59 protein-coding genes, 1 tRNA gene and 2 pseudogenes (2 of these 62 only partly in view) are annotated in these 55959 nt (G+C 68.2%); 34 read left to right on the top strand and 28 right to left on the bottom strand.

Annotation, left to right across the window (positions count from 1 at the left end; genetic code table 11):
• Together deoC and J2853_RS19920 are read right to left on the bottom strand one after the other, a co-directional pair.
• Positions 1-150: the start of a deoxyribose-phosphate aldolase gene (deoC, locus tag J2853_RS19915; RefSeq protein WP_307560082.1), read on the bottom strand. 792 nt of this gene lie to the left of the window's left edge; only the first 150 of its 942 coding nucleotides appear in the window; it begins with the start codon at positions 148-150; the stop codon falls past the left edge of the window.
• Positions 147-1196 carry a LacI family DNA-binding transcriptional regulator gene (locus tag J2853_RS19920; protein ID WP_307560084.1) on the bottom strand — a complete coding sequence of 350 codons (1050 nt, stop codon included), beginning with the start codon at positions 1194-1196 and terminating at the stop codon, positions 147-149. The genes deoC and J2853_RS19920 overlap by 4 nt, the downstream gene beginning before the upstream one ends.
• Before the next feature lie 641 nt (positions 1197-1837).
• Here J2853_RS19920 and J2853_RS19925 point away from each other — a divergent pair.
• From J2853_RS19925 to J2853_RS19945, 5 genes are all read left to right on the top strand, one after another.
• Positions 1838-2884 carry an ABC transporter substrate-binding protein gene (locus tag J2853_RS19925; RefSeq protein ID WP_307560086.1) on the top strand — a complete coding sequence of 349 codons (1047 nt, stop codon included), beginning with the start codon at positions 1838-1840 and terminating at the stop codon, positions 2882-2884.
• A gap of 45 nt (positions 2885-2929) precedes the next feature.
• Positions 2930-3511, top strand: coding sequence for a hypothetical protein (locus J2853_RS19930; protein WP_307560087.1), 582 nt, complete (start codon positions 2930-2932; stop codon positions 3509-3511).
• Positions 3508-4362: an ABC transporter ATP-binding protein gene (locus J2853_RS19935; protein WP_307560089.1), complete on the top strand. Its 855-nt coding sequence runs from the start codon at positions 3508-3510 to the stop codon at positions 4360-4362. Before J2853_RS19930 ends, J2853_RS19935 begins: the two co-directional genes overlap by 4 nt.
• Complete coding sequence (locus J2853_RS19940) at positions 4359-5975, top strand: ABC transporter permease (RefSeq protein ID WP_307560091.1); 1617 nt, start codon at positions 4359-4361, stop codon at positions 5973-5975. Before J2853_RS19935 ends, J2853_RS19940 begins: the two co-directional genes overlap by 4 nt.
• A gap of 106 nt (positions 5976-6081) precedes the next feature.
• Positions 6082-6684 (top strand): nucleoside deaminase, encoded by a 603-nt coding sequence (locus J2853_RS19945; protein ID WP_307560093.1) that lies wholly within the window; start codon positions 6082-6084, stop codon positions 6682-6684.
• Between the two features lie 351 nt (positions 6685-7035).
• On the opposite strand, the gene J2853_RS19950 is transcribed toward J2853_RS19945, so the two are convergent.
• Positions 7036-7479, bottom strand: a complete 444-nt coding sequence (locus J2853_RS19950; protein ID WP_307560095.1) for a DUF6228 family protein — start codon at positions 7477-7479, stop codon at positions 7036-7038.
• Positions 7480-7761: 282 nt separating this feature from the next.
• Between J2853_RS19950 and J2853_RS19955 the strand changes: the two genes are divergently transcribed.
• Both J2853_RS19955 and J2853_RS19960 read left to right on the top strand, forming a co-directional pair.
• Positions 7762-8511, top strand: coding sequence for a hypothetical protein (locus J2853_RS19955; protein ID WP_307560097.1), 750 nt, complete (start codon positions 7762-7764; stop codon positions 8509-8511).
• Between the two features lie 215 nt (positions 8512-8726).
• Entirely contained in the window at positions 8727-9962 is a 1236-nt protein-coding gene (locus tag J2853_RS19960) for an IS701 family transposase (RefSeq protein ID WP_307554052.1), read from the top strand.
• A gap of 131 nt (positions 9963-10093) precedes the next feature.
• On the opposite strand, the gene J2853_RS19965 is transcribed toward J2853_RS19960, so the two are convergent.
• Positions 10094-11191: an IS630 family transposase gene (locus tag J2853_RS19965; protein WP_307554255.1), complete on the bottom strand. Its 1098-nt coding sequence runs from the start codon at positions 11189-11191 to the stop codon at positions 10094-10096.
• A gap of 109 nt (positions 11192-11300) precedes the next feature.
• On the opposite strand from J2853_RS19965, the gene J2853_RS19970 reads away from it, so the two are divergent.
• Together J2853_RS19970 and J2853_RS47930 are read left to right on the top strand one after the other, a co-directional pair.
• Complete coding sequence (locus J2853_RS19970; protein ID WP_307560098.1) at positions 11301-11900, top strand: DUF6461 domain-containing protein; 600 nt, start codon at positions 11301-11303, stop codon at positions 11898-11900.
• A 201-nt stretch (positions 11901-12101) separates the two neighbouring features.
• Positions 12102-12359, top strand: coding sequence for a pentapeptide repeat-containing protein (locus J2853_RS47930; RefSeq protein WP_370879301.1), 258 nt, complete (start codon positions 12102-12104; stop codon positions 12357-12359).
• On the opposite strand, the gene J2853_RS19975 is transcribed toward J2853_RS47930, so the two are convergent.
• Entirely contained in the window at positions 12278-13048 is a 771-nt protein-coding gene (locus J2853_RS19975) for a neutral zinc metallopeptidase (RefSeq protein WP_307560100.1), read from the bottom strand. The two genes, J2853_RS47930 and J2853_RS19975, sit on opposite strands and share 82 nt — an antisense overlap.
• A 670-nt stretch (positions 13049-13718) precedes the next feature.
• On the opposite strand from J2853_RS19975, the gene J2853_RS19980 reads away from it, so the two are divergent.
• From J2853_RS19980 to J2853_RS19990, 3 genes are read left to right on the top strand one after another with little or no spacing between them, the layout of a single operon-like run.
• Positions 13719-14354, top strand: a complete 636-nt coding sequence (locus J2853_RS19980) for a GOLPH3/VPS74 family protein (RefSeq protein ID WP_307560102.1) — start codon at positions 13719-13721, stop codon at positions 14352-14354.
• Positions 14355-14380: 26 nt separating this feature from the next.
• The gene (locus J2853_RS19985) at positions 14381-15853 is read left to right on the top strand and encodes an APC family permease (protein WP_307560104.1); all 1473 of its coding nucleotides are present in this window, start codon (positions 14381-14383) and stop codon (positions 15851-15853) included.
• Positions 15850-16443, top strand: a complete 594-nt coding sequence (locus J2853_RS19990; RefSeq protein WP_307560106.1) for a GNAT family N-acetyltransferase — start codon at positions 15850-15852, stop codon at positions 16441-16443. The genes J2853_RS19985 and J2853_RS19990 overlap by 4 nt, the downstream gene beginning before the upstream one ends.
• A gap of 198 nt (positions 16444-16641) precedes the next feature.
• On the opposite strand, the gene J2853_RS19995 is transcribed toward J2853_RS19990, so the two are convergent.
• Positions 16642-17130 (bottom strand): winged helix-turn-helix transcriptional regulator, encoded by a 489-nt coding sequence (locus tag J2853_RS19995; protein ID WP_307560108.1) that lies wholly within the window; start codon positions 17128-17130, stop codon positions 16642-16644.
• Positions 17131-17215: 85 nt separating this feature from the next.
• Here J2853_RS19995 and J2853_RS20000 point away from each other — a divergent pair, with 85 nt between their 5' ends.
• Both J2853_RS20000 and J2853_RS20005 read left to right on the top strand, forming a co-directional pair.
• Positions 17216-18052, top strand: a complete 837-nt coding sequence (locus tag J2853_RS20000) for an MBL fold metallo-hydrolase (protein WP_307560110.1) — start codon at positions 17216-17218, stop codon at positions 18050-18052.
• A gap of 244 nt (positions 18053-18296) precedes the next feature.
• A pseudogene (locus tag J2853_RS20005) lies at positions 18297-18539 on the top strand (transposase family protein); the annotation flags it as partial.
• A 432-nt stretch (positions 18540-18971) separates the two neighbouring features.
• On the opposite strand, the gene J2853_RS20010 reads toward J2853_RS20005, so the two are convergent.
• From J2853_RS20010 to J2853_RS20030, 5 genes are all read right to left on the bottom strand, one after another.
• Positions 18972-19721: a DUF4386 domain-containing protein gene (locus tag J2853_RS20010; protein WP_307560112.1), complete on the bottom strand. Its 750-nt coding sequence runs from the start codon at positions 19719-19721 to the stop codon at positions 18972-18974.
• A gap of 30 nt (positions 19722-19751) precedes the next feature.
• Positions 19752-20021, bottom strand: a complete 270-nt coding sequence (locus tag J2853_RS20015; RefSeq protein WP_307560114.1) for a DUF8691 family protein — start codon at positions 20019-20021, stop codon at positions 19752-19754.
• Positions 20022-20203: 182 nt separating this feature from the next.
• Entirely contained in the window at positions 20204-22939 is a 2736-nt protein-coding gene (locus J2853_RS20020) for a winged helix-turn-helix domain-containing protein (protein ID WP_307560116.1), read from the bottom strand.
• A gap of 321 nt (positions 22940-23260) precedes the next feature.
• Positions 23261-24130: an alpha/beta fold hydrolase gene (locus J2853_RS20025; RefSeq protein WP_307560117.1), complete on the bottom strand. Its 870-nt coding sequence runs from the start codon at positions 24128-24130 to the stop codon at positions 23261-23263.
• Positions 24127-24975, bottom strand: a complete 849-nt coding sequence (locus J2853_RS20030; protein WP_307560119.1) for an SDR family NAD(P)-dependent oxidoreductase — start codon at positions 24973-24975, stop codon at positions 24127-24129. Before J2853_RS20030 ends, J2853_RS20025 begins: the two co-directional genes overlap by 4 nt.
• A 144-nt stretch (positions 24976-25119) precedes the next feature.
• On the opposite strand from J2853_RS20030, the gene J2853_RS20035 reads away from it, so the two are divergent.
• Positions 25120-25965 (top strand): helix-turn-helix domain-containing protein, encoded by an 846-nt coding sequence (locus J2853_RS20035; RefSeq protein ID WP_307560121.1) that lies wholly within the window; start codon positions 25120-25122, stop codon positions 25963-25965.
• A 106-nt stretch (positions 25966-26071) separates the two neighbouring features.
• Here the strand turns inward: J2853_RS20035 and J2853_RS20040 are convergent, their stop codons facing one another.
• The gene (locus tag J2853_RS20040; protein ID WP_307560123.1) at positions 26072-26692 is read right to left on the bottom strand and encodes an L-threonylcarbamoyladenylate synthase; all 621 of its coding nucleotides are present in this window, start codon (positions 26690-26692) and stop codon (positions 26072-26074) included.
• A 144-nt stretch (positions 26693-26836) separates the two neighbouring features.
• On the opposite strand from J2853_RS20040, the gene J2853_RS20045 reads away from it, so the two are divergent.
• A complete protein-coding gene (locus J2853_RS20045; protein ID WP_307560125.1) occupies positions 26837-27427 on the top strand; it encodes an integrase core domain-containing protein in 591 nt (196 codons plus the stop codon).
• Between the two features lie 185 nt (positions 27428-27612).
• Here the strand turns inward: J2853_RS20045 and J2853_RS20050 are convergent, their stop codons facing one another.
• Together J2853_RS20050 and J2853_RS20055 are read right to left on the bottom strand one after the other, a co-directional pair.
• Complete coding sequence (locus J2853_RS20050) at positions 27613-28518, bottom strand: LysR family transcriptional regulator (RefSeq protein ID WP_307560126.1); 906 nt, start codon at positions 28516-28518, stop codon at positions 27613-27615.
• A 278-nt stretch (positions 28519-28796) separates the two neighbouring features.
• Positions 28797-29307, bottom strand: a pseudogene (locus J2853_RS20055) (transposase); the annotation flags it as partial.
• Between the two features lie 72 nt (positions 29308-29379).
• On the opposite strand from J2853_RS20055, the gene J2853_RS20060 reads away from it, so the two are divergent.
• The 4 genes from J2853_RS20060 to J2853_RS20075 are packed head-to-tail and all read left to right on the top strand — an operon-like array spanning position 29380 to position 31850.
• Entirely contained in the window at positions 29380-30078 is a 699-nt protein-coding gene (locus tag J2853_RS20060; RefSeq protein ID WP_307560129.1) for an AfsR/SARP family transcriptional regulator, read from the top strand.
• Positions 30079-30098: 20 nt separating this feature from the next.
• On the top strand, positions 30099-30869 hold the full coding sequence (locus J2853_RS20065; RefSeq protein ID WP_307560130.1) for a calcium-binding protein: 771 nt from the start codon (positions 30099-30101) through the stop codon (positions 30867-30869).
• Positions 30870-30890: 21 nt separating this feature from the next.
• Complete coding sequence (locus tag J2853_RS20070; protein ID WP_307560132.1) at positions 30891-31238, top strand: hypothetical protein; 348 nt, start codon at positions 30891-30893, stop codon at positions 31236-31238.
• Between the two features lie 9 nt (positions 31239-31247).
• On the top strand, positions 31248-31850 hold the full coding sequence (locus J2853_RS20075; protein ID WP_307560134.1) for a DUF3885 domain-containing protein: 603 nt from the start codon (positions 31248-31250) through the stop codon (positions 31848-31850).
• Positions 31851-31998: 148 nt separating this feature from the next.
• Here J2853_RS20075 and J2853_RS20080 read toward each other — a convergent pair.
• A tRNA-Pro gene (locus J2853_RS20080) sits at positions 31999-32075 on the bottom strand.
• 123 nt (positions 32076-32198) lie between these two features.
• Between J2853_RS20080 and J2853_RS20085 the strand changes: the two genes are divergently transcribed.
• From J2853_RS20085 to J2853_RS20100, 4 genes are all read left to right on the top strand, one after another.
• Positions 32199-32630, top strand: a complete 432-nt coding sequence (locus tag J2853_RS20085; protein ID WP_307560136.1) for a hypothetical protein — start codon at positions 32199-32201, stop codon at positions 32628-32630.
• 287 nt (positions 32631-32917) lie between these two features.
• On the top strand, positions 32918-33571 hold the full coding sequence (locus tag J2853_RS20090) for a hypothetical protein (RefSeq protein ID WP_307560137.1): 654 nt from the start codon (positions 32918-32920) through the stop codon (positions 33569-33571).
• A 4-nt stretch (positions 33572-33575) separates the two neighbouring features.
• Positions 33576-34298, top strand: coding sequence for a hypothetical protein (locus tag J2853_RS20095; protein ID WP_307560139.1), 723 nt, complete (start codon positions 33576-33578; stop codon positions 34296-34298).
• Between the two features lie 3 nt (positions 34299-34301).
• Positions 34302-34490, top strand: a complete 189-nt coding sequence (locus tag J2853_RS20100; protein WP_307560141.1) for a hypothetical protein — start codon at positions 34302-34304, stop codon at positions 34488-34490.
• A gap of 123 nt (positions 34491-34613) precedes the next feature.
• Here the strand turns inward: J2853_RS20100 and J2853_RS20105 are convergent, their stop codons facing one another.
• Together J2853_RS20105 and J2853_RS20110 are read right to left on the bottom strand one after the other, a co-directional pair.
• Positions 34614-35114: an ATP-binding protein gene (locus tag J2853_RS20105; protein ID WP_307560143.1), complete on the bottom strand. Its 501-nt coding sequence runs from the start codon at positions 35112-35114 to the stop codon at positions 34614-34616.
• Between the two features lie 132 nt (positions 35115-35246).
• Complete coding sequence (locus J2853_RS20110; RefSeq protein WP_307560145.1) at positions 35247-36023, bottom strand: SigB/SigF/SigG family RNA polymerase sigma factor; 777 nt, start codon at positions 36021-36023, stop codon at positions 35247-35249.
• Between the two features lie 192 nt (positions 36024-36215).
• Here J2853_RS20110 and J2853_RS20115 point away from each other — a divergent pair, with 192 nt between their 5' ends.
• The gene (locus J2853_RS20115; RefSeq protein ID WP_307560147.1) at positions 36216-36587 is read left to right on the top strand and encodes an STAS domain-containing protein; all 372 of its coding nucleotides are present in this window, start codon (positions 36216-36218) and stop codon (positions 36585-36587) included.
• A gap of 123 nt (positions 36588-36710) precedes the next feature.
• Here J2853_RS20115 and J2853_RS20120 read toward each other — a convergent pair whose 3' ends face one another.
• The gene (locus J2853_RS20120) at positions 36711-37430 is read right to left on the bottom strand and encodes a GAF and ANTAR domain-containing protein (protein WP_307560149.1); all 720 of its coding nucleotides are present in this window, start codon (positions 37428-37430) and stop codon (positions 36711-36713) included.
• A gap of 126 nt (positions 37431-37556) precedes the next feature.
• Between J2853_RS20120 and J2853_RS20125 the strand changes: the two genes are divergently transcribed.
• Together J2853_RS20125 and J2853_RS20130 are read left to right on the top strand one after the other, a co-directional pair.
• Positions 37557-39416 carry a SpoIIE family protein phosphatase gene (locus tag J2853_RS20125; protein ID WP_307560150.1) on the top strand — a complete coding sequence of 620 codons (1860 nt, stop codon included), beginning with the start codon at positions 37557-37559 and terminating at the stop codon, positions 39414-39416.
• A 458-nt stretch (positions 39417-39874) separates the two neighbouring features.
• Positions 39875-41032, top strand: a complete 1158-nt coding sequence (locus tag J2853_RS20130; RefSeq protein WP_307560152.1) for a glycosyltransferase — start codon at positions 39875-39877, stop codon at positions 41030-41032.
• Positions 41033-41197: 165 nt separating this feature from the next.
• On the opposite strand, the gene J2853_RS20135 is transcribed toward J2853_RS20130, so the two are convergent.
• Positions 41198-42265: a PucR family transcriptional regulator gene (locus J2853_RS20135; protein ID WP_307560154.1), complete on the bottom strand. Its 1068-nt coding sequence runs from the start codon at positions 42263-42265 to the stop codon at positions 41198-41200.
• 94 nt (positions 42266-42359) lie between these two features.
• On the opposite strand from J2853_RS20135, the gene J2853_RS20140 reads away from it, so the two are divergent.
• Positions 42360-43286 (top strand): proline dehydrogenase family protein, encoded by a 927-nt coding sequence (locus tag J2853_RS20140; RefSeq protein WP_307560155.1) that lies wholly within the window; start codon positions 42360-42362, stop codon positions 43284-43286.
• Positions 43286-44911: an L-glutamate gamma-semialdehyde dehydrogenase gene (gene pruA / locus J2853_RS20145; protein WP_307560157.1), complete on the top strand. Its 1626-nt coding sequence runs from the start codon at positions 43286-43288 to the stop codon at positions 44909-44911. The genes J2853_RS20140 and pruA overlap by 1 nt, the downstream gene beginning before the upstream one ends.
• Before the next feature lie 135 nt (positions 44912-45046).
• Here pruA and J2853_RS20150 read toward each other — a convergent pair whose 3' ends face one another.
• The 4 genes from J2853_RS20150 to J2853_RS20165 form a co-directional block, all read right to left on the bottom strand.
• Positions 45047-45625: a PIN domain-containing protein gene (locus J2853_RS20150; protein ID WP_307560159.1), complete on the bottom strand. Its 579-nt coding sequence runs from the start codon at positions 45623-45625 to the stop codon at positions 45047-45049.
• A gap of 18 nt (positions 45626-45643) precedes the next feature.
• On the bottom strand, positions 45644-46096 hold the full coding sequence (locus J2853_RS20155) for a helix-turn-helix domain-containing protein (protein ID WP_307560161.1): 453 nt from the start codon (positions 46094-46096) through the stop codon (positions 45644-45646).
• A 153-nt stretch (positions 46097-46249) separates the two neighbouring features.
• Positions 46250-47140, bottom strand: coding sequence for a TIGR03620 family F420-dependent LLM class oxidoreductase (locus tag J2853_RS20160; protein WP_307560163.1), 891 nt, complete (start codon positions 47138-47140; stop codon positions 46250-46252).
• Positions 47137-48042 (bottom strand): NmrA/HSCARG family protein, encoded by a 906-nt coding sequence (locus tag J2853_RS20165; RefSeq protein ID WP_307560165.1) that lies wholly within the window; start codon positions 48040-48042, stop codon positions 47137-47139. Before J2853_RS20165 ends, J2853_RS20160 begins: the two co-directional genes overlap by 4 nt.
• 130 nt (positions 48043-48172) lie before the next feature.
• On the opposite strand from J2853_RS20165, the gene J2853_RS20170 reads away from it, so the two are divergent.
• From J2853_RS20170 to J2853_RS20190, 5 genes are all read left to right on the top strand, one after another.
• Positions 48173-48748, top strand: coding sequence for a TetR/AcrR family transcriptional regulator (locus J2853_RS20170; protein ID WP_307560166.1), 576 nt, complete (start codon positions 48173-48175; stop codon positions 48746-48748).
• 209 nt (positions 48749-48957) lie between these two features.
• Positions 48958-49245, top strand: a complete 288-nt coding sequence (locus J2853_RS20175; RefSeq protein WP_307560168.1) for a type II toxin-antitoxin system Phd/YefM family antitoxin — start codon at positions 48958-48960, stop codon at positions 49243-49245.
• Positions 49242-49514, top strand: coding sequence for a type II toxin-antitoxin system RelE family toxin (locus J2853_RS20180; RefSeq protein WP_307560170.1), 273 nt, complete (start codon positions 49242-49244; stop codon positions 49512-49514). Before J2853_RS20175 ends, J2853_RS20180 begins: the two co-directional genes overlap by 4 nt.
• A gap of 11 nt (positions 49515-49525) precedes the next feature.
• Positions 49526-49639, top strand: coding sequence for an aldehyde dehydrogenase family protein (locus J2853_RS20185; protein ID WP_307560171.1), 114 nt, complete (start codon positions 49526-49528; stop codon positions 49637-49639).
• Between the two features lie 170 nt (positions 49640-49809).
• Positions 49810-50112 carry a hypothetical protein gene (locus tag J2853_RS20190; protein WP_307560173.1) on the top strand — a complete coding sequence of 101 codons (303 nt, stop codon included), beginning with the start codon at positions 49810-49812 and terminating at the stop codon, positions 50110-50112.
• 272 nt (positions 50113-50384) lie between these two features.
• Here the strand turns inward: J2853_RS20190 and J2853_RS20195 are convergent, their stop codons facing one another.
• The 5 genes from J2853_RS20195 to J2853_RS20215 form a co-directional block, all read right to left on the bottom strand.
• Positions 50385-51350, bottom strand: coding sequence for a succinylglutamate desuccinylase/aspartoacylase family protein (locus J2853_RS20195; protein WP_307560175.1), 966 nt, complete (start codon positions 51348-51350; stop codon positions 50385-50387).
• A complete protein-coding gene (locus J2853_RS20200; protein ID WP_307560177.1) occupies positions 51347-52204 on the bottom strand; it encodes an alpha/beta fold hydrolase in 858 nt (285 codons plus the stop codon). Before J2853_RS20200 ends, J2853_RS20195 begins: the two co-directional genes overlap by 4 nt.
• Positions 52205-52326: 122 nt before the next feature.
• The gene (locus tag J2853_RS20205) at positions 52327-54057 is read right to left on the bottom strand and encodes a DUF885 domain-containing protein (protein WP_307560179.1); all 1731 of its coding nucleotides are present in this window, start codon (positions 54055-54057) and stop codon (positions 52327-52329) included.
• A gap of 18 nt (positions 54058-54075) precedes the next feature.
• Complete coding sequence (locus J2853_RS20210) at positions 54076-55272, bottom strand: dipeptidase (protein WP_307560181.1); 1197 nt, start codon at positions 55270-55272, stop codon at positions 54076-54078.
• A protein-coding gene (locus tag J2853_RS20215; protein ID WP_307560183.1) for a dipeptidase crosses the window boundary here: on the bottom strand, positions 55272-55959 show its end. The gene runs 689 nt beyond the window's last position; 688 of the gene's 1377 nt are visible here — the last part of the coding sequence; its start codon lies beyond the right edge, outside the window; its stop codon occupies positions 55272-55274. Before J2853_RS20215 ends, J2853_RS20210 begins: the two co-directional genes overlap by 1 nt.

Raw genomic sequence — 55959 nt, forward strand, 5'->3', positions numbered from 1 at the left:
CTGCCTCTTGGCCGTGGTCTTGATCGATCGCGTGCCCAACATCGCAGCCCGGGCGTCCGCGCCCACCCGGTCCACACCGGGTAGGCCGTGCAGGAACGCCCGTAGCGTCGAGTTGGACGCGGCGACCTCCGCGAGCGGAGCAGTGGTCATCGTTGCCGACCCCTTCCGGTTCGACCCGCGCCCGCCGCGGTACGCGGCTTGCGCGGTGGTGCTGTCGAGGCCCGCTCGATCAGCTTGGTGTCCAGGATGATGCGCCGGGCATCATCGTTCGCGTACTGGTCTTCGAAGCGGCGCAGCAGTAACCGCATGGCGAGCGCTCCCTGCTCGACCATCGGCCGGTCGACGACGGTCAGCGGCGGCCGCAGCAACGGGCCCGTATCAAGGTCGTCGAACCCGATGAGACTGATCTCGCCGGGAATGTCCGTACGCAGGTCGTGCAAGGCTTTGAGCGCGCCCAGCGTCATGAGGTTGTTCGCGCTGAAGATGGCGGTGGGCGGTTCGGGCAACGACAGCAGAGACAGGGCGAGCTGGTAGCCGCTCTCCTCCCGGAAGTCGCCGACCAAGTCGTGTTCGGGAGGGATCTCGACGCCCGCGGCGGTGAGGGCCTGCACGAAACCCTCGCGGCGGCATCGTCCGGGAGTGGTGTCCTGGCTCCCGCTGATCGCGGCGATCCGGGTGTGGCCGAGGCTGAGCAGGTGCTCGCCCGCCTGCCGACCGCCCTTGGTGTTGTTGACCAGGACGGCGTCGAAGTGCTCTCCGCCGAGCAGATCGCGGTCGACGAAGACCAGTGGGACGCCGGCGTCCCGGACGTACATCGGGGTCTGGTCCTGCTCGGTGGCCGGGGCGAGGATGATGCCGTCCACCCGGCGTATCATCTCCGCGAGCACGGCGTCTTCCCGCTCACTGCTCTCGTCCGTGTTGGCCAGCTGGATGCGGTAGTCGGTGTGGCGGGTAACGGATTCCATTCCCTTGACGACCGCGGCGAAGTAGGGGTTCGTGATGTCGGGGACGACCACGCCGATGGTGTGCGTCCGGCCCGACTGCAGGGACTGGGCCGTGGCACTCGGCCAGTAGTCCATCTCATCCACAGCTGCCTGGATCGCCTCCGCCGAGCGCACCCGTTGACCACGCAGGAACCGCGAGACCGTCGCGGGAGAGACCCCGGCGCGGGCGGCCACATCGTGGATGGTGGCCAACAGGACCTCCTCTACTCTACTGAAACCGTTCTCAGAGAATGGTTGCAGCATCTACGCGACGTGCGTCAACGGAGGTCCCCGACATGTGGCCGATTTGAAACCTTCCGGCTCACCGCCCAGCTCAACGAGGGTGAGATCATCCGATCATGGGATGATCTCTATCGAGAACGACGATTAGTGAAATCGATGCCAGATACGGCCTTCGCGCCCCGTACGAGAGCCGTAGGGTCACGAATTTGTGTCGCTGTGTTCACTTCTATCGTCATCCCCTTGACAGCCGCTCGACATCGCAGCGATGGTCTTACCAGCAACTATGCGGACAATCGTGCCATTTTAGGTGCGGCGTACCTGCCAGAGGAGTGTCGGTGATCGGTCCCGAAAGTCGGCGCGGACGTTGGCGTCTGTCCAACGCCCGAGGGACACCGTTTTCAGGCTGACGCCATCGCGACGATAGGTCTCGTCGCCCATCGCCGTGCCCGCTTGGTGGCGGGCTCGCTCCCCGTTTCGTGGTCCCGCTCCCCGGTGTCCAAAAACGGTTGCACGCCCCCGGCCGCCCTGGCCAAGCCAGCGCTTCCCTGCCGGCCGGCGTGAGTCACCATTCTCCGTCAGGCCGTTTTGCTACCCCAAGAAAGGCTCCTTCCATGCCTGCGCCCCTTTCTCGTCGCGCCTTCATGTCCGGCGTCGGAGGCATGTCGCTTCTCGCCGCCGGTATGGCGCTGAGCGCCTGCTCGTCCTCCTCCTCCACCACCACCTCCGCTTCCGGCCTGGCCAAGGTGAACTTCCAGCTCGGATGGTTGGCCAATGTCGAGAACATGGGCCTGTTCATGGCGGACCACGCCGGCTACTTCCGCGACGAGCAGCTCGACGTCACGCTGACGCCGGGCGGTCCCTCCGTCGTCGTCGAACCGCTCCTGGTCAGTGGCAAGGCGCTGGTCGGGCTCGACTCCGTCGACACCATCGCCAAAGCACGTAACGAGGGCGCCGCCCTCAAGATCGTCGCCGCGACCATGCAGACCAATCCGACGGCGATCATGTCCCTCGCCTCGGCTCCCGTACGAACGCTGAAGGATCTGGTCGGCAAGCGGCTCGGTGTCCAGCAGAGCGGTGTGGAAATCGTCAACACCGTGTTCAAGGCGAATGACATCGATCCTGCCAGCGTGACCATCGTGCCGATGCAGTTCGACCCGGCGCCCCTGGTGGCCGGAGACTGCGACGCGTTCATGTCGCTGCTGGTGAACCAGCCGATCCAGCTGGACCTCGAAGGTGTGAAGACCACGACGTTCACACTCGCCGAGTACGGCTACAACGTCTGGGCGGACGTGCTGCTCGTCAGCGAGCGGACGCTCGCGGACAAGGCCAAGCGCGAGTTGATCGTCAAGATCGTCCGAGCCTCGGTACGCGGCTGGCAGGACGCGCTCAGCGACACCGACGCCGCGGCCAAGATCGTCGTGGAGAAGTACGGCAAGAGCCTCAACCTCGACCTGAAGGCCCAGCAGAAGACCGCCGCGGCGTTCCAGTCCGTCATCGAGGCCGGAGACGCCAAGGCGAACGGCCTGCTCACGATGAGCGCCAAGGGGATCGCGGACAACATCGCCACGCTGAACTCGATCGGTATCAAGGCGACCGCCGACGAGTTGTTCGACACGAGCGTTCTCAGCGATGTCTACGCGGGCAAGACCCGCCTCTGACGTCCCCCTTCCAGTTATCCTCCACACCAACAGGAGCCCACCGCAGTGCCTGTCCCGCACACCGAAGATCCTTGGACCCACGTCAACAGCGTGCGGGGATTCCCCGCCGACGAGCTGATCTCCACCCTCCAGAAGTCGGTCCGCCGCGGCCTGCTGGAGAACGCCCTGCTCGTCGCTCGTGAGATGTACGAGAGCAGCGGCGAACTGGAGGAGGTGATGTGGTCACGCCTCCTCGTCATGTCATGCGAGGACACCGGAACCGGCACGTTCGCCGAACCCGTGGTCCTCGACTGCCTCTATCGCATGCACCAGCACCTCCCCCGAGGCACCGGCGACAGGTGGCTGTTCGCGGTGCACGCCATACGCTTCCTGGTCAGCCGTACGAAGGACCGTACGACCGACGAACTGGCGCTGTGGGCCACCAACATGCTGGGCAGCGGAGAACGCCTCCCCGAGATCCCCGACTACGCCCTCGACATGCACACCCGCCGCGGGCAGGAGATGGGCCGCGACGTCTCGCACTTCCTGACGGAAGGCTCGAAGGTGGAGAACGAACTCCCCGGCCGCGACACTTCCTACCGTGACCAGTTGCTCGCCATCCTGGCGGCGGGAAAGTGGGAGGCGTGACAGCCCGCCCACACGCGGCCCCTTCGCCCGCCGCCGATCCACCGGGCGCCGTAGGCCTGGCCGCGACCACGCTCAGCAGGACCTTCAGCGTAGGGGCGTCCGAAGTCACCGCGCTTCGCGACATCGACCTGCACACGAGACGCGGCGAGTTCACCGCCTTGCTGGGTCCTTCCGGATGCGGCAAATCCACCCTGCTGCGGATCTTCGCCGGCTTGGAGCAGCCGTCTTCCGGCGCCGCGCACGTCCACGGCCGCTCCCCCGACGACCTGCGTCGTGAGCATCGCATCGGGGTGGCCTTCCAGGACTCCGCCCTGCTGCCATGGCGCAGCGTCGAGGCCAACATCGCACTGCCCTTCGAGGTGGCGGGCCGGCCGGTGAGCCGGCCGGCGATAGCCGACCTGGTGCGCCTCACCGGACTCACCGGCTTCGAAAAGGCCCGGCCCGCCCAGTTGTCCGGCGGCATGCGCCAGCGGGTGGCGCTCGCGCGGACCCTCGCCGGCGAGCCGGAGGTCATGCTGCTGGACGAACCGTTCGGCGCGTTGGATGAGATGACCCGCCAGCGGCTCAACCTGGAGCTGCAGCGGATCTGGCTGGAGCGTGCGACGACGACCCTCCTCGTCACTCACTCCATCAGCGAGGCGGTGTTCCTCGCCGACACCGTGGTGGTGATGGGCGCCCGTCCGGGACGGATCATCGACGCGGTACGGATCGACCTGCCACGACCGCGCGATGTCGGACTTACGCGCTCACCCGAGTTCCATGCGCTCTGCGACACCCTCAGCGAGCTGCTCTTCGGACAGAGCGACGACGGTGACTCCAGCCGGATCGGCCCATCCGAGGACATGACGTGAACCCATTCATGGCGACCCGGCGTGGCCTGACCACGGCCCGCAGCGGTGTCCGATCGCCGGTGGCCGTGGCACTCAGCGTGGTGGGCCTGCTCCTGATCTGGGTGATACTCGCGCGGATCTTCGCCGACCTCCGGGTCGTCCCCCAGCCGTGGGCGGTACTGCAGGCGATGTGGGAAGACCGGAACATCTACTCCGGCAACATCTCCACCACACTGTCCGAGGCGGCCATCGGCTTCTTCTGGGGCAACGTTCTCGCCATCGCGCTCGCCGGCGTCTTCGTCCAGGTCCCGGCGGTGGAGCGGTTGCTGCTGCGCATCGCCGTCGCGAGCTACTGCGTGCCGCTCGTCGCGATCGCGCCCATCCTCGTCGTCGTCCTGCCCGGCAACGCCCCCAAGGAGGCACTCGCCGGGCTGTCGGTCTTCTTCACCACCTTGACGGCCGCCGTGCTCGGATTGCGATCCGCCGATCGGAGCGCGCTGGACCTCATCCACTCCCTTGGCGGGGGCTCCTTCTTCACCCTGCGCAAGCTTCGCCTCCTTTCCGCGTTGCCCAGCCTGTTCGCAGGACTCAAGATCGCCGCGCCTGCGGCGCTGCTCGGCGCGATCATCGGAGAGTACCTGGGCTCCAGCAACGGACTCGGCGTCATGCTGGTGCAGGCGCAATCGTCGTTCCAGGTGGCACGCACCTGGGCGGTGGCACTCGTCATCTCGGCCCTGGCGGGCCTGGGCTACGCACTGGTCGCGATCATCGCTCGGTGGCTCACCCCCTGGGCCGGCCGGGACGTGAGCGTGGGGGTGGGTGCGGCATCCGGGGCAGCAGGCGACGGACGGGCGCGGTCCCTGCTCGTCGGCACGGCTGGACTGGTCGGCTCCATCCTCCTGATCGTGGTCGGCTGGTACGCGGTCATCCGGGTTTTCGCCCTCGATCCGTACTTCGCGAAGACGCCGGCGGACGTCGCGACCTATTTGTTCGCCGGCGAGGACGCGGCGGACCATCGGCAACGTCTGCTGTCCGCGTTGGGCATCACGCTGCTTGACGCGGGTGTCGGCTATGTCGTGGGGCTGATCGTCGCATCGCTCGCCGCCGCGGTCCTGGTGGCGTTCCGCCGCGTCGAACAGATCGTCCTGCCGCTCGCCATCGTGCTGAGGTCCATCCCCCTGCTCGCCCTGACCCCCCTGCTCGCCCTCGTCTTCGGACGCGGGCTACTGGGCGTCACCATCGTCGTCGCCGTGATCACCTTCTTCGCCACCCTCGTAACGGTCAGCCAGGGACTGCGGGCAGCCCCCGTCCTCGCCTGCGAGGTCATCACGTCACTGGGCGGCGGGCAGTTGACGGTCACCAGGAAAGTACGGCTGCTCTACGCGCTCCCCTCGCTGTTCTCGTCCGCGCGGATCGCGATCCCCGGCGCGATCGCCGGCGCCACCCTCGCGGAGTGGCTTGCCAGCGGCAAGGGACTGGGCAGCCTCCTGGTCTCGGACTACACCGCCTCCCGCTTCGCGGGGCTCTGGTCCGGATCGGTGGTGATCGTTGTCGTGTCCGTGGCCCTCTACGGACTCGTCACCGCCCTGGAACGTCCGGTTGTCGCGCGTTACGCGCCACAACAAGTGAAGTGAGGAGATCCTTCACATCCCGCCGCCCGCAGCTCCACGGCCTGCCGCCGTGGCCTGCGCGACCTCGGCCTCAATCCGCATCTTCACCGCCTTACTCCGGGAGCCCACGATGGACACCGCAGCCCTTGCCACCGCCTTCGGCGCACGTCTCCCCGGCTGGGTCACCGCCGAGCTCGGCGACGTCCCGGAGATCCTCCCGACCGACGACGACCGCATCCGCCTGACCAACCGGCTCGCCGAACGTAACCACCGCGAGAATACCGGCGGCCCCTTCGCCGCCCTGGTCGTGGAGTCCGCCACCGGACGCCTGATCTCGGCCGGTGTCAACGTCGTCCTGGCCTCCGGATTGTCGTCGACCCACGCCGAGGTCACCGCGCTGTCCCTCGCCCAGACCCGGCTCGGTGCCTGGGATCTGGGTGGCCCGGATCTGCCCGACCTGGAGCTCGTCGTCAACTGGCGGCCCTGCGTCATGTGCTACGGCGCCACCATGTGGTCCGGCGTCCGGCGTCTGCTCATCGCGGGCGACGGCCCGGAACTGGAGAAGCTGACGGGCTTCGACGAGGGCCCGATGGTCGCCGACTGGGCCCCCCAGTTCGCCGCCCGCGGCATCGAAGTCGTCCTCAGCCCGCTGCGCGAGGAGGCCATCGAGGTGTTCCGCGCCTACGGGGAACGCGACGACGTCGTCGTCTACAACGCCCGCGGCACCTCCTGACCGATGTCGAAGAGCTGTTCGTAGAAGCCACCGAAGCCGCGGCCGGTGACAGCGGTGTCCGGCCCGGTCGTCGCGTCGCATCCTCGTGGCGTCGCCGGGTGCGATGGAGGACTCGACGTCCTCGCCGTCGATCTTCTCGTGCGGGAACTCACCGACGGGGTGCCCGGCGTGAGCGCCGCCAGGGGGCCATCCCGCTTCGGTCGCGAGCCGTTCGATCTCCGCGCACAGGCCCTGCCCGGCAATGCCGGGGTCGGCGGCGAAGGCCCGACGGCCCGCTTCGAAGTCGCAGGCCTTTTAATACCGGCGCGGTGCACCAGCATGGCCACCGCGCCGTGGGGGCCGCTGGGACGGCTACCCCTGGCGGAAGAATTCCTGCACGTTGGCAGCGACGGTCGTCAGCTCTTCACCAGCCTCGATCACGGTCGTCACGGTGGACTCCCAGCCGCTGGAGAAGACCCCGGCTCGCAAGGTCCAGCTCAGATACACGTGACCGCCCGAGCCGAACGTCGCTGCCACGACCAGCTCGTTGTTGACCCAGGACCACTCGCCCTCCCAACCGCGGAAGTCGCGCGCAAGACCGTCGAGGAACTCGGTCAGATATCCCGCACCGTCCCAGGCAGACACGGTCACGGTCTCGATCCGTGCGCGCAGGCCATCATCGACAGCCTCCACGGCGAATACGACCTCGAACTCATCCGTCCGCGACCAGTCCAACAACCGGATAGAGGCCGCCGTCGACCTCGACCCCCGAACGACGACCTCGACCTGCCCAGGAACCACCTCGATCGGACTCACCCACCGAGGATACGGACGCCACACGGCGGCGTCATCGCCATTACGACGCGCAGAGGTCGGTGCTGCTTCTCGTCAACGTTCGGGGCTCCACACCCAGCTCTCCGCCAGGAGCGTCACGGTCAGTAGTGATTCCGGAGCCAGATAGGTCAACCGGCGACAGTTGGATACGCGAGCTCACCAATATGACGGGCCGAAACCGACCTTGTGCCACAACTAACTCGCTGAGATCACCGTCTGAGTAGAGAAGCAGTGCCCGTCATGGGGGTGAGATGGGGAGGAAAGGTGCGCCAGCTCTTGGTGTTATCCCTGGCCGCGTTGTTCGTCCTCAGCGCATGCGCTGAGGATCCCGCGGTCCGGGCCGCGTATGCCCACGCCGACCGGGTCGCCGAGGAGCTCAGCCGCGGTCTGAGCTGGAACCGGGAAGACATCGGGCACGGGCTCTCCCGTGATGAGGACGTGGACGTGTACTCGGTGACGGGCACGAGATACAGCCTGAGCGATCGCGGGCGCGTCCTGCTGCGCATCCGCGCCACCAGCCGGATCGGCCCGGACGGCATGCCGGATCCGGTAGGCCAGGGCACGCGCGCCTACGAAGCGACGCACGACCCCTCCCCGAGCCGCTATCCGGTTGTGACCGTCTGCTTCGAGATCACGGTCTCCTACTCCGACACCGGGGTAACCGAGGTCGAGTGCCCGGCCGGTGAGCCGCACTCGTTCCGCGCCCCGGCCGCCCTCCCCCACAACGCCTTCGACCGGCTGAAGACGCGTCTTCCCAAGACCCCCGATCTGGCAGCCGCCCGCAAGGTGGTCGATCATCTGGACCTCGACGACCGCATCGGCAAAGACGTGGCCGAGATGGACGGCGTGATCGGCATCGCATTGCGCGAGCGGCCGGGCGTGTGCCTGTTCGCCCGGGTCCGCCCGCAAGGCACCGAGGTGTGGTGGCCTTCCCGCATCCAGGCGATGCCCGGGGAAAGCAGTTGCAGTGCCGCCGAAGCCGTTCACGGTCACGCCCAACGAGCGCCGCACTGAGCCGGCCGAGAAAGGACCGAACGGCGCGCCATACGTCAGCGGAACGACCCAGCCGCCACTCGGTTCGTCATCCACGCCTGCGTCTTCCCGGCATCGCAAGCGCCCCCATGGGCACAGGTCGTCCTAGTCGGTGGCGGCTGCCATGATCACACCTAGTAGGACTTGGTTACCTCGGGTAGGAGACGGTATGTCACCTGCGTTGGGGGTGAGGGAAGATGACCCCTCAAGAACTCGAGGCCGTGCGGGCGCGACTGGAGACGTTCGCCGCCGAGGTGTTCTCCTGTTTCGCCCGTGCTGATCAGCGGCGATGGGGCGAACGATATGTGCGCGGCCTGCTGACCGACGGGGCCCGTAAATCGATGGAGCCGATGGCGGCCCGGCTGGGCGTGGACCGCCAGGGGCTGCAGCAGTTTCTCACCGACGCCCCCTGGTCACATCAACTGGTGCTGGCCGAGCTGGCCTGGCGGATGGACACGGCGATCAACCCGGCCGCCTGGGTGGTCGATGATGTGTCCTTTGTCAAGGATGGTGAGGAGTCGCCGGGAGTGGCCCCGCAGTACTGCGGGGCGCTGGGCAAGACCGCTAACTGCCAGGTCGCCCCGAGTGTGCACCTGGTCACCGACGTCGCGTCCTGTCCGGTGAACTGGCGGCTGTTCGTGCCCGAGGGGTGGGATGCGGCCTCACCGCGCACGGAGGATTCGGCCGCGGTGGCGGCGCGCAGGCAACGGGCCCGGATCCCCGCGGACATCACTCATGTGCCCAAGTGGCAGCTGGCTTTGGACATGATCGATGAGCTGTGTTGCTGGGGGCTGGAGGCGCCGCTGGTGGTCGCCGATGAGGGCTATGGCCAAGACGGGGCCTTTCGTCTGGGCTTGACCGAGCGTGGCATCGGCTACGTGGTGGGGGTGCGCTCCGATACCGCGCTGCTGGGCATCGATGCCGGCCGGACGGTCGCGCCGTATGCGGGGACTGGGCGGCGGCCGGTGCCGCGTTATCGAGACAAGCCGCGCTCAGCCCAGCAGATCGTGACCGCCGCCGGACGGCGCGCGCTGCACGCGGTGACCTGGCGGGCCGGGTCCAAGGGGCCGTTGCGCTCACGGTTTGTCGCGCTGCGGGTACGGCCGGCGGGGCTACGGATCCGCCGCGCGCACATGGGCGAGGATCTGCCGGTGTGCTGGCTGCTGGCCGAATGGCCACCTGGTGAGAGCGAGCCGACCAAATACTGGCTGTCCACCCTCCCGGCAGACATCCCGCTACGGCGCCTGGTGCGCCTGGCCAAAATCCGCTGGCGCATCGAACACGACTACCGGGAGTTGAAGACCGGCCTGGGTCTGGACCACTTCGAGGGCCGCACCTGGAGTGGCTGGCACCATCACGTGACCCTGGCCTCGGTCGCACACGCCTTCTGCACCCTGGAGCGGCTCGACCCAAAAGTGCCGGCTGCGGTTTGAGCACCTACCGGATCATCGCCGAGTTGCAACTACTCCTGGCGTGCTGGGCCGGAATCTGCCCCACCTGCCGCCGAGCGTTACCCAGACACGCCCAGCCCGTCCCCACCTAACCAAGCCCTACTAGTGGCCCGTCACGCAACCTTGGCCGGGTAACTGGTCCAGCTTCTGATGGGTGAGCTGGCGGCGAAGTTCGTCTTGGGCCGGGCTTGGGCGTTGCGCCAGCGCACATAGGCGCCGATCGCCGCGTTCTGCTCGGCATGGCTGCGGTGATCAGTGCCATTGAGGGCGTAGTAGCGCAAGGCGGCGAATTCGGACTCGATCCAGTTCAACCACGAGCCATAGGTCGGCAGGAACACCAGCTCGACATCGTTGGCAGCCGCCCAGGCGCGGACCTCGCGGTGCTTGTGCGGCGAGTAGTTATCCATGATCACATGCAGTTTTTCGCCAGGCCAGCGCGCCCGGAGCGTCTTGAGGAAGGACAAGAACTCCCGCCAGCGTTTGCGTTTGCGGATGCGGTAAAACAGCTTGCCGGTGGCCAGATCCAGGGCCGCGATCATCTGCATGACGCCGTCGTAGCGATGGTAGGTGGCCCGCAGCCGGGCCGGTGAACCCTGAGGTCGCCACCGTTTGCCCTTACGCGGCAGCAGATTCAGCGGCCCGAGCTCATCGACGCAGATCACCCGCCCATCAGCGGGCGGGCTGTCATACAGCTTCAGCACGCGTCGCATCTTGGCGATGAAGTGCGGGTCGGTGGATGCCTTCCACGTCGTGGTGGTCTGCCAGCTCACCCCGCCCTTGCGCAGGATCCGCCGCAGATGCTCGCGGCTGATCGCCGCCACCACCCCTCGGGCGATGAGGTGCTCGGCCAGCGTGCGCAGGCTCCAGGTCGACATGCCGGCGATGCCCCACTCAGCGGGGACCGTCTTGGCGATCAGGCAGATGCGCTCACGCACCCGCTCACTGATCGCCGGGGGACGGCCCCCGCTCCATTTTGGGTCCAGCGCGTCAAACCCCCGCTCGTTGAAGGCGTGGATGACATCACGGACGTAGTCGTCACCGACCTGCATCAACGAGGTGATGTCCGGCACCGACTGGCCCTGGCCGGACATCATCACCACGATCGCCCGCCGCAACTTGATCGGATCCTTCGCGGTCCTCGTGATCCGCTGCAGTCTGCGGCCTTCCTCCATCGACAACGGCCGGACGAACACCTCTGGTCGGCGCGCCATGACCACCTCCCTATCTTGCGGAAGCAGCCAGCCTGACGGGTTCACCCCAGGAGATCAATTACCCGTCCAAGGTTGCGTGACGGGCCACTAGATGATCAAGGGAGCCACAGTGACGGCCTCGCACGAAGAATTCGACTGGCTTGCAAAGTACGGCCCGTTCTATGACGTCTCCTGTGTCACCTTCGCCCGATCCCTCAATCCTCGCGAAGCGTTGATGCGTCTCAACGCGGACAGCAGCGGGATCGAAGAGGTGACCTTTGAAAAGCACCAGGAACGAACGATGGAGTACATCGACTCGGACAACATGCGCACCGGCTACGTGGGGGCGCTGGAGGCGAACGGCTGGACCGTGCTGATCCAGCTCTGGACTGGGTCGATCGGCCTCAACAGGCTCCTACTGCACGGCCTCTCCCAGTCGACCGAGGTCGCGTCGATCCATCGCAACATCCATGCCGCGGACTATTTCATCTACGCGGTCGACGGCGAACAGGTCACATGCTTCGATCAGTTGGTTCCGGATACGCGCTGGGGCAGGGATCCAGACCGCTTGGTCGGCATGATGCACGAAGTCGGCCTGTCCTGGGAAGGCCCCGGCGGCGATGCCCCGTTCCCACGATCCTTCGCCCTGGCGAAAAAGATCACCGGCCTCTCCTTCTCCGAGGAGATGCTGAGCACACGATTCCTCGGTGCCGCCGTCCGTGACCGGTGACTGATTTTCAAGCGCCCGTGCGGTCGGTCGCATGTGTATGACGCGTGGTCCCCAGCTGGTCTTTGTCCCCGTTCCTGTTCGTTGTGATCGCGTCTTAGGCACCCTGCTTGACGATGTAGATCAAGTAGTTATCCACTCGGTCTGCAGGCCGGGTTCTCATTCCATAGGTTCGCGACCTGCGCCGAACCCGGAAAGAAGCACGTGTACCTGAAAGGCGCGGACCTGACGGGTGCGGACCTGACCGGCGCGGACCTGACGGGTGCGGAGTCGACCGGCGCGGACCTCCGCGGGGTTAAGGGCATGACCGCTGACCAGATCAGAAAGGTCGCGATCACCGATGCCACCACCAAGTTCCAGAACCGGCCTGCCGGCGGGCGTCATGCCACCTTGGACGACGCCGCGCTCCACGTGTTGCAGGAGCTCAGGTCCGCGGACTTGAAGCCACGGCTGGTCCAGTAGTTGATCGTTTTCCGGGTGCCGTTGATGGTACTCGCCCATTCCCGGGTATAGACGAGGAGGTCATCCCAGTCCTCCTGAGTACGATCGAGGGAGTCCCACACGCTTGCGATGAAGACCCCGGAGAAGCAGTTGCTCTGCAGGTTGTATCGGCGGCGCTGCTCGGCGAGTTCGGCCTTGTTCCGGTAGGGAATCTTCTCGTAGGCGCGGTAAATACCGACGACATTCTGCACATGCCCCCCGTAGTGCATGGCCAGCAGGTTGAACAGGTAGAGGTCGTCAGGCTCCTCCAGGAGGTTTCTCTCGAGGACGATGAGGATCGTCCTCGAGTCGATGCAGTAGTGACTCGACCAGCCCTTGAGCCACTTCTCGCCACAGAACTTCTTCGGAGCCTTCGTGGCAAAGGCAACCTTCGGCTTGGAGAAGCTCTGGCCCGTGTTCTCCAGTTGGACGGCCCACGTGTGGTTGAGGCAGGCAAGCACGCCGTTGAGGTAATTCTTCGCAGAGCTTACATTCAGCTTTTTGATCGGCTTCTCGGGGCACTCGGTCACAGGAAGAGATCCCGCCGCGTACAGCGGGTTGTCGGTGAGGGTCGCGTTCTCGACGGGATAAGCGACGGTGGCCGAAGCGGAGCCAATCGGCAGCAGTACCGCAGCCGTCAAACAAGCAAGAGGGATCAAGATGCTTCTCATGACGCCACAGGCTAGAGGTCAAGTAAAGCCAGGGCAAAGTCCTCGCGTTTCGACCATTGGCTCCGACGATGATCTGCTGTCGAGAAAGTCCCCCTGGCGACCAGCACCCGGTTCCCTGCGGCGCTCCCGCTGCCATGTCGCCGGATCACTCCGCCGGCCCGTCGCGCCGTTTGAACCAGTGCGGTCTTGAAGGCGTGCGGCCCGTTCGTACCGTCTGAAACGGTACGAACGGGCCGCAATATCTGAAACGGCGAGGTGCCCGAGCGCGGTTCCGCACTCCACGCGGACGCGTATGACGCCCACTACCACTGCGGCGGGGGACGAGGAAGCCTGCGCGGTATTACGCCAGCCCCAAACTGCCAAAAATCCTCGCATTAAATCCCATGGAGGCTCCTCGGGATTCACGGATCCACGCTTTCGGGAGCTGCCTGACCAGCGTTTTTCCGGCTCCGGCGAGCCTTGGTCGGCCGCTTCCCGACGCCCGGCCGCAACTGGCCAAAAATATGTAAATTCTTGAATTCACCGAAGTCTTCGAGACACCCTCGACATAGCTCCAGGTTATTGGATATCTGTCCGTTTCTTCGGTTCTCGCCTGGCTGACCCATATCCGACTCCGGAACTTCGTTCGCGTAATGACAAATTTAATGATTTAGCTATACGATCGCCGTTCGTGGTTGGAGTTGATCTTTCAGGAACCCGGTTGGCCAACGACCTGTTCTTTGTCATGCATGACAACGCGACCGGCCGGATGAGGCTTCATGCGCGCCTGACCGGTCTGGGGCTGGCCGCCGCAATCCTGGGAGAACTGATGCTCGCCGGGCGGATAACCGTGGAATTGGCGGCGGGGCGGACACGGCTCGTCGTTCTCGACGCGGCGCCGCCCGGAGACACGCTCACCAGAGCCGCCCTGGACCACATCGTCGCCGAACCCTCGCATCGCTTCCGTACCTGGTTGCAGTTCCTCGCCCGTACGGCACTCGCCGACGTGGCGGCCCGGATGACCGCCGGCGGGCTGCTGCGCCCGCCCGGCAGCCGCCCGTCGCGGAAGCAGGTGCCGGTCGACGTGAACATCGCGGCGTGGCCCGGGGGACGCGTCAACCTGGCGATCCAACGCCGTGAGCCACTCAGTGTCCAGGACAGCGTCCTGCTGGGGCTGCTCGTCGCGACCGGTGGCAACCGGCTCGTCCTGTGGGAGCAGAACCCGAGATACCTCTCCGATTCGACCACCGCCCTTCCGGCGCCGCTCCAGGAACTGATCGCCCAGACCGAGGCTGCCATAGGTGACTCCGTCATCAGCCGCCGGTGAACCCACCCCCCATTTCAAGGATCCCCATGTCCGTGACAGAACGAAGGGCCAGCGCCGTTTCCGCCGCGCTCGCCCAGGACCGCCTCGGTGTGCCGTCGGTGGTGTTCTTCGTCATCTCGGCGGCGGCGCCGCTGACCGTCATCGGTGGCTCGGTGACCGCCGCCTACGCCGCGACCGGCGTGACCGGCGTGCCGCTCGCCTTCATCCTGCTGGGAGCCATCCTGGGCCTGTTCGCCGTCGGCTACGTGACGATGGCCCGTTACGTCGTCAACGCCGGGGCGTTCTACGCGTACACCGCGAAAGGGCTCGGCAGGCCGGTGGGTGTGGCGACCGCGTGGGTCGCGTTGCTGGCCTACAACGCACTCCAGGTGGGTCTCTACGGCATGATCGGTGCGGCCGCCCAGCCGCTGATCGCCGACTGGTTCGGCGGCTCTCCGCCCTGGTGGGTCATCGGGCTGGTCGCCTGGGCGCTGACCGGGGTGCTCGGCCTCATGCGGGTCGACGTGAACGGGAAGGTCCTGTCGGTCCTGCTGCTGACGGAGATAGCCGTCGTCATCGTGTTCGACATCGCGGACCTGATCAACCCGGCGGCCTCGGGCTACAGCCTCGACGTCTTCGACCCGTCGAACCTCTTCGTCCCCGGGATCGGTGCGGTGGTCGCGATCTGCATCGCGTCCTTCGCGGGCTTCGAGTCGTCGGTGGTGTTCTCCGAGGAGACCAAGGACCCGAAGCGCACGGTACCGATCGCGACCTACGTCGCACTCGCCGTCATCTCCGGGCTCTACGCCGTGTCGTCCTGGGCGATGACCGTTCCGATCGGCTCGGACAAGATCGTCGAGGCCTCGCGCGAGCAGAGTTCGGCCCTCCTGTTCAACCTGGCCGGGCAGCACCTGGGGGCGACCATCGCCACCATCGGCTCCCTCCTCTTCGTGACGAGCCTCTTCGCCGCGCTGATCGCCTTCCACAACACGATCTCCCGCTACGTCTTCGCCCTCGGCAGGGAGAGGGTGCTGCCCGAGACCTTCGGTCGTACTTCCCCCCGGACCGGTGCCCCGGTCAACGGCTCGGTGGCGCAGAGTGTCATCGGGCTGGTCGTGATCGTCATATACGCGGTCTTCGGCCTGGATCCGGTCGTCCAGCTGTTCTTCACCGTCGGATCGTTCGGTGGCCTGGGACTGCTCATGATGCTGGCGGCCACCTCGATCTCCGTGCTGGTCTTCTTCGCCAAGAATCCCAGCGAGGAGAACGCCTGGCGGACCAGGATCGCCCCGGGTATCTCCTCGGTCCTGCTGATCGTGGTCATCGTGCTCGTCATGGCCAACTTCGACACCGTACTCGGTGTGGCCTCCGACTCCCCGCTGCGCTGGATCATGCCCGCCGTCTACTTCGTCGCCGTGGGGCTCGGCATCATTTGGGGACTCGCCCTGCGGGCCAACCGGCCGAAGGTGTACGCGAACATCGGGCGGGGCGCCCAGGCGGCCGTGGGAGGGACCGAATGACAGAGATCATTCGCATTCAGAACGCTCCCGGAGCCGCCGAGGCCGTCGGCGCGATCATCGCCACCTCCTTTCACGAGCAGGAGATCTCGGCCTGGATGATCCCGCCGGACGACGATCGCCGCCGGGTGATGCCCCCCTTCTTCTCCATGATCACCGAGAGCGCCCTCGTCCACGGCGAGGTCCACGCGACGGCCGACATGTCCGCCGTGGCCGTATGGTTCCGCAAGGGCGCCGAGCCGCTTCCCGAGATCCCCGACCGGGACGTCCGGGTGGAGGCGTTCGCCGGTCCCCACGCGGAGCGCATCGGGCAGATGGGCGAGGAGATGGACAAGCGCCATCCCCAAGACCCGCACCACTACCTGGCGTTCCTCGCCGTGCTCCCCGGGTACCAGGGACGGAAGACGGGGACCCGGCTGCTCGAGGAGTACCACCGCGGGCTCGACGAGGCGGGCATACCCGCGTACCTGGAGGCCAGCAGCACCCGCAGCCGCAGGCTCTACCTGCGCCACGGCTATCAGGACCTCGGCGACCCGATGTTCATGCCCGGCGGCCCGCCGATGTTCCCCATGTGGCGCCCGCCGAACCCCTGATCCGAATGCCGACCCCCGCCCCCGGCCCATCGTGGGCCGGGAGCGGGGGCGATTCCGGCCCCGTTGTTCTCAAGACACTGAGGCGGAATACGCCATCGTGCTCGATCACCACTACACCGTGCTGTCCGAGAGGTTCACATGTGAGACAGCTCGGGCGGCGTCCGTCGGCGCCCTTGGACATGGTCGACTGCCCGGCAGCTACGAGGAGTTGGTAGCAGCGAGGTAGGCCGCGTTCAGTCGCTCGCGAACGCTCGGTGATCGCGCTGGGGATTCGGAGCCAAGGTGCGAGCGGCGAAGCTCGTCCATGAACTCTTGCCAGAGCGCGGGGCCGCCTTGTTCGAGCAGCTCGGCGCGAACGCGCAGCGCGCGGCTCGTGGGCCGGTGGCGAAGCCCCCAGCTGCCGAGCTGCGCGAACACGGGTACGAGTTGGATCGCGGGTTCGGTCAGGCTGTAGCGCGCCCGCTGGCCGGCTCGCGTGTCCTCCCGGGTGAGCAATCCGAACTCGACGAGTCGCTTGAGCCGGTCGGCGAGAATATTCGAAGCGATCCCCTCTTCTGAGCCGGCCTGCAGTTCTCGAAAATAGCGGCGGTCTCCGAAGACGATGTCGCGGAGGACGAGCAGGCTCCAGCGATCGCCGAACACCTCGATGGTGGCGTTGATCGGGCACCCCGACCGCGGCTCATACACTTCGCCCATAGTGCTTGCAATCTACCACCACCAGGCATTACGGTCTCGACAAGCGGTTGCAAACCACAAGCGGAAGGAGCCACCCGTGCTGAGGCAGGTCGCGGAGGGCGTGCTGATCCACGAGAGCGAGTTCTGCCAGAGCAACGCCGTTGTCGTGCACGGCCGGGCCGGCGTGTTGCTCATCGACCCCGGGGTGCAGGACCACGAAATGGCCTGCCTTGCAAACGACCTGTCCGATTCGGGCCAGACCGTTGTGGCAGGCTTCTCGACGCATCCGGATTGGGATCACCTACTCTGGCACGCCCAGCTCGGCGTGGCCCCTCGTTACGGCACGGCCCGCTGCGCGGCCACTGTCCGGGATCAGCTGTCCGACCCGGGTGCGAAGGCCGACATCGCCGCCCACCTGCTCGGGACGGAAATCGCCGGGCAGGTCCCGCTGGACCTACTCGGCCTCATCACCGCCCTGCCCGCCGAGACGGCGCAGATTCCATGGGATGGCCCTCAAGTCCGGATCATCGAGCATCAAGCTCATGCACCGGGCCATGCGGCGCTGTTCATCGAAGAACGCGGGGTTCTCGTCGCCGGCGACATGCTCTCTGATGTCTTGATTCCGATGCTCGACCTGAACGGCACCGCTGACCCGATCGAGGACTACCTCGCAGCGCTGCGGCTGCTGGAGGGCGTGGCGGGCGACGTCGATGTCCTCGTCCCCGGCCACGGGTCAGTCGGCGGAGCTGATCAGGTACACGCACGGATCGAGCGGGATCGCGCGTACGTGCTCGCCTTGCGTGAGGGCCATGTTCCCGGTGACCCGCGGATCGGCCCATCGGCCAAGCCCGGCTGGGAGTGGGTAAGCGATGTGCACGACGGGCAAGCCCAGCGCCTCGCCCGAAGAAGCGAGCGCGACGGGACGCCCGGCTAGCGATCCGCTTGCGGGACTGGCCTGCACGTTCGTCCTGCCAACTTCTTGACTCAAGACAGTGAGCTCTTTTCAACCTGACGACCCTGGTCGCGACGGGTTCAGGAAGAGCGGTGGCGGCTGAGAGGAGGCTCCCGATAAGACAGCAGCCGACCAAGCTGCCCCAAACGGGAGCCCCGTGCTGTCTTACCGTGCCTCGATTCGCTGTCCAACCACACCCTGACCGCCTAGCCGAACTCAGCCGACCCCCATAAGCCGGCTGGTGTGGGCCTCGCCCGCACTGCCGGGCACCGTTCACGACGTAACCGCCGCTCGGACGGTCGGCCTGATCGACGCCTTGACCAGTGCCGGCGTGAAGACCTTCGAGGATCAGGGCTATCAAGGCGCGGGCGGCACGATCCGCACGCCGTTCAAGCGGCATCGCCACCGTCCATGGTTGTCGCGCGGACAGCAGGACGTCAACCGCGCCCACGCCCGCATCCGAGCCGTCCGGTGTTCCTCGGCGGTGCCGAAGCAATGGACCGGATCTTTACGTGACCAGAGCGATAGTCACTCACTCAGTCACTCAGAATGCAGAAAGGGTGCCTCCTTTCGGGTGACACCCTTGCCGACCGGTGAAAGCCTGGTCGGGACGACAGGATTTGAACTTGTGACCCCACGAACGCCCTCCTCGGACGGATGAGCGTGGCCCGCGCCGAAGTCTCCGGATTCCCAAGCCGATCAGCCACACCCGCACGGCCGGAACAGAAACCGCCGGCAACATCCCCATGCTGAGAGGTGCGATAGGTCGACGCCGCCTGAAAAGTGACCCTGTGTCGTCGGCTGGGTTCTAGTGCTTGTCGCAACGGATCTGCTCGGCGACGGGGTCGGCCTGCGCGGGCAGCGGCCGGGCCCTTGGTGGGCCCGGCCGTGTTTCCGACGGTCATACGGCGACGTCGTGGTGGGCGGGCGGGGTGCCGGCAGCGACCATTCCAGCGGTGACGGGAGAGGGCTTAAAGCCTCTGACGATCAGATAGACGCCCAGCGAGAACTCCCACAGCGCGATCGGAAGGGCGGCAAGCGCCGACGGCGCGGACACCTGCCCCCAGAGGTCGAACAATGTGGCGGCGACGGAAGCGACAAGCAGGGGCGCCCCGATGAATCCGAGCAGGGGAAGAACCCGCGGCACCAGGCGCGACCTGTACATCAGGGAGCCCAGCAACAGGGCGTTCAGGGCCGGAAGGAAGCCTTGTCCGAGGAGGAACGTCCAGTCACGCAGGGCGACCAGCGCCTGGCCGGTGACCAGCGCGTCCGCTCCGGCTCCGGCCTGCCGCAAGGTAACGATCGACAGGAGTGGTACGACGCCGGCGAATATGGTGGCGGCTTCCAGGACTCGCACGCCGACGAAGCCCAGCGCGACCCCTTCGTTCTGCCTCTTGAGCACCGGGTACAGCACCACCGCGGTGCCGATGCAGGCGAGGGCCACGATCATCTCCAGAACGCCGCCGAAGAAGACGGCGGTGTCCGGGCCGGGGCCGACGATGTAGTTCGGAGCGAGCACCGGACCGTAGAGGGCGAGGGTCGGGATCGAGACGAAGGTGACCAGGTAGAGCACGCCTGCGGCGAGCGCGGTCTTCCTCAGTGAGTCCATCGGAACTCGTTTTGTTGCCGTGGTCCGGTCGGTGCTGGTCATGTCGTTCTCCTTGCGTGGATTGGTGAGCACCTACCGAGGTGCGACGGTGGGTACGTCGGGCCGGCCGGGGTCGACCTGGGTGACCGAGACCAGCGGCAGGCCTACGTCGCGCACTTTTTGGAGCAGGCCGTACAGCGCGGCCTGGTCGAGGACCGGGCCGGAAATGACGGTTGTGCCGTTGCTCGCGTTGGTGAGGCTCATGCCGTCGAACCAGGCGGCCCACCGGGCATCGAGGTGCCCCCTGAGACGGATTTCGTACCGTCCGGCCTCGGGATGGCCGCCGGTCGTTGTTTCGCTCATCGTGCTCCTGTGCTGTCGCCTTCCTGGATGGACCTCAGCCGGCGTCACGGACGTCGTTGATGTGATCGGAAGGTAGAAGGGAATGTGATGAGGAGGCATCACCACATGTGGTGATTGATGTGGTGATCTGGCCGAACGGGACGCGGTGAGGGGCACGGGCCGCGAACGGCGACGCGCCGAGGTCAGCGGTCGCGGGTCCGAGCCGTCAGGTCGAGCTCCACCGCCCGGCGGACCGCTGCCCGGCGGTTGTTCACGCCGAGCTTGGCGTAGATGTTCTTGGTGTGAGTCCGTACGGTGTTCAGGGACACCATGAGCTCGCGAGCGATGCCCGGGCCGTTCAGGTCGGTTACGAGCAGCCGGAGCACGTCCAGTTCACGCTCGCTCAGTGGCTCGATCAAGCCCTGTTTGACGGGCGTGCCGTCCTCGGTCTTGTCAAGGACTGCCCGGAGCCGGCGGACATGGCTCGGGGCGATCCCCTGTTTCGCGACCGCTCTCAGCAGGGAGGCCATAGGGGGTCCCTCATCCGCGAAGATTCGAACGTAGCCCTCCGGCTCGGACAGCGTCAGCGCACACCGCAGTGACGCAAGCGCAGCGGGGATGTCACCTCGCCTCTGGTGGGCAAGCGCCTGCAACACCAGGATCTCGATGACGCTTCCCGTCCGCTCCCCCGCTTCCGCCGCTCGCAGGAGGCGCTCCAAGAGCCGGGTCGCATCGTGGATGGAGCGCTCCGCACGCTCTGCCGTGTGCTGGGCCAAGAGCACCCTGACGAAGGTGATGTGCTCGAACTCGCGCAGGTAGCTGAGGTCGTCCTCAACGGACAGACCTCGCTCACGCGCCCAGCCGAGCGCCTCACCCACCTCTCCCCGCGCGACCCGCACCCGTGCCCTCAGGGCCGGGACCGGCCGCACATTGGGGAACAGGTCACTCACATACCGGCGCTCCGCCTCGTTGAGCAGGTCGAGTGCGCCGTCCAGATCTCCTTCGGCCTCCCGTACCCGAGCCATCGCGACCCGCCAGCGATACCGGTTCTGCGGCAGCCCGATGTGCTCGCCCAACTCCTGGCTCCGCAGCAAATGCCACGTGGCGGCACGCAGGTCGTCGCGCTCGCGGTGAAGCTCGCTCATCCCCACGTGCATGTCCGCCGTTCCCCGCAGAACCGATCCGCCCTGCTCGGGTGCGAGCCGCAATGCCTGCTCGTAGGTGCGCATCGCCTCGCCCAGACGACCTTGCGCAATCCGGATGTCCGCCAGCGCGATCGCGCACCCGAAGGTGTCGGCGACGTATCCGGCCCGCCGCAGCCCCGCCACGCATTCGGCATACGCCGAGTGCCCTGCCTTGAGATCCCCGCTCGTCCAGGATGCGAGCCCCAACAGCCCCGCCGCCGCCGCACGGCAGAGGTGGTCCTCCTCGGGAGAGAGATCGAGCGCCCGCCGGGCGTGTCCCACGGTGTCGAGCACATCGCCCCGCGACAGGGCCTGCGCGGCACGATACAGCTCGATCATCCCCGGGAGGCGGCGAAATTCCTCGTCGCCGACGACCATCTCCGCCGACGGGGCTGGGGATCCCTTACCGATGCCTGTCGTTGCGTCCAGCCACCGCTCGGCGTCCCGCAGCCGCCCCTCGACGCCCTCGAACTCGCCGCAGGCCAGCAACACCCCCGCGTACCCAACGCTGAGCACGGGCCTGACGCGGACCAACGCGTCGGGAAGCATCGTGAGCCAGCCACGCGCCGCGGCCTCCTGCCTGCTCATACGCATGGCCGGAATCACTCGCTCGACCAGGTCGGCCGCCCGCTCGAAATCCTCGGCGGCCAGCGCGTGGCGGATCGCCTCGGACGGCTCGCCGTTCTGCTCGTACCACGCGCTCGCCCGCCGGTGCAGGCCGGAGACGTCGCCGGGCCGCTCCTGCCGCAGGTGAGCCTGGAGAACGTCCGCGAAGAGCTGGTGATAGCGATACCACCGGCGGCGGTCATCAAGCGGGATCAGGAACAGGTTCCCTCGCTCCAGCCCCGCCAGCTTCACCGTGCCACCGTCCTGACCGGTGACGGCCTCACACAGCGGGCCGCACAGCCGGTCCAGGATGGAGGTCTGCAGCAGGAAGTGCCGGACGGGTTCGGGCAGGCGTCGCAGGACCTCCTCGGCCAGGTAGTCGACGATGTACCGGTCATCCCCGGCGAAGCCCGCGATGAACGCGGTGATGTCGTCTCGCCCCCGCATCGAGAGCGCCGCCAGCTGAAGCGCGGCGATCCACCCCTCCGTACGCCCCTCCAGCGCTGCGACATCCCGTGCCGTCAGCACCAATCCCATCACCCCGTTGAGATACGCCGCGGCCTCCTCGGGTGTGAAGCGCAGGTCGGCGGCACGGATCTCGACGAGCTCGCCACGCCCTCGTAAGCGCGCCAGCGGCAGCGCCGGGTCGGCCCGGCCGGAGATCACCAGGTGTATCCGCGGGGGTAGATACTCCAGCAGGAAGGTCATCCCGTCCTGGACGTCGCGTGCGTCGAGGACGTGGTAGTCGTCGAGCACCAGCACGACATCGTCCGGCATGGCGTGGAGGTCGTTGAGCAAAGTGGTGAGGACCGCTTCGATCGGCGACCGGGACGATTGCAGAAGCGAGAGCGCATCCGCACCGACCCCGGGCGCCGCCGTCTTCAGCGCGGTGATCAGATACGTCCAGAACAACGCGGGATCGTTGTCGCGCCGGTCGAGCGAGAGCCACGCCGCGGACCGTCCCTCGGCGGGAGCGGCCGCCAGCCACTCCACCAGCAACGTCGTCTTACCGAATCCGGCCGGAGCCGACACGAGCGTCAGCGCCGACTCCGCCCCGCGGCTCAGCCGTTCGCTCAGCCTCGGACGCGCTACCTGACCGCGTCGCCGCCCAGGTATGTGGAGCTTGGTCTCGAGCAATGGGCTTGCCACGACCACCTCCCCTCAGGGGGCAGTTTTCACGTGCTGTCGGCCGGAACTCGTTTCAGGCGATCCAACCATTGGGACATGAAAACTCATCGTGTCACAATCCGGCAGCGCGGGAACGGCTGATGTACCCCGGCTTTCGTGAGGTCGCTTTAGTTGACGTGCATGCCTATGCCCCCTTCAGGAGAAGTCGGCATGTCGAGGCGCTGCACCCCCACCGGACCGTTTGGCCGCCCGTCACGTCCTCGCGTCTTCGGCGCGAGCCTCGGCTGGGACGGGCTTTCCTGCCCTGGGGAGCCAAGGGCGTCCCCAGGGCAGGGCCGCCCGTCACGGCGCCACCGCCACCTCCCCGTTCGTCCGGCGAAGGAACTCGACGGCCCGCTCGGCCCAGCCGGTCACATCGTCCGCATTCGTGGAGATGTGGAGCTGGGAGCCCGGGATCACCTCGGCGAGGCGGCGCGCCGTTTCCACCGGATGGCTGGGGTCGGTGTCCCAGGTGAGGATCAGCGTCGGAACACGCAGGGCGGCGAGCGCCTCGGGCGCGGGCAGGTCCGAGGACGCCGCGCCGGCCAGGACGTGCGGCAGGAGCGCGGGCGATACATCGGGATCGCCCGAATAGGCGGTGCCTTCGAGGGCGGCCGGGACCGGCCCGTTCCGGAGCGCTGTCACCAGTGCGCCGGGGTCCGCAGCAGCGAGCTCCGCCATCCGGCGGTACTGCCCGGCTTGCGCGGCCCGCCTTTCCCAGGCGGTGGGAGGCGTGGTGAGGACAAGGCGGGAGAAGCGGTGCGGCGCCAGAAGCACCGCGTGCAGCACGGTCGCGGTCCCCATCGACGCTCCGATGACGCCGATCGGCCGATCGGGAGAGAAGTGATCGGCGATCGCCAGCATGTCGCGCGCGAGGTTTGTCCATCGGTAGTCCTCTTCGCGCGGCGAGCCGGTACTGCGGCCGTGCCCCCTCGCGTCGTAGGCGATCAGGCGGCTGCGTGAGGCGACCGGGCGGTAGTCCACCAAGCCGCGGGCAGCGTCCGCCGCACGGCTGGAGGTGAGCCCGTGGGCGTAGAGGACCACGTCGCCTTCGCCTTCCGCCGTGTAGGCGAGGCCGGCGCCTGGGACGGGCACCGAACCGTCGGTCGGACCGCCGTGTTTCCGTCCGTCGGGATCCGCCGTGCGCTCGGCGTGCCGGTCGGAGCGGCTCATGATCCGCTCGGCTTTCCCTGCGCGAGGCGCGCGACGTGGTCCCACTGCTCCAGCCCGGCGAGCCGGCCGGAGTACTCGGTGCGCAGAGCCCCCAGGCCGCCGGTCCCGAACAGGACCCGTATGGGCGGCTCGGGCGTTTCCACGAGCGCGAGGAGGGCCTCGGCCGTCGCCGCGGGATCGCCCGGCGTGAGGCCGCCGGCTCCTGCCCCCGCGTACAGTGCCTGCCGGGCATGGGCGTATGCCGGGTCCTGCCGGGCCTGCGGGGATGCGGCCGTCAGACCGGTGGGGAACATGACCGGCTCGATCAAGGTGACGTGGATGCCGTACGCGGCCACTTCGGTCGCGAGTGACTCGCTCATCGCCTCCAGGGCCCACTTGGAGGCCTGGTAGATGCCGAGCGCCGGATAGGCGACCAGGCCCCCGAGTGAGGAGACCTGCAGGATCCGGCCCGCACGGCGCTCTCGCATCCCGGGCAGCACGGCCCGAGTGGCCCACAGCGCACCGAAGTAGTTGACGTCCATCTGGGCCCGAGCCTGTTCCTCCTCGACCTCTTCGACGGCACCGATCAGCATGTGACCCGCGTTGTTGACCAGCACGTCGATTCCGCCGAACGTCACCTCAGCGCTCCGCACGGCGTCGCGAACGGCCGCGGAGTCGCGGACGTCGAGTTGCAGGGGCAGGAAGCGGTCTCCGTAACGCTCGGACAGCGACGCCAGCGCCGCCTTGTCACGGGCGGTCGCCGCGAGCCGGTCACCGCGGGCGAGGATCGCCTCGGCCCAGTGTGCGCCCAGCCCGCGGGACGCTCCGGTGAGAAACCAGGTCCGGGAAGTCGTTGCCCTGCTCATGAGGATCTTCTCCATCGTCGTCCGACCGGGCGGCTCCCGGTCCGGTGACCAGCGTTTCGCCGATCGGAGTCGTCAGGCAGAGTCGCCTTACCCAGGGATCGGCGGTCTCTGGCTGCCGGTCCGGCTGTGATGCAGACTCGAAGGGTGGACACCAAGCAGTTGGCGGATTTCCTGCGGGTGCGCAGGGAGGCGCTCGACCCCGGGGACGTCGGCCTCCCCGGCACGGGGCGTCGGCGCACTCCCGGGCTGCGCCGTGAGGAGGTCGCGCGCCTGGCCGACATCTCCACGGACTACTACACCCGTCTGGAGCAGGATCGTGCGCCGCAGCCGTCGCCGGGCGTGCTGCGGGCGATCACCAGGGCACTGCGCCTGACCTTGGACGAGCGCGATCATCTCTTCCGGCTGGCCGGGCACCGACCGCCGGACCGCAGACGGTCCGACGAACATGTCGCGCCGAGCCTGCTCGGTGTGCTGGACCGCCTTTCCGATGTACCGGCTCAGGTGATGACCGATCTCGGTGTCACCCTGGTCCAGAACGACCTGGCACGGGCCGTCTTCGGCGATCTCACCCGGCTGCGCGGTGCCGCGGGCACGGTGGTGTACCGGTGGTTTACCGATCCCCGCGCCCGGGCCGGGTATCCGGTTCAGGATCACGCGACGGAGTCCCGGGCGCTCGTCGCCGACTTGCGGGCCGCAGCCGTCCGCCGCGACGACGCGCAGGCGAAGGACCTGGTCAAACGGCTGCTACGGGCGAGTCCCGAGTTCGAGGCCCTGTGGCGTCTGCATTCGGTGGGAGTGATGCGCAGCAGACGCAAGCGGATCCAGCATCCCGAGGTGGGCCTGCTGGAACTCGACTGCCAGGTGCTCGTCGACGAGGAGCGCACACAGATCCTCGCCCTGTTCTCGCCGGCGGCGGGCACACCGACGGCGGAGCGTCTCGCACTTCTCGGTTCCCTGGGACCGCTCGCCGCCCAGCGATCTTCTCGGTGAGCCCGTCCGCCGGAAAACCGTCCGTGCCGCGGCGGACAGCGGCCGACTACCGGTGCCGGCACCGGTAGGTGCCTGAACGGCAACACCTTGGACGGCAACGATCGTTCTACTCGAAGCGGGACGGGTCTCCGGCGCCTCGGCGGAGGATCTCGGGTTCGGCCTGCGAGAAGTCAATGACCGTCGTCGGTACGGCGCCGCACTCACCGACGTCGATCACCGCGTCCACCACGTGGTCGAGTCTTTCCTTGACCTCCCAGCCTTGTGTCATGGGTTCGGTCTCGTCGGGCAAGAGCAGGGTGCTCGACAGCAGCGGTTCGCCGAGTTCGGCGAGCAACGCCTGCACGACGACGTGATCGGGGATCCGAACACCGACGGTCTTCTTTCTGGGGTGCAGCAACCGGCGCGGCACCTCCTTCGTCGCCGGCAGGATGAATGTGTAGCTGCCAGGAGTCGCCGCCTTGATCGAGCGGAACAGCGCGTTGCTGACGTGGACGAACTGGCCGAGCTGAGCGAAATCCCTGCACACCAGAGTGAAGTGGTGGCCACTGTCGAGACGGCGGATCTCCCTGATCCGGTTGATGCCCTCCTGATTGCCCAATCGGCACCCAAGTGCGAAGCACGAGTCCGTCGGGTACGCGATCAGCCCGTCCGCACGGACAAGGTCTGCCACCTGACGGAGGGCCCGAGGTTGCGGGTTGTCCAGATGCACGTCGAAGTACTTTGCCATGCATGGGAGCTTAGAAGCGGATGCTCTTCGCCACGATCCCCGGGGCTACGCGGTTCATCCAAAACAGCCACCGAGCGGCAGACTCGCCGCCTCGCGCAGGGCCAGACGCGCGATGGCCAGCGCGTCGACGGGGTCGGAGTCGCCGTGCTCGCGGCCACCGCGCCGTTCGCCGGCCATCATCTTGGGGTGCTGGAGCGGCAACTCGGCAACGAGAAGGTGCGGTTCGACCCGAGTGATCGGGTCTTCCTGGCGGCGCTGTCGCACCGGGTGCCGTTGGATGTGCTACGTAAGCTGCGGCTACTGGTTCGTCCGGACACCGTGCTGCGTTGGCACCGCGACCTGGTCGCACGCCGCCATGCAGCCGGGTCCCGGCCGAAGCGCCCGGGCCAGCCGAGGGCGGCCGTCGACGCCCTCCTGGCCGATGCCGGAGTGCAGGTGGTCAAGACCGGTATCCGGGTACCTCGGATGAACTCGATCATGGAGCGCTGGATCCAGACCTGCCGACGCGGGTTGCTGGACCGCATCTTGATCTGGAACCAGCGCCACCTTCTACACGCGCTGTGCGAGTTCGAGACGTTCTACAACGAACACCGACCGCATCGGACTCTTGGACAGGCGGCCCCGTGCCGTCTGCTCCCCGATCCGATCAGCGACCAAGCCCTGATCACGCGACTCGACATCCGCCGAAATGATCGACTCGGCGGTGTCCTCAGGGAGTACCAGCATGCGGCTTGACCTGGACGGATGGTTAATCGGCACCCGCACGATACGCTCACGCCGAGCTGGCTGGATTGCTTCGCGGTCGTGAAACACGTCACCCGTCGCGTCCATGTCCTGGGTCTCACCGCTAACCCGACCGCTGTTTGGGTCGTCCAGCAGGCCCGGAATCTGATGCTCAACCCAGGCGACCGTGCAGGTGACTACAGCGGGCGGGTGCCGAGAGCTTGGAAGGCCTTCACAAGGGCGTGAACGGCGCCACGCCGGTCGGTGCGCCGGCGTGCGACGTGGAAGATCACCGGGGCGGCGCCGGTCAGCGTCACCGCCCGCAAGCCAGAACCCAGCAACGGAGCCATCTCCGCGAAGGTGGTTATCACGGCCGTGCTCTCAGTGGTCTGGCGCAGGACGTGGGTGTGGCTCCCCGCTTCGATCTCGACCAGGCGCGCCTCGCGGCGTGGGCGCACATCTTCGAGCCAGAACTGGTTCATCCACTCGTCGGCGGCGGCCGGATTGTACAGGATGGGGTACTCGCTGAAGTCCTCCACGTGCATCGTTTCAGCGTCGGCGAGGGGATGCCGGGCGGCGACCACACCGATACGCGCACTGGTCATGGCCAAGGGGAAGGAGTCCACATCGAGATGTCGCACGGACGCCATGGTCCACAGGACGTCTACCTGACGCTCGAGCAGACAGCGGGTGAGCGCGGGAAGGGCAATGGCCTGGCGCACCAGCCGGGCCTCGGGGAAGCCGAGGCGGACCTCTCGCGCGATGCCGGTCATGTCGGCGTGGCTCAGGAGTACGCCGACGCCGGCGGGGACACCGACCCGCAGCGTGCAGCGGGCGGGGGTAGTCCGGGCACTGTCACGGGCGGCGCCGGCCTGAGCGATCAAGGGTTCGGCGGCGATCGCGAACCGCCGGCCCGCGGAGGTCACGGCAAACACACCTGCCGGGCCCCGCTCGACGAGGACGACGCCGAGTTGTCCTTCCAGACGTTGGATGCGCTTGGTCAACGCCGATGAGGTCAGATGCAGCCGCCCGGCCGCCCGCCCATAGTGCCGCTCCTGTAAGAGCACCAAGAAGTCGGCGACCAACCCGAGATCCAGATCCATGCGCACCCCTGCGTGGCGAATGAGCCGGGCGACCGATCCAAGATGCCAGGTCAGGGACATCAATCAGTGGTCGCTGCTTTAATTCTCCGGCAGTTGTCAAGACCTGATTCCTCATTGGAACGAAGGGAGTGTCACGTTCCAATGAGGCGCGTAGAACAAAGTCACCAGTACGACAATCCAGGCCCGCCCACGTGCAGGGTCGCCATATTCGCAAGCTCCGCTCCTTGTCGAATCACTAAGGAGACATCATGCCGAGACGGCGAGCATTGGAGATCGTCTCATTTGGTGAGGCGGCGGTAGCGGATGAGGGCGGCTGTGATGCCAACAAAAGACAGGAGGTGGCCGGCGCGTCGTTCGTAGCGGCGATGCAGGCGGCGGTAGCCGGCGAGCCAAGGCACGGTTCGCTCGACCACCCAACGGTGACGGCCCAACCGCAGGCTGGACTCGATGCCGCGCCGGGCGATCCGGAAAGTGATCCCGCGTCCACGCAGGAAAGTGCGCAGGAAAGTGCGCAGGTGAGCATAGTCGTAGGCTTTCTCGCCGTACGGTTTTCCGGGCCGTCGTCGTGGCCCGCGCCGGGAGCGGATCGGCGGGATCCCGCGTACCCAGATCTCCAAAGCAAGACTGTCCTGCCTGTTGGCCCGGAAATCGCGACAGCTATCGGCAGACCACCCCGCTTGACGATCATATGGATCTTCGAGCCTTTCTTGCCGCGATCGACAGGATTCGGGCCGGTCAGCTCCCCTCTTTGACCGCGCGCAGGCTCACGGAGTCGACCGCGCATCGCGATCAGTCCACCTCCCTACGAGCGCCGAGCTCGACCCACACATCATGATTACCCGGACATGAAGGGCGGCCATCATGCCAGTTGAGCGCCACCGCCTGCACCTTCCCGTCTCTCGAAGAGAGCCCCGGCTGTTCCTCTGGTGCCTCGGGGGATTCCGGATCGAGTTCGACGGAGTCGAGGTGGACACGAGCTCGGTGCGGCCGCGTTCCCGTGCGCTGCTGCGCCTGCTCACAAGCCGGACGGGTCAGCCGACGCACCGCGAAACGCCCATCGACGCCTTGTGGCCCACCACCCCGATCGGCCCTGGACTGCACAGCCTGCACGTGGCGGCGTCCAGCCTGCGAGGTTTCCTGCGCGAGAGGACCGGTCTTGAACTGATCCACCGGGTGGGCGACATGTACGCGCTGCGCCTGCCCGCTGACGCGGGCTGCGACCTCACGCTGTTCCAGACGTCGCTGCGGATGGCCGATCAGCGCCGGCGCACCGAGGACCGCACCGGGCTGATCTCGACTCTGCGAGCGGCGGCCGAAAGCTACGGCGGGGACCTGCTCCCGGGTCCGGCCGATGGCCGAAGGCGCCGGTCGGCCCGTCACCCGGAGCGGCGCGCTCATCGTCTCGCCCCAGGCACTGTCCCACCGCTGCACCGGCACCGCGACCGAGAGGTCGCCGTGCCCCCGACCGGTACAAGCGCAACACCACCCGTTGCAACCGCACCCGGACGTTCCGGACATGTGTCGCAGCACCATCCTGCGTTCCGCAGATTCCCCCTCTGATCGCCGAAAGGACTCATCCCATGAGATCACGCTCTGTGCCCACCGTAGCGGCGCTGGCGCTGGTGACCTTCCTGGCACTCCCCGCTGACGCCAGCACCGGCGCGTTCGCCCCCGCCGGCACGTGCGCGCTCGCCTACAACAATGAACTCAGTTACACCGCCGAGCCCGGCGTGGCCAACGAGCTCACCGTCATCAAGGCCGGGCAGTTCATCCATTTGGAAGACGAAGCTGGACCGATCAACGGCTGCAACGCTCACCCCAACATCGTCGGGAAGGTCTCCACCAACACGACTGTCGTGAAAATCAGGATCGTTCTTGGCGATGAGGACGACATCGTCACGGTGACGGCCCCCGGTGTACCCACGATCATCTTCGGCGGCGACGGGAACGACGAACTGGCGGCCGCCGACGGCAAGAACGACCTGCGCGGCGGCAATGGCGACGACGAACTCCGCGGCTCCGGCGGCCCCGATCGGCTCCGCGGCGACGCAGGCGACGACCAGTTACGCGGCCATACGGGCGACGACGTACTGAACGGCGGGGCCGGTGAGGACGAACTGCGCGGCGACGCAGGAGCGGACGAGCTCACTGGCGGACAGGGCATCGACGACCTGCGCGGCGGACCCGACAACGACGAACTGAACGGCAGCGGAGGCGACGACGAACTGGACGGCGGAGCTGGGGACGACGCTCTCAACGGAGGGCCCGGAGACGACGAACTCACCGGCGGCCCCGACGCGGACGACTGCAAAGGCGGCGCGGGCGCGGACACCACGAGCGCCTGCGAGTGACGGGCGTCGCCGCCGACTACCGTGACTGACGCCGAACCTGCGATAACGGCGCATGAGGGCATAAAGGAGCTCCCGTGTGAGCAGATTGCCACGCAGTATCTCGAATCTCCGGACTTCAACGGAGTGGCCGCCGCACAGCTCATGGATGTGGCGGGGAAGTTCTCTATAGACCCTGAGGTAGTGCTCGCTGAGCTCGTCGCTGATGGCGCGGTCTACGCCAACTTCGGACATGAGATAGTGAATCGCCCCGGGTTTCGTGGAGTCGGTTTAGTTGATTTACAGACCTATGCCCCTTTCAGGGGAAGTTGGCATGTTGAGGCGCTGCACCACCAGCTGGATCGTTTGGCCGTCCATCAGGTCCTCGTATAGAGGAGCACGGTGACCCTCAACGGTGCTGTCGAGCCGCAGGCGCTGAGCCAACTCTGGGACCGAAAATGGCCCGAGTGTCCTCCGTTCGCCCATTGGCTTCCCGATCACTACCCGGACCGCTGGGCCAGGTTTCACAGCCTGCCGGGGTCGAAGCGCTACCCAGACAGCGAGGCGGAATACGCCATCGTGCTCGATCGCCACTACACCGTGCTGTCCGAACTCAATCCCGGCTCACATCTTCTGATCATTACCACCGAGTGGACGGACACTCCGAAGACCACACCACAACGATGGCCGAGGCGATCAGAGGTCGCACCGACCTCGCGGCACTGGCGGACCCTCATAGAAGAGCCCGACGAGGAGCCCGACTTTCGCAGCTATACACAGCTATACGCCGAGGCACGACCGTGGCAGCCGGGCACCATCGACATCCTGTTACGTGCGGTGGCCGACGACGAAATCAGCGGCGTGCTCCTCGGGCCGCCGAATCTCGGCTGGCTATATCACCCCTACGACGGCGGCGCCGACGTAATTGTGTCCACGCGGGCCGAACGTGACGAGCTCAAAGCACGACACCACACCTGGCTGTCCGACCACCCGGCCGGCCTCTGAGGACACCGCGCCGACCGGGTAACGGCGCCATCCAGCTTGACCACCGGTCAAGCATCGATACGCGTCCCATCCAGGCTCGATCTTGGTCCCTAAAACGCAGAAAGGGTGCCTCCCTTTCGAGAGACACCCTTGCCGACCAGTGAAAACCTGGTCGGGACGACAGGATTTGAACCTGCGACCCCTTGACCCCCAGTCAAGTGCGCTACCAAGCTGCGCTACGTCCCGGTTTGTCTTGCTTGCCCTGTGCCCTACCGGGCTGGACGTCACTAACCTTAGCGCAGATCGGAGGGACCTGTGCACACCACAACGTCCGTCGAAACGTGCGATCAGGCGAAGGATTGAGGAAACGTGGGCCGTAAAGCACTGATCGACCACGAGGAGCTGCGGCGACTGGCCGGGCAGGGATTGCCGAACGCGGAACTCGCCGCGCGGTTCGGGGTGAGCGAGTCCGGGATCTTGCAGGCGAAACGGGCCGCGGGGCTCTCCAAGGCGATGCTCGACCACTCCCGGGCGATCCCGTGGAAGCTGAACCGCTCTCACAACCAGTCCGGTCCCGCGACGAACCTGCGCAATCTGTCATCTGTCGCGCAAGGACGCCCGATCCCCACCGAGAAGCTCAACACGGCGCTGCGCTGGGCCGGGCGGCTGGTCTCCGGCGGACTGGACATCGCCTACGAGCCCGAGCGAGGGTTCTTCGAGATTCCCGCCCCCTCCGGGGGATCGCTCGTCGAAACGGTTCTGGCCGAGGCGCGGAGAGCCCTGGAGCCCGCCCAAGACTGAGCCGGGACCGGCACGCGGGGATCACGGCGACACGAGACGTACGGATGACAGAGCGCGACAGGACACAACAGAGCGTGACAGGGCGCGAGATGTACGGACAAGCCCAGACATGGAGCCCCGAACGCCAGGTAAAGAAGAATCTAAAAAAGCATTTGTTCCTTGATAACGACCGATAAAAACCACATGCGGAGTGCCTAGCGAAAAATCACAGATGCGAGTAAGCGGTTTCGAGCCTTGCCCCTGGGGCAGCCGCACGGGAACAACCGCTTACACAACCGGAGGCAGACATGTCCACCGTGATCTGGGTGGTCGTCGTCGTGGCCGCGGTGGTGGCGATCCTCGCAGTCGGCTATTTCGTACTGCAGCAACAACGCCGGCACCGACTTCGCGACCGATTCGGCCCTGAGTACGAACGTACCGTGCAGGAGCGCGACACCCGGCGAGAAGCCGAGCAGGAGCTCGCCGCGCGCGAGCAGCGCGTCAACTCGCTCGACATCCGCCCGCTCGACTCCGAAACGCGTGAGGCCTACGGCAGGAAGTGGATGGAGGTCCAGGAGCGTTTCGTGGACGCCCCGGGCTTCGCGGTGACCGAAGCCGACCACCTCGTGACCTCCGTGATGGCCGAGCGGGGTTACCCGACCGAGGACTTCGAACAGCGGCTCTCCGACCTGTCGGTCGCGCACGGCCGCACCCTCGGCCACTATCGGCAGGCCCACGAGATCAGCAGCCGAGCCGCCCACCAGGAGGCTTCCACCGAGGAGCTCAGGCAGGCCATGGTGCACTACCGCGCCCTGTTCGAGGAGCTGCTCGCGACCTCCGGAGGTGCCGTCAACGGTGATCATTCACCCCGGCACACCGACCCCGATCACGCTGGACCCGCGCGCCGGGAACCCATCAACGACGACGAGCCGACCGCCCGCCGTGACGCCCAAGGACGGTGACCACATGAACGATCGAGTCGAACGAGACAATGACCGTCTTCTTCACAAGGACGAAGACGACCTGAACGTGCCCTCGCAGCGAGCCGATGTGACTCCTGGGTTCGAGGAGCAGCGCCGCGACGACGCGCTCCTGAACCAGCCGAACGACCTGGGCGACGACCGGTATGAGGGCCGCCCGGCTGACAGCCTCGTGGCCGGCCCCGTAGACGACCCCCGTCCCGGGCACGACGCCCCGGGCAGGCTGGACGACGACCTGAACGACAGGCCCGGCGACGTGCTCGACCGGGAGTCCCCCGTGACCGGCGCCGCACGTCACGACGACGTGCTGGACGACGACGCGACGACGGTCGTCTCCGATCCGCCCGGCGACAGGTTTGACCAGGACGTGACCGTGGTCGAGCCCGGCCGGCCCGAAGCGGCGCACGCCGCGGACCACTCCCTCGCGAGCACTCCCCTGTTGGATCAGGATCCGGATGAGATACGGCGGCGCTGGCAGGAGGTTCAGGCCGGTTTCGTGGACGATCCGCGTGACTCGGTGGAGCGGGCCGACTCCCTGCTCGACGAGATCACGACCTCGCTGCGGACCGCGCTGGAGAGCCGGACCGCCGAGCTCCAGGGCCGCTGGAAGAACGGCGACCAGAACGACACCGAACAACTCCGTAACGCCCTGCGTGACTACCGGGCGATGCTGGAGCAGCTCCTGACCACTTCCACTGGAACGAGGTGACCTGTGCTCGCAATCGCCGCCGCAGTCGTATTCGGCCTCGGCCTTCTGCTTGACCTGATCGGCACCAGCATCGCCGGCATCGGCGGCACGACCTTCCTGCTCCTCGGTCTGCTCCTCCTCGCGCTGCACCAGGCCGGGATCGGTTCGGCCGGCACCGCGCGAAGCGGGAGCTGGCGCCGCGCCCGGCGCTGATCAACCCCCGTCGAGGACACATCAGGAACAAGAGGGCATATCAGGAACAACCTGTATGACCACGAAAAGGAGCGCCGTCCCCACGGACGGCGCTCCTTTTGTATTCGGCCCGGAAAAACCCGTTCAGATCTTGAAGGACATGGTGATGGACGTGCCCGCCGTACCCGTCTCGAACGTGATGTCGGAACTCACCATCCGAGCCACCCACAGGCCCATGCCGCTGGTCGCGTAGGGAGCGGGCGGCGTCTCGCCGGGGATCGCACCGGGATCCCACCGGCCCTCGTCGTGGATCTCCACGACGAGGGCGCGCCCGACGGTCCACATCCGCAGCAGGGCCTTGGCACTGGGATGGCCGTGCGTGACCGCGTTGGTGGCCACCTCGTTCACCGCGACCAGGAAGTCGGCCAGATCCTCCTCCGGCATCCCGCCGCGCACGGCCTGGGCGGCGGCGAAGTCGCGCACGTCAGGCAGGTCGGGGAGGAAGAAGGCAAGCTCGGCGACGGCGGTTCCGGCAAGAGAGGATCGAGAACGATCGGCGCTCGGCAAGTAGCGAGCCGGACGAACACCGTCCTCGTTCACCCGAAATCCGCCTCCCCCGGCCCGTCGCGCCGTTGTCCTCAACATCTAGGGATCATTTCAACGCACCCTATGTCACGTCGCAGTCACGTCGCATGGTCGCAGTCACGTCGTATCGTCTCGCATGGTCACACACGTCGTATCGTCGCCGACTGAGGTGCCCGATGGCGAGCGGTGTATTCAGCATTCGGCGACCAGTTCCTCGCGAAGCTGGTCGAGCACCTTCCGCAGGATACGAGAGACGTGCATCTGGGAGATACCGAACTCCGCCGCGATCTCGGCCTGGGTCAGGTTGCCGAAGAAGCGCAGGAGGAGGATGTTCTTCTCCCGGGTCGGCAGCTTGTCGATCAGCGGCTTGACCGCCTCACGGTCCACGAGCACGCCCAGCGCGTCGTCCTCGTCGGGGATGACGTCGCCCAGTGCCGCCGCGTCGTCGTCGGCGCCGAGCGGGGCGTCGAGCGAGAGGGCGCTGTAGGCGGCCGAGGCGTCGAGGGTGAGCAGGACGTCCTCTTCGGTGATGTTCATCTTCACGGCGAGTTCGGCGACCGTCGGGGCGCGGCCGAGATCCTGGCTGAGGTCGGCGACCAGCCGGTTCAGCTCGGCCCTGCGCTCCTGGTAGACGCGGGGGACGCGAATGGCCCAGGTACGGTCGCGGAAGTGCCGCTTGACCTCGCCGGTCATGGTGACCACGGCGTAACCGCGGAAGGCGTGCCCCAGGGTCGGGTCGAAGCCGTTGATGGCTTTCATGAGTCCGACGTAGGCGGCCTGGAGGAGGTCCTCCAGCGGCTCGCCACGGTAGCGATAGCGGCGGGCGATCTCCATGGCGAGGGGGCGGTGCATCTCGACGATGCGCTCACGCAGGCGCTCGGCGCGGTATTCGGAGATCTCAGGCAGAACCATCTCGGCGAGGAGGTCCTCGGCGGTCATGTCGGTGATTTCGAGTGCCTGAACAGACATTGCTGCTCCCTGGTATTACTGTCGGGCGAACCGACGCACGGAGCAACATCCGGGCAGACGGCATCGCCTCGACCACTTTTCGAGGCGAGGCCCTCTGCTGGACCTCTGATTCGAGTATTCCCCCGTTTCCTGGAGTATTACTCGTCCTCAGGTAACAGTAGGGTTGCTAATCGAACGGCGAGGAGGCCTTGAGTGACGGTGTCGGAGAACGGCGAGAGGTCGGCAGCCCTGACTCTGACGTCGGCGCGGGTCGGCGGGATCAACGTGATCCGGGTGAACGGCCTGCTGGACGCGACGACCAGGGATCAGTTCGCCGACTATCTGGCGGCGGAGACAGGCGAGCACGGCCCGGACATGGCCCTGGATCTGGGCGGAGTGACCTTCATGGACTCCCGCGCGCTGGGGCTCATCGTCCATCACTGGCAGCTCAGCACCAACGCCGACGCCAGGTTCGCCCTCATCGGGGTGGAGTACGCCAAGACCAAGGTGATGTGGATCACCGGCCTGGCCCAGCGTCTGCCCCTCTACGACACGATCGACGACGCCCTCGCCGCCTTCGGCTGACCGCCCACAGGACGCCGGACCGCCCCGCTCGGCCCATCTGGGCGTTCAGGCCCGGACCCGCCCGGACCCGCCCGGCTCGGCCCGTCCGGGCGCTCGGCCGGGCACCGGCCGGCGGGGAGACTCTCAGGCCTCTTTCTTCGCGCCCTGGTTGCGCTGGTGCTCGTCGACCAGCAGCCGGGCCAGGTCGGCCACCTTCACCTGGTGATGCTGGGAGATCCTGCGCAACTCGTCGAAGGCCGCCTCGGCCGAGCATCCGCTGGACTTCATGATGATGCCCTTGGCCTGGTCGATGATCGCCCGGCCGGCCAGTGCCTCCTGCATCTGGGCCGCGTCGGTGCGGACCTCGTCGTAGTCCCACAGGTTGGCCAGCGCCACGTTCACCTGCTCGGCCAGCATGTCGGCCAGTGGGGCGACGCTCCTGGCCGCGAAGACGCCGGGTCGCACGCCGTACAGGCCCAGGACCAGGACGGCCCGCTCGACGGTGATCGGAATGGCCAGGACCGAGCGGATGCCGCAGCGGACCGCCATGCCGACGTAGCCTGGCCAGCGGGGCTCGTGGAGCACATCCTGGACGATCACGTGGCGGCCGGTGACGCGGGCCTCGGCCGACGGGCCTTCGCCGAGTTCACCCTCACTGTTGACGAGCATGATGAGTTCGCTGTGCGAGGCTGAGACGACCATCCGCTCCTCGCGCCAGAGCTCGGCGGAACCACCGGCACAACCGGGTACACCGCCCGCAAGCGTGACGGTGAGCCCGCGCAGCACGCTCTCGCTCGAGGTTTCCTCGCTGACCCTGCCAAGGGCCGCGAGATCACGGGCAAGAACGGGAGTGACCATATCCATCTCGCGAGATCCCTTCCCGGTTTCGCTAGCTTAATCACTATCTGACCGCACATCGATTTGACCCACGGGGTGGCGTACCGTCTACGACGGGACCCGCCCCATCCCGGCCGCCGACGAGGACGAGCATTGACCGACAGCATTGGCCTTCAGTCCCTGGAACAAGCGCTGACCGCGCTCACCACCAGGGTCTCCTCCCTGCGCGAGGCCAAATCCGCCTACCCCGCAGACCCCCGATCCACACTTGACGCGGCGCTCGCCGAGCTTGACACCGCCCGCGAGCTGCTGGAGGCGTCCCTGCGCGAGTTGCGCAAGGCGCCGAAACGGTCCGGCGAGCGGGAGAGCGGGTCACAGCGGGAGCTCAAACTACTACGGCAGGTGTTCCGCACCTTCCCGGTTCCCGTCGTGGTGCTGGACGGTTCGGGGGTGGTCCGGCGGATCAGCGCTGAAACCTCCCAGATGCTGGGCAGCCCGGCGGGCTATCTGATCGGCCGTTCTTTCCCGCTGTTCGTCGACGTCTCCCGGCGGGCGGCGTTCCGCTCGCACCTGACAGCGGTCCAGCAGGGCGGCCAGACCGCGACGTTCCAGACCAGGCTGGCCCATCAGGGCCGCGCGCACACGGTCCAGCTGGCCATCACCCGGCTGACGATGCCGGGTGAGCCGCAGGAGATGATCGCGATCATGATCCTCCCGCTGGAGGCTCAGGTCCAGGGGACGTCCCCCGGACCGGTCGACCGGTCGGACGCCTCGCTGGTCCTCGCCGCCGCGCGGCGGCAGGAGCTGCTGTCCAGGATGACCCGCCTGCTGCTCGACGAGGAGAGCCTGCGCCAGCCGGTGACCGTCACCAGGGCCGCGCGACTGCTGGCCGCCGAGTCCGCCGACTGGGTGATCGCCGACGTGATCCGCGACGACGTGCCCAGGCGGGCCTGCGCGCTCGGCCCGAGCGACAAGCCGGTGACCCAGCTGGTCCGCCTGATCGAGGGAATGAACCCGCTGACCGCCCCGGCCATCGCCCACGTGCTGACCGGCGGTTCGGGCGTGGTGCACGAGATGCTGGAGGAGGACACGTTGCTCGGCGAGGTGCCCGGCGGGCCGCCGCTGCTGCGTGTCATGGGTGCGGCCTCGGTGCTGATCGTGCCGATCGGCGGCGAGAGCGACGTCCTGGGCGCCCTCACGCTGGTACGGCTGCGCGACCGCGAGCCGTTCTCCCTCGCCGACCTGGGCGTGATGGAGGAGATCGGCATCCATCTCGGGCTCGCCCTGCGCGCCCGGCGCAGCTTCCAGACCCGGTCCCAGGCCGCCGACGCGCTACGCACCAGCGTGGTGCCCCGGAGCCTGCCGAACATTCCCGGGTTCGAGGCGGCGGCGATCTACCACGCGGGCTCCAGCCCCGTCGGCGCCGAGTTCTACGACGTCTTCCCCGTCCAGGACGGCTGGGGCTTCGCCCTCGGGGGCGCCGCGGGCAAGGGCGAGGAGGCCGCGTCGGTCAGCGCCATGGTGCGCAACGGGCTGCGCGTGCTCAGCGTCTGGGAGTCCGATCCGGGTGAGACGCTGCGCAAGCTGAACCAGGCGCTGATCGCCCAGCGCAACGGCATGTTCGTGATGGCCGTGGCGGGCTTCGTACGGTCACGCAAGATCAGGCTGGCCAGTGCGGGACACCATCCCGCCGCGCTGCTGCAGCCCGACGGCGGGGTACGGTTCACCGCCGGGGGCGGCGTGCCGCTGGGCATCGCGCCCGAGGCCGAGATGTTCGACGAGGAGCTCACCCTGACCTCCGGCCAGACGCTGGTCTTCTACTCCGACGGGCTCGTGGCCTCGCAGAACGAGCTGGGCGAGTCATACGGTGAGAGCCGGTTGGCCGACGTGCTGGCGCGGTGTGTGACGCAGTCTCCGGCCGCGGTCGTCAAGACCCTGGAGGAGGACCGGCACGAGTTCTCCGGCGGACGGGTGTGGGACGAGATCGTGATACTCGCCCTCCGCGTCGTGTGAATCGGCGTGACGTGGCGGTCCCGCCGGGCTCCGGGTGATCGTCGGCCTGGCCGCCGGGTCCGAGGTCGCCGGAGTCCTCACACGTCCGCCGGCTGATCAAGATGATCGGCCGGGACACGACGCCCGGCCCGCGCCGGGCGAGAACGACCTGATCCGGCCCCGATCCCGCCGCTCACCGGTTTCCTCCCTGGGGAACCGCGGCGGGCCCGGCGAAGGGATTCGGATCGTGTAATGGCCGTCCGATCGCCCCGAAATCCGCCGTGACCTGGGCGGACGCGCGGTTCGGTCGCGTGGGCCGAGGGGCCGGGCCGAGGAGTTCGGGCAGGGCGGGAGGTTTCGAGGTTTGCCTTGGGGCAGGATCCGGGTATGGTTTGAGGCATACAGACGTGTGCCTAAGACGCAGGCACCCCTGAAGGAATCACAGGCTTTTCATGCCTATCTCCTCCCAGAGGTGTGCCGTGAACATTGCATTCGTTTCTTCCGAGGCTCTCTCCTCCTCGCAGGACCAGTCCGACCTCGCCGCGCAGCGTGCCCACCTTCTGTCCATCGCCCGTGAGCTGGGCCGGGACCACAAGGTGACCATCTACACCCGCAGAAACTCCGACACGGGCAAGGCCCGGGTTCGTGTGTCCCAGGGGGTCACGCTGGAGCACCTGTCCGCCGGACCCGCCCAGGACCTGCCCGAGGACGGCATGCTGCCCTACCTGTCCGACCTCGGTGAGCAGCTCATGCGCCGCTGGGGGCAGGACCGCCCCGACGTCATCCACGCGCACTCCTGGACCGGTGGCCTGGCTGCCATCGCCGGCGCCAACGGCCTCGACGTGCCGTTCACCCAGACCTTCAGCAACGAAAGCCCTCACGACGCCAAGAAGGTTCGGCTGCAGCGCGCGATCGGCCTCCGGGCCAGCGCGGTCATCGCCGGGTGCGGGGACGAGGAGTCCTCCCTGATCCGGCTGGGCGTGCCGCGCCGTAACATCTCCGTGATCCCCTGCGGCGTCGACATCGAGCGCTTCCGGCGCCAGGGACCGGCCGCGGCGCGCGGCACCCGGCCCCGGCTGCTGCACGTGGGGCCGCTGACCCAGGACAAGGGCGTCCACACCGCGATTCGGGCGCTTGAGGGCATTCCCGACGCCGAACTGCTCATCGCCGGTGGTCCCGCCTCCGCGAACCTGTCGCACGACGCCGACGCGCACCGCATCATGCTGCTGGCCAAGGAGATCGGCGTGGATGACCGGGTGACCCTGCTCGGGCACGTCCCGCACGCTTCGGTGGCCAAGCTGATGCGCAGCGCCGACGTGGTCCTCTCGCTGCCGCGCGAGGCCCCCGCCGGTGTCGTCGCCCTGGAGGCCATGGCCTGCGGTGTGCCGATCATCGCCTCGGCGGTGGGCGCCCACCTCGACTCCATCGTGGACGGGGTGACCGGTCTGCTGATCCCGGCCGACCGCCCGGCGCAGGCCTCCCGCCTCACCCGCGAACTGCTCGCCGACCCGACCCGGCGCACCGCCCTCGGTTTCGCCGGCGCCGACCGCGCCCGCTCCCGCTACTCGTGGGAGCGGATCAGCCAGGAGCTCGTCCAGGTCTACGAGAACGCCCTCGCCACCGCGGTCCAGCACTGACCGGCCTGTACCGACCAGGCGCCCTGTACGGATCAGGCACAAGGAGCGGGGTCCCCGTCCACACGGGGACCCCGCTCCTTTTTTCGTGCGGAGGTCACCTCACGGCAGGCGGGCCGCCTTGCGGAGGTCACCTCACGGCAGGCGGGCCGTCGTGCGGAGGTCACCTCACAGCAGGCGGGCCGCCTTCAGGCCGAGGTGGATCAGCAGCCGGTCCTCACCGTCGGCGAGATCGCGGCCGATGAGCCGTTCGGCCTTGCCCAGCCGGTAGTAGAGCGTCTGGCGGTGCATCCCGAGCGCGGCCGCGGTCTCCTGAACGTGGCCCGCTCGGTCGAGGTAGCCCTCCACGGTCCTGGCGAGCTCCGGATCCTCCGCCAGCGCGCCGATCTCCCCCGCCAGCTCCCGCAGCTCCGCCTCGGGAAGCCGGACGAGCATCCGGTAGACGCCGAGGTCGGACCAGGTGGCGACGGGCGCGAGCGTGGGCACCCGGTCAGCCGCCCTGAGCGCCTGCACGGCCTCCCGCCAGCTCCTCCAGGCCTGCGCGGGCCCGGGACGGGCGTCGCCGACCCCGGCGGCCGTGCCGTACATGGCCTGGATCCGGCAGGCCAGCTCCCATGCCTGGCCTGCCGGGACCAGCAGCGCGACCAGCGACTGGTCCTGGGTGGTTAGCGCGGAGTCGGCGAGCACGCCGCGCGGGAGCGTCCAGAGGGCGGCGACCCGGTCCGGCGAGCTCCGGACGGCGATCGCCGCCACCGGGCCTCGCACGTCCAGCTCCGACAGGGCCCAGGAGCGCTCCTCGGCGTCGGTCGAGAACAGCTCCCTGAGGTTCCTGCCCAGGTCCTGGCGGCGGTGGACCTCCTGCGCGAGGACCGCGGCCACCCGGGCGACCAGGTCGGACACGGAGGCGAGCGCGTCCGCGCCGAGCGTGCCGTCGTCCAGCAGCCACAGGTAGCCGTAGGTCACCTCGTGGTGCCGCAGCGGCACGCACACCCGGGCGAGCACCCCGAGGTCGGCGTCGGCGGGGATCCACACGGGACCTCGGGCGGTCGCGATGCCGTACCCCTCGAAGTAGGCCCGCACCTCCGCCGTCGCGCGGCGGCGGAGGATGGACTCCTGCCGCACCATGTCGATGTCGCCGCTCTGCGCGGCGTAGGCCAGGAGCTGGAACGAGCGGTCTTCCAGGGTGGCGGAGGCACCGAGCCTGGCGGCGATCTCGTCGACGGTCTCCTGCAACACTCCACCATTGTCATACATATGTACGAACACTCTTCACGCCGGTCGTGACAGATGCACATAATGGAGATCTGAGCTGGGGTTTTAGGGTGGGGACATGCTCGGTTCCCTTCTTCTCGCCGGATCTCGGTTGCCGCTGGTCCGGCGCACCGTGTCCGGCGTCCCGCTGACACGCAAGGTCGTCGACCGCTTCGTCGCGGGAGAGACGGCCAAGGACGCGGTCGGAGCCGTCCGCCGTCTGACCGGCACCGGTCTCTCCGTCACCATCGACCATCTGGGCGAGGAGACGAAGGACGCCGGGGCCGCCGCGCAGACGGCCAGGGCCTACGTCACGCTGCTCGACGCGCTGCGCGAGCTGGATCTCGGCGACCGCGCCGAGGTGTCGGTGAAGCTCTCGGCGGTCGGCCAGGCGCTCGGGGCGGACGGCGACAAGATCGCCCTGGAGAACGCCCGCCAGATCGGCGAGGCCGCCCGTTCCGCCGGGGCGACCATGACCCTCGACATGGAGGACCACACCACGGTCGACTCCACGCTGGGCATCCTGGGGGCGCTGCGCGAGGACTTCCCCTCCACCGGCGTCGCCATCCAGGCCTGCCTGTTCCGCAGCGAGGCCGACTGCCACGACCTGTCGCACGACGCCTCCCGGGTCCGCCTGGTCAAGGGCGCCTACGCCGAACCCTCGTCGGTGGCCCACCAGAACAAGAACGAGGTCGACAAGGCCTACGTCCGCTGCCTGCGCATCCTCATGGCGGGCAAGGGCTACCCCATGGTGGGAACGCACGACGACCGGCTGATCTCGATCACCGAGACCCTCGCCGACCGCTTCGGCCGCTCCGTGGGCGACTACGAGTACCAGATGCTCTACGGCATCCGCACCGACAAGCAGCAGGCCCTGACGGGCGCCGGTCACACGGTGCGCGTCTACATCCCCTACGGCGACGACTGGTACGGCTACTTCATGCGCCGCCTCGCCGAGCGTCCGGCGAACATCGCCTTCTTTCTTCGTGCCCTTGGAGGCAAGTGATGGATGCCAACTTCATCGTTCCCAGCCCGATCAACGAGCCGGTGCTCGGCTACGCGCCCGGCAGCGCGGAGCGCACCGCGCTCGAGAACCGCGTCAAGGAACTGGCCGGCGCCCAGCTCGACCTGACCATGACGATCGGCGGCGAGCAGCGGATGGGCGGCGGCGCCTCGATCGACGTCGTCCAGCCGCACAACCACGCCTCCGTGCTCGGCCGTACGGCTGACGCCACCGCCGACGACGTGCGGGCCGCGATCGACGCGGCGTTGAAGGCCGCGCCCGCGTGGCGCGCGCTGTCGTTCGACGAGCGAGCCGCGATCTTCCTGCGGGCGGCCGACCTGCTGTCCGGGTCGTACCGGCAGACACTGAACGGCGCCACGATCCTGGGCCAGTCCAAGTCCGCGCAGCAGGCGGAGATCGACGCCGCCTGCGAGCTGATCGACTTCCTGCGTTTCAACGTGGACTACGCGCGCCGGCTCTACGACAACCAGCCGGTGTCCTCGCCCGGCGTGTGGAACCGGATGGAGTACCGGCCGCTGGAGGGCTTCGTCCTGGCGATCACGCCGTTCAACTTCACCGCCATCGCCGGAAACCTGCCGTCGTCGGCGGCCCTGATGGGCAACGTCGTCGTCTGGAAGCCCTCCCCCACCCAGCAGTTCGCCGCGCACTTCACCATGCGCCTGCTGGAGGAGGCGGGGCTCCCCGCGGGCGTCATCAACATGGTGACCGGCAACGGCTCGGCCGTCTCCGAGGTCGCGATGACCCACCCGGAGCTGGCGGGCGTCCACTTCACGGGTTCCACCGCGACCTTCCAGCACCTGTGGTCGACGGTCGGCGCGAACATCGGCTCGTACAAGTCCTACCCGCGCCTGGTCGGCGAGACCGGCGGCAAGGACTTCGTGCTGGCCCACCCCTCGGCCGATCCGGCGGCGCTGATCACCGCGCTGGTCCGGGGCGCGTTCGAGTACCAGGGGCAGAAGTGCTCGGCCGCCTCCCGCGCCTATGTGCCGCGCTCGATCTGGTCGCTGATCCGTGACGAGCTCGTCGGCACCGCCGAGTCGCTGACCGTCGGCGACGTGGCGGCGGACCTGTCCACCTTCATGGGCGCGGTCATCGACGACCGGGCGTTCGCCAAGCACAAGGCGGCGATCGACCGGGCCCGCTCGCTCGACTCGATCAACATGCTGACCGGCTCCTACGACGACTCCGTCGGCTACTTCGTGAAGCCGACCATCCTGGAGTCGGCCGACCCGACGGACGAGATCTTCGCCAAGGAGTACTTCGGGCCGATCCTCGGCGTGCACGTCTACGACGACGCGGACTTCGACACGGTGATGAACCAGATGGAGAGCGTCTCGCCGTACGCGCTGACCGGCTCGATCATCGCCCGGGACCGCGGCGCGATCGCCTCGGCGTCGGAGCGGCTGCGCTTCGCGGCGGGCAACTTCTACATCAACGACAAGCCGACCGGCGCGGTCGTCGGCCAGCAGCCCTTCGGCGGCGCCCGCGCCTCGGGCACCAACGACAAGGCCGGTTCGATCTTCAACCTGATCCGCTGGGTGAACGCCCGGACGATCAAGGAGACGTTCGTCCCGGCGACCGACCACCGCTACCCGCACATGGGCTGACCTCCCGCAGGGCAGCCGCCCGGCCTCACGGCGAAGCGATGCCCGAGTCTCGAATCGAAGGCTCGGGCATCGGTGTGGTTCTGTTCGCGGTGCTCTCGGCGACCTGTCGGATCGCCACCACCTGAGCGTCTCGAATCAAAGCCCTTCGGGTACGGCGGGCAGGCGGTTGCGCGCCCTCCGGGCGAACACGGGCACCCCGGCGCGCTCCAGCGCATGGGTGATCTCCACTCCGGTCATGGGCGGACGCCGCTTGCCCGCCGCCATCCTGACCAGGGCCGCGACCACCTCGTGAGGGCTCTGCGCCAGCAGCGAGCACAGATAGGTGTCAGGATCGGTGACGGTCACCTCATAGGGGCTCAAGGTCGCGGCAGGGAAGTCGGCGAGATTCCAGGTGACCAAGGTCTGGGCTCGGCCGGCAATGGCGGCCGCCATGTGGTGACGATCGTCGAGGTCAGGACCGACCAACCGGTCCAGCAGGTGCTTGTAGTCGTCCTCAGGCACCCGAGTGTCGGCGAAGAACTCCCGAATTGCCGCGCTGATGCGGGCCGCCGCCGCCGCAGAGCGGTGCTGCTCGCGCACGATGACGCGCTCCCACTCCTCCAGCAGATGATCGCTCCAGATCACGGTGTGCACCGCGTCCTCGGTCAGAGCGAGCATCAGGTCCATCAGCGAGAACGGGAACAGCACGTTGGTGTCAACGAAGACCCGCGCCATCGGCATACTCCCGAGAGATCAGTAGGGCAGATCCGCTTCTTCGACGACATCCATGATCCTGCGACGGCCTTCCGCGCGGTGTTCGCGACGAGCCTGGAACTCCAGGACATCCGCGAGGCGCACCAGGCGATGACGGCTGTCCGGCAAATACTGAGCGGGGATCTCGCCCTCGTCGAGCAGACGTGCGACGAAGGGACGCGACAGCCCCAGTAGCTCAGCGGCCTCGTTCGGAGTCAGTCGAGTCTCCACCGGCAGGGCCAGAACGGCGTTGCCCTTCGCGAGGTCGTGCGCTGCCGCCACCAGGAGGCTCACCAGCGACTGGGGCAGCTCGATGTCAGTACCGTCGGGTCCTCGCAGCACCAGCAACGCCTTCGTGGTGGCCGCAGTCGCCTCCAGGTGGGCAAGCAGCTTACGGTCACCGCTATCTGCCTCGACACGTGTCGCACTGGCCAGAACGCCGGTACGGGCCATGGCCACCTCCACTCAAGAGATATCTGAAATAAGTGTAACTCGATGTGACCGGACACTCCACCGCCGGAGCCAGACACACGACATCGTTACACAGCGGATGAACGGCGATGCCCGGGTCTCGCGTCGAGATCCGGGTGTCGCTCGTCACCGACGTCAGGTCAGAAGCCGTTCGGCGAGTTCACGCCACTGACGCAGGGGCGGGGTCCGTGGTGTGGCCGTGATGACGAAGAGACTCACGTGGTCGGCCCCGGCATCCAGATGCTCCTCGACGCGGTGCGCGACGGCGTCGGCGGGCCCGCGACTCACCAGCGCGTCGACAAGCCGGTCGTCGAGGGAGTCGAGGGAGTCGACGTCCCCGAACCCCAGGTCCTGCAGCAGCACACGGCGGTTGGGGAGGAGCGCGGCGGCGTAGGAGCGGGCCAGATCCGCGGTGGCGGAGCGGTCCGGGTCCAGGACGACGAGCTGGGTGACGGCCAGCAGCGCGTCCGGGCCGAGCAGGGCCCTGGCGGTCCTGGTGTGCTCGACCGGCATGCCCAGCGGGTGCGCCCCCCAGGCCCGCTCGCGGGCGAGGGCGAGCAGATCCGGGCCCAGCGCGGCGAGCACCCGGCGCGGGGTGACCGGCGACTCGGGCGGTCCGAACGGGGCGGCGTCCATCATGTCGAGGTAGCCGCGCATGGTCTCCAGCCGAGGGCCGAAGCGGTGGCCGCGGACGTCTTCGGCGAGACTGGGGTGACTCTCCCAGAGCCCGAGCAGGAAGCGCCCGGGGAACGCCTCGTCGAGGGTGCGTTGCGCGGCCGCGGTGCTCACCGCGTCGCGCGCGTAGATGTCGGCGGCACCGGCGGCCACCACGATCCGCCGGGTGGCCGCCAGCAGGATCCCGGCCTGTGCCATGGCCTCCCGCCCTGCCGTCTCGGGGAACCAGAGTGTCCCGTACCCGGCGTCCTCGATCGCCGCCGCCGCCTCGCGGAGGACGGCCGCGGGATAGCCGTCGAGGTCTCCCGCCCAGATCCCGATGCGCCCGAGATCGGGTCCATGGCCGTTCACGCGTCCTGCCGGGCCTCGAAGAAGGCCTGGATCCGGGCGGCGCCGGTCCGCTCCAGCCAGGTGCGCAGGTCCATCAGACCGGGGTGGATTCGCCGCGCCGCAGCGATGTCGGCCCGCCAGCCGAGCGTGTTGAGCCACTCGTAGGCGAAGGCGAACTCCTCGCCGATCTGCCGGATCGTCTCGATCGGGAGCTGCACGTACGGCACGGGCCTCCCGATCGCCGCCCCGATGGCCTCGGCGATCCGCCGTGGGGTCACCTCGTCACCGGCCAGATCGATCGCCCTGCCGATCCACTCGTCCGGCCGGGCGAAGGCCAGGGCGGCGAACACGCCGACGTCGTCGACGGCCATGATCTGCTGCGGCACGTCCGGCTCGAACGCGGTGGTCACCGTGCCCTCGTGCAGGTGGTAGCCGCCGGTGTAGTTCTCCATGAAGGAGACCGGTCGCAGGATGGTCGCGGGCAGGCCGAGCTCGGCGATGTGCCGCTCGATCCGCCACTTGCTCACGACGTTGCGCGGCAGTACCTCTTCGTCGTGGCGGCCCGCACCGGCGACGGAGGCGAAGACGAAGTGCCGGATACCGGCAGCGCGAGCCGCTTCGGCCACGTTGACGCCCCAGCGGACCTCGTCCTCGGCCGTGAAGTCCGGTGGAGTGCCGGGTGAGCCGACCGTGGGCTGGACGCCGAACATGCCGTAGGCGCCCTCGGCTGCCGCGACCAGAGAGCCGAGGACCCCCATCTCGGCGCGTACGAGCTCGGCTCCCGCCGCGGCCAGGGCCTGCGCCGACGCGCCGCCCGGATCGCGGGTCAGCGCCCGCACCCGCCAGCCGCCGGCGAGCAGCCGCGCCGTCACGACCCGTCCCTGCAGCCCGGTCGCGCCCACCACCACAACTGTCTTCCGCATGTCCATACCTCTCCTGAAACGTGTCACACCCATAAACGGAGGAGCACCCCGTTTATGTTCGGCTAACATATGGGGGGTCACCCCGTTTAGCAAGCCGAGTGGAGATCCAGTGCCTCAAGAAGGTCGCCCGATGCGTGCCGACGCGCGCCGCAACCACGACCGGATCCTCGTCGCGGCCGGCGCGGCCATCGCTCAGCACGGAGCAGAGGCGTCCCTGGAGGAGATCGCCCGGCACGCCGGAGTCGGCTCCGCCACCCTGCACCGGCACTTCCCCTCCCGCCAGGCGCTGCTGGAGGCCGTCTTCCGCGACCGGGTGGAGACCCTCTGCGCGAAGGCGTCCGAGCTGGCCGCCGGCCTCGACCCCGGCCCCGCCCTGTTCACCTGGCTCCGCGCCGTGGGCACCCATGCCGCGTCCAACCGCGGCCTGGCCGCGTCGCTGATGCGCGGCGCCCACGACAGCGACCCGACGCTGGGCGCCACCTGCCACACGATGATCGTGAACGCCGGCGGCGAACTGCTGGAGCGTGCTCGTCAGGCGCGCGCCATCCGCCCCGACGTCGCCATCGTCGATCTGCTCAAACTCGTCAGCGCCATCTCGCTGGCCGCCGAACAGGAACCCGGCGGCCGGCGAGACGGCGCCGACGAAGCCGGCCGGCTCCTCGCGCTCGCCCTCGACGGCGTGCACCCCAGCGGACGGCCGTCCTGACGCCTTACGCGGTCGACCACCGCCGCCCGCACCCGGGCTGACATCTCGCAGAGCAGCAGCCCGGCCTCACGTCGCCGCTTCCCCGAGTGATCCTTCACGGCGAGGCGATGCCCGGGTCTCGAATCGAAGGCTCGGCCGTCGGGTCACGCCATCAGGAGGATGGCCCGAACTTTGGCCGGTATTCCGGCCAAAGAGGTACCATGGACCGCATGGAGATCATCCCGATCAGCGAAGCGAAGGACCGGCTGACCGAACTGGCCGATCGGGCCGCTCGCGAGCATGACCACTTCACGCTCACCCGAAACGGGCGGCCTCATGCCGTCATCGTGTCCGTGGCCGAGTGGGAGTCCCTGCAGGAGACGCTGGAGATCCTCGCCGACCCTGGAATGCGGGCCGATCTGGTCGAGGCCGCTGCCGCGGAGGCAGGCGGCGACGTGACCACCGAGGAGGAGATGGCCGCCGTCATGGCGGCCCGCCTCGGCAAGGCGAGCGCGTGAGCGAGCGATACATTGTCCTCCTGGATCCGCCTGCCCGTCGCGCGCTCGCCTCGGGCCTGCCCGAGACCGTGGCGGCCGCGGCTTGGGAGTTGATCACCGGTGCCATCGCACGCGAGCCGTGGCGTGTCGGCAAACCCCTCCAAGAGCCTTACGAGGAACTACATGTAGCCCGGCGCGGAACGTATCGCGTGGTCTACCGCATCGACGAGGACAAGCACACCGTGACGATCCAGACGATCAAACACCGCCGAGACGCCTACCGCCCATAACAGCCGACGCCGTGAGGGCCGCGATCGACGCGGCGCTGAAGGCCGCGCCCGCGTGGCGCGCGCTGTCGTTCGACGAGCGAGCCGCGATCTTCCTGCGGGCGGCCGACCTGCTCGGGAAGCCGTAGCGCGCGGCGGCGTGGGCCATGTCCGACCTGAGCCGCAGCCGGCCGTCGGCCGTCAGCGCGTCGATCCTGTCGAACCGGCCGCCGGCGCCGTCGAGGCTGACGCCGAGATCGTTCAGGACGGCGGCGCCGTTGCTGAAGACGCTCAGCCCCGCGCCGCCTGTCCGCATGGCGTGCGCCCGCTCGTAGACCCGCGCTCGGTGACCGGCGCCCAGCAGGCTCCGCGCGACGGCCAGGACGCCCCCGGCTACGTGCGACGCGTGCGCGGCGAACGCGACCGCCGCACGGTCACCGTGGAACCGGTCGAGGACGGCATGGCCGCCTACCACGCCGCCCGCGTCATGTCCGAACGGCACCTGTACGAGATCCAGGCGCACTACACGTCGGAACAGGTGCCGTTGATGATCGGGATGCTCACCCGCGTCGCGGGCGCCTACCGCTCGGCGACCCGGGAACTCCGCGAAAAGTCCGACTGAACCGCCCGGCGCAGTGCCCCTTCCCGGGCGACCGGGTTCTGGGAGACGCCCGCGGTCGCCCGGGAACGGAACCGGCCGTCCTCTTCGGGCGGGTCCCGCCGCGGGTCACCGGTGCGGGACCGCCGCCTCACCCCGTCGAACCCGGGGTCGGGTCCCGTGCGCCGGCGGCGGACGGGACCCGACCACGGTCCGCTCATCGTCTGTGAGGTCACCACGCGCCCTGTCGTGCGTCCGCCGGGGCCGGACGGCACCACGCGGAAGAGGCCGCAACCTCAGTGATCTTGAAACTCGAACGGACCCTGGCGCGGCCCGGTGTGGGGTTCGCGGGCGAGGCCGAGCAGCAGGCCGTCGGCGGACACGGCGGGGCTGGTCGTCAGGAACAGCGGCGTACCGGCCTCGGGCGCGCGTACCTCGGCGAACACGTCGCCCCACACATCGCTCATGGTGCCGAGCAGTCCACCGGCGGGCACCGACTCCCCCGTCGTCACGGCGGGCTGCCACCAGCCGGCCCGGTCGGTGCGCAGCCAGTGCCATCCCTCGTGCCGGCGAACGTCACGCACCGGCCACGGATCACCGTCGAGCACGCCGACCGATCTGGCGATGTTGCTCAGCCCCGCCAGGTGCATGTCGACCGAGGGCCGGTCGAGCAGGCCGTTCTGACCGGACTCCGCGATGATCGCCGGGATGCCCGCGTCCGCCGCGGCGGCGCAGGTGCTGCCCGCCACCGTCCGTGCCACCGCGGCCTGCCGGACGACGTGCCCGGCGCCGTAGGCCACGGCGAGATCGAGCGACGCCGCCTCGACCGGAGACTCCTCGAAGATCGTGAACGGCTCCAGCGCCTCGGGGATGTCACCGGCGTGCAGGTCGACCAGGTAGTCGGCGCCGACGACGAACGAGGTGAACAGGTGGTGGGCGAGCACCTCGGCGAAGGTGCCGTCCGGATCGCCGGGAAAGCTCCGGTTCAGGTTCTTGCCGTCGGCGGGGACGACGAACGGGGCTCTGGCCCAGAACCCCGGCACGTTCGCCACCGGAACGGCGACGATCCGGCCCGAGACGGCGCCGGCGTCGAGATCCCGCACGAATTCACGGACGGCCGCGATCGAGGCGTACTCCGCTCCGTGCATGCCCGCGAGCACCGTGAGCTGGGGTCCGTCCCCGCGGCCTTGAATGTCGAAATACGGTATGTCGAGTCCGTCCGGACCGAGCTCGGGGATGCTCAGTGTCCGCCGTGTGATCATCGCGCGACGCTCCCGAGGTCCGGCAGCGCCTCGGCGAGGAAGTCGCGCATCGTCTGCTGGAACAGCTCGGCCTCCTCGATCTGCGGGGAGTGGCCGGACTTCTCGAAGATGACCAGCTTCGAGTTGGGGATCAGCGACGCGATCGTCTCCGCCGACGACACCGGGGTGATCCAGTCGACGCGGCCCACGGTGACCAGGGTCGGGCAGGTGACCGAGGGAAGCTGCGGCTTGACGTCGTAGATCGGCGCGTTGTGCTGGAAGCACCAGTTATGCGCCTCGTGGCGGTAGATGCCGGCCTCGACCCGCGCGGTGGCCGCCACCGGGTCGTACTCGTAGTCGTACAGCGGGATCAGCTCAGCCCAGCAGGCCTTCAGGTCGGCGTCGTCGCGGATGTTGCCGCTCCAGTACCGGTCGTAGTTGTCCCAGTTGAGTTTCACCCTGGTCTGCTTGCGCGCGCTCTCGATGGCGGAGGCCAGGTTCTCGCGGTCCGGTGAGGTGTCACGCAGGATCATCGCGCTCACCCGGTCGGGATAGGCGATCGCGTACTCCATGGCGATGAACCCGCCGTAGGAGCCGCCCGTGACCACGATCTTCTCGGCGCCGGCCCACTCGCGCAGCGCGTCGACGTCAGCGGCCCACTGGGCGTGCGAGTAGGGCGGCGCGGCCTCGCTCAGGCCACAGCCGCGCGCGTCGAAAACGATGACACGGAACAGATCGGCGAGCGGGCCGAACGTCGCCTTCGGCTCGGCGAGGGAGCCGATGCCTCCGCCGCCGTGGTGGGCGATCAGAACCGGCGCGTTCTCGTCGCCGAGGACCTCGACGTTGAGTTGAGCTCCATTGATCTCTACGAACATGTGCACTCCTTGTTCAGGTGAAGCATGCGGGGACGGGGTCCGCCGCGGACGCCCGGCAGGTAGGCGGGCGTCCGGCGGACAGGGGAGTGGCGTCCGACGGGCATCAGGCGCCGGAGGAGACATCAGAGGGATTCGGTGTCGATCCAGCCGGTGACGATCTGGTCGAGGACGCCGAGCGGGACGGCGCCGTTGCCGAGAACCGCGCCGTGGAAGCCGCGGATGTCGAACCGGGCGCCGAGCCGGTCCTCGGCCACCGCGCGCAGGCGGCGGATCTCGCGACGGCCGATCATGTATGCCAGTGCCTGACCGGGCCACGAGATGTAACGGTCGATCTCATTGCGGACGTTGGCGCGCGTGGTCGCGGTGTTGTCCCACATGAACTCCATGGCCTGCTGCCGCGACCAGCCCAGGTGGTGCATGCCGGTGTCGACCACCAGCCGGCAGGCCCGCAGCGCGTCGAACGAGAGCATTCCCAGCCGGGAGATGTCCGAGGTGTACAGCCCCATCTCGTCGGCCAGGCGTTCGCTGTACAGGCCCCAGCCCTCGACGTAGCCGCACACCTCGGCGTCGAGGAAGCGCCGGTAGTCGGGCAGATCCGTCAGCGTCTGCGCGGAGGCGATCTGGAGATGGTGGCCGGGTGTGCTCTCGTGGAAGGCCAGCGCCTCGTACTCGTAGACGAACCGCTCCTGCGGGTCGGTCGTGAGCACGCAGTGCGCGCCGGGACGGGATCCGTCGCCCGCCGGTGGCCGGTAGTGCGCGAGCGCCGCGTTGCCCGCCTCGATCGGGTTGATCTCCTCGATGACGCAGTCGGCGATGTCGTACGCGGGGAACCACCGGTCGCGGATCTCCTCCGCGCGGCGCAGCGCGTCGGCGACCGTGTCGACGATCTGCGAGCCGTCGGCGAACCGCAGCGAACGATCGTCCCGCAGCCGGGACATGACCTCGGCCACGTCGCTCGTGCCGAGTGCCCGGCCGCCCAGCTCGGCCCACTCCTGCCGCAGGTCCGCGAGGCAGTCCAGGCCTATCTGGTGGATCTCCTCCGGGCTGAGATCGGTGGTGGTGTGCCGCCGCACCGCGTCGCGGTACCCTTCCTCGCCACCCGGGACGAACCGGATGCCGACCCGGTCGTCGTCACGGGCCACGGGCAGCAGTTCGTCCTCGATGCCGGAGAGCAGGCGCCGCAGGGCGGGGCGGACGGACTCGGTGACGATTTCGGACGCGCGGGCCCTGACCCGGTCGTGGTCGACGCCTTCCGGCAGCCGCGGGCTGAGCAGGGTGTCGTCGGCCAGGCTCAGCGACAGGTGCCCGGTGAGCTGGTCGATCGCCTGTCCGACCCCGACGCGGGTCGGGATCCGCCCGTCCGCCTTGGCCGCCCGGTAGCGGTCGAGGACCGCGTCGAGGAACGGGGGCAGCGCGGTCAGGCGCTGGATGTACTGCTCGACGGCCGCCGCGTCGGTGAGGGAGACGGCGGGGACCGACATGAACATCATGGCCTGCGGCGCGGAGTAGCCGTCGGCGGACGCTCCCGTCTCCCACAGCGCGTGCTCCAGATCGGACCGTACGCCCCAGGCGAGGCGGCCGAGCACCGCGTGGTTGATCCGGTCGGCCGGGTTCAGGCCGTCGGGGTCGATGGCCTGGAGCCGCCGTTCGATGTCGGAGATCTTCGCGGCGTCGGCGCCGGAGCCGGCCCGGCTGGGGTCGGGCACCAGCCCGTCGAAGCCCGAGACGCCGAGCATGGTGGCGCTGAACGGGTCGGCCGTGTGCTTGACCTGGAAGAACTCGGCGCTTAGCTGGGCGAGCTGTTCGTTCGGCTCGGTGGTCGCCTGAGCCGAGGTCTGGTCGTCAACGGACATCGGTCCTCTTTCTTGTCATCAATAGGCCCAGATCTGCTCGAGTGCCCGCAGGATGTTGCCGCCCAGTACGGCGGCGATCTCGCTGTCGGAGAACCCTTCCCGCACCAGCCATCCGCAGATGTTGGCGAAGTTCTCGGTCGGGTTCTCCAGCCCGTCCACGTACTCCACCTTTTCGAAGGAGGGACCCCCGGGGGCGGCGGCTCCCACCTTGAGCAGGTGCCCGAAGACGGTGTGCAGGCCGACGTGGTCGCCGTAGAGGGTGTCGGGTCCGAACGCGACGTGCTCGATGCCGACCAGGTCCAGGCAGTACCGGAAGTGGTCCATCACCGACAGGATGCTGTGCCGGGGATGGGCGTGGGACAGCGTCGTGTGCGGCGCCGCGGACATGCCGATCACCCCGCCCGTCTCGGCCACGGCGCGCAGGACGTCGTCGGACTTCATCCGCGGCGTGTCCCAGACCGCACGCGCTCCGGCGTGCGTCATGAAGACGGGGCGCTCGCTGACGGAGCAGGTGTCGATGCCGGTCCGGTCGGAGGAGTGCGAGATGTCGACGGCCAGGCCCAGCTTGTTCATCCGGGCGACCGCACGCCTGCCGAAGTCGGTCAGGCCGCCGTCGACGGTCTCGTTCAGGCCGCTGCCGAGCGCGTTCGAGTCGGAGTAGGCGATGCCGATCTGCCGCAGGCCGAGGCCGTACAGCACGTCGAGCCGGTCGATCTCGTTCTCGATCGGCGTCGCGGCCTCCAGGCCGAACAGCAGCCCCACCTTGCCCGCCCGGTGGGCGTCGTGGATGTCGGCCAGCGTCCGGATCACGACGACGTCGCTCTGGTGCGCGATGTCGGCCTGCCGCATGCCGAGGTCGGTGATGATGTCCAGCCACCGCCACGGCGCGTTGCCGGTGACGCAGGCGGTGCCGTCCATCATGTTGTCGAACACCACGGTCATGCCGGAGGCGGCGAGCCCGGCGAACGCCGTGTGCTGGCGTCCCGTCCGGTTGTACTCCGGGGTCTGCCGCATGTCGTCGGGGAACCGCACCGGGTGGTCGTGCAGGCTGATGACGACGCTGTCGCGCAGCAGCCGCTCCGCCCGCGACCGGTCGTCCACGCCGAGCCCGCCGGCGTACGGCGGGACGCGGTCGAACTCCGGGGCCAGCTCGAAAACGGGAAGGTCGACGCCCGGGGTGAGGTACCCGTAGGACCGGTACGGCTCGCCGGTCATCACGCGGACCCGCCGCCGCGGACCGGAGCCAGCCGGTGCGGTCCTTCGGCGAGCAGCCGCCACAGCTGTTCCCAGGCCCGCATGCCTTCGCGCAGGCGGGAGACGCGCATGAACTCGTTCGGCGCGTGCAGGTTCTCGTCCGCCGTGGAGAAGGAGAAGAAGAGCGTCTTGGCGCCCAGCACCTCCTCGAACAGCGCCGTGGCCGGCAGCGTCCCGGCGATGACCGCCAGCAGGACGTCCTGTCCCGGGTAGACGTGTCCGAGTGCCGCGCTCGCCGCCCGGATCGCCGGGTGGTCGGCGGGGATCGTGTAGGCGGGCACGCCGGCCTCGTCGGGGCGCACCGTGACGCGGACGCCGGGGATCTTCTGCGCGAGCACATGGTCGGTGATCGCCGCCAGCACCCGTTCCGGGCGCTGGCCCGGGACCAGCCGGCAGGAGATGTGACCGGTCGCGACGTGCGGGATGACCGTGTACTTGCCACCGGCCCGGATCCCGTTGATCTCGAGCGTGGGACGCTCCCACAGCCGTTCCAGCGTGCTGTAGCCGGCTTCGCCGAAGACCTCGTCGAGGCCGAGGCCCTCCCGGTAGTGGTCCTCGTCGAAGGGCACCGCCGCGATGTCGGCGCGGCGCTCGTCGCTCAGCTCGGGGATCCCGTCGTAGAAGCCCTCGGGCGCGACCCGCCCGTCG

This window comes from Streptosporangium lutulentum (assembly GCF_030811455.1).
In the GTDB taxonomy this organism is placed as follows: Bacteria; Actinomycetota; Actinomycetes; order Streptosporangiales; family Streptosporangiaceae; genus Streptosporangium; species Streptosporangium lutulentum.

What these genes read in the sequence shown, in the direction of transcription:
- J2853_RS19960 (WP_307554052.1), top strand. Translation starts at nt 8,727, where the DNA reads ATGACCCCTCAAGAACTCGAGGCCGTGCGGGCGCGACTGGAGACGTTC.
- J2853_RS19985 (WP_307560104.1), top strand. Translation starts at nt 14,381, where the DNA reads ATGTCCGTGACAGAACGAAGGGCCAGCGCCGTTTCCGCCGCGCTCGCC.
- J2853_RS20030 (WP_307560119.1), bottom strand. Translation starts at nt 24,975, where the DNA reads ATGAGCAGGGCAACGACTTCCCGGACCTGGTTTCTCACCGGAGCGTCC.
- J2853_RS20110 (WP_307560145.1), bottom strand. Translation starts at nt 36,023, where the DNA reads ATGTCTGTTCAGGCACTCGAAATCACCGACATGACCGCCGAGGACCTC.
- J2853_RS20195 (WP_307560175.1), bottom strand. Translation starts at nt 51,350, where the DNA reads ATGATCACACGGCGGACACTGAGCATCCCCGAGCTCGGTCCGGACGGA.
- J2853_RS20090 (WP_307560137.1), top strand. Translation starts at nt 32,918, where the DNA reads ATGTCCACCGTGATCTGGGTGGTCGTCGTCGTGGCCGCGGTGGTGGCG.
- J2853_RS20140 (WP_307560155.1), top strand. Translation starts at nt 42,360, where the DNA reads ATGCTCGGTTCCCTTCTTCTCGCCGGATCTCGGTTGCCGCTGGTCCGG.
- J2853_RS20105 (WP_307560143.1), bottom strand. Translation starts at nt 35,114, where the DNA reads ATGTTGAGGACAACGGCGCGACGGGCCGGGGGAGGCGGATTTCGGGTG.
- J2853_RS20065 (WP_307560130.1), top strand. Translation starts at nt 30,099, where the DNA reads ATGAGATCACGCTCTGTGCCCACCGTAGCGGCGCTGGCGCTGGTGACC.
- J2853_RS20050 (WP_307560126.1), bottom strand. Translation starts at nt 28,518, where the DNA reads ATGGATCTGGATCTCGGGTTGGTCGCCGACTTCTTGGTGCTCTTACAG.
- J2853_RS20060 (WP_307560129.1), top strand. Translation starts at nt 29,380, where the DNA reads ATGCCAGTTGAGCGCCACCGCCTGCACCTTCCCGTCTCTCGAAGAGAG.
- J2853_RS20175 (WP_307560168.1), top strand. Translation starts at nt 48,958, where the DNA reads ATGGAGATCATCCCGATCAGCGAAGCGAAGGACCGGCTGACCGAACTG.
- J2853_RS20205 (WP_307560179.1), bottom strand. Translation starts at nt 54,057, where the DNA reads ATGTCCGTTGACGACCAGACCTCGGCTCAGGCGACCACCGAGCCGAAC.
- J2853_RS20155 (WP_307560161.1), bottom strand. Translation starts at nt 46,096, where the DNA reads ATGGCCCGTACCGGCGTTCTGGCCAGTGCGACACGTGTCGAGGCAGAT.
- J2853_RS20165 (WP_307560165.1), bottom strand. Translation starts at nt 48,042, where the DNA reads ATGCGGAAGACAGTTGTGGTGGTGGGCGCGACCGGGCTGCAGGGACGG.
- J2853_RS20150 (WP_307560159.1), bottom strand. Translation starts at nt 45,625, where the DNA reads ATGGCGCGGGTCTTCGTTGACACCAACGTGCTGTTCCCGTTCTCGCTG.
- J2853_RS20170 (WP_307560166.1), top strand. Translation starts at nt 48,173, where the DNA reads ATGCGTGCCGACGCGCGCCGCAACCACGACCGGATCCTCGTCGCGGCC.
- J2853_RS19975 (WP_307560100.1), bottom strand. Translation starts at nt 13,048, where the DNA reads ATGAGAAGCATCTTGATCCCTCTTGCTTGTTTGACGGCTGCGGTACTG.
- J2853_RS19990 (WP_307560106.1), top strand. Translation starts at nt 15,850, where the DNA reads ATGACAGAGATCATTCGCATTCAGAACGCTCCCGGAGCCGCCGAGGCC.
- J2853_RS20095 (WP_307560139.1), top strand. Translation starts at nt 33,576, where the DNA reads ATGAACGATCGAGTCGAACGAGACAATGACCGTCTTCTTCACAAGGAC.
- J2853_RS19965 (WP_307554255.1), bottom strand. Translation starts at nt 11,191, where the DNA reads ATGGCGCGCCGACCAGAGGTGTTCGTCCGGCCGTTGTCGATGGAGGAA.
- J2853_RS20210 (WP_307560181.1), bottom strand. Translation starts at nt 55,272, where the DNA reads ATGACCGGCGAGCCGTACCGGTCCTACGGGTACCTCACCCCGGGCGTC.
- J2853_RS20010 (WP_307560112.1), bottom strand. Translation starts at nt 19,721, where the DNA reads ATGACCAGCACCGACCGGACCACGGCAACAAAACGAGTTCCGATGGAC.
- J2853_RS20015 (WP_307560114.1), bottom strand. Translation starts at nt 20,021, where the DNA reads ATGAGCGAAACAACGACCGGCGGCCATCCCGAGGCCGGACGGTACGAA.
- J2853_RS20120 (WP_307560149.1), bottom strand. Translation starts at nt 37,430, where the DNA reads ATGGATATGGTCACTCCCGTTCTTGCCCGTGATCTCGCGGCCCTTGGC.
- J2853_RS20040 (WP_307560123.1), bottom strand. Translation starts at nt 26,692, where the DNA reads ATGGCAAAGTACTTCGACGTGCATCTGGACAACCCGCAACCTCGGGCC.
- J2853_RS19925 (WP_307560086.1), top strand. Translation starts at nt 1,838, where the DNA reads ATGCCTGCGCCCCTTTCTCGTCGCGCCTTCATGTCCGGCGTCGGAGGC.
- J2853_RS20025 (WP_307560117.1), bottom strand. Translation starts at nt 24,130, where the DNA reads ATGAGCCGCTCCGACCGGCACGCCGAGCGCACGGCGGATCCCGACGGA.
- pruA (WP_307560157.1), top strand. Translation starts at nt 43,286, where the DNA reads ATGGATGCCAACTTCATCGTTCCCAGCCCGATCAACGAGCCGGTGCTC.
- J2853_RS20200 (WP_307560177.1), bottom strand. Translation starts at nt 52,204, where the DNA reads ATGTTCGTAGAGATCAATGGAGCTCAACTCAACGTCGAGGTCCTCGGC.
- J2853_RS19945 (WP_307560093.1), top strand. Translation starts at nt 6,082, where the DNA reads ATGGACACCGCAGCCCTTGCCACCGCCTTCGGCGCACGTCTCCCCGGC.